This is a genomic window from uncultured Tateyamaria sp., from assembly GCF_947503705.1.
Lineage (GTDB): Bacteria > Pseudomonadota > Alphaproteobacteria > Rhodobacterales > Rhodobacteraceae > Tateyamaria.
The window spans coordinates 222,887-275,373 of the sequence record NZ_CANNES010000004.1 but is presented as its reverse complement, the minus strand read 5'-3'; the positions used below and the strand labels follow the sequence as shown (position 1 = coordinate 275,373).

61 protein-coding genes (2 of these 61 running past the window's edge) are annotated in these 52,487 nt (G+C 61.9%); 39 read left to right on the top strand and 22 right to left on the bottom strand.

The features are described 5' to 3' along the window. Positions 1-240 carry the 3' portion of a hypothetical protein gene (locus Q1A44_RS12080; protein WP_299625041.1) on the top strand. 225 nt of this gene lie to the left of the window's left edge, so only the last 240 of its 465 coding nucleotides appear in the window; the start codon falls outside the window, past its left edge; its stop codon occupies positions 238-240. Positions 241-329: 89 nt separating this feature from the next. On the opposite strand, the gene Q1A44_RS12075 is transcribed toward Q1A44_RS12080, so the two are convergent. Then, entirely contained in the window at positions 330-1,079 is a 750-nt protein-coding gene (locus Q1A44_RS12075; RefSeq protein ID WP_299625039.1) for a LuxR family transcriptional regulator, read from the bottom strand. Positions 1,080-1,326: 247 nt separating this feature from the next. Here Q1A44_RS12075 and Q1A44_RS12070 point away from each other — a divergent pair, with 247 nt between their 5' ends. Together Q1A44_RS12070 and Q1A44_RS12065 are read left to right on the top strand one after the other, a co-directional pair. Beyond that, a complete protein-coding gene (locus Q1A44_RS12070) occupies positions 1,327-1,668 on the top strand; it encodes a hypothetical protein (protein ID WP_299625036.1) in 342 nt (113 codons plus the stop codon). A gap of 19 nt (positions 1,669-1,687) precedes the next feature. Then, the gene (locus tag Q1A44_RS12065) at positions 1,688-2,653 is read left to right on the top strand and encodes an NADPH:quinone oxidoreductase family protein (RefSeq protein WP_299625033.1); all 966 of its coding nucleotides are present in this window, start codon (positions 1,688-1,690) and stop codon (positions 2,651-2,653) included. Positions 2,654-2,668: 15 nt separating this feature from the next. Here the strand turns inward: Q1A44_RS12065 and Q1A44_RS12060 are convergent, their stop codons facing one another. After that, positions 2,669-3,649, bottom strand: coding sequence for a DMT family transporter (locus Q1A44_RS12060; RefSeq protein WP_299625030.1), 981 nt, complete (start codon positions 3,647-3,649; stop codon positions 2,669-2,671). A 118-nt stretch (positions 3,650-3,767) separates the two neighbouring features. On the opposite strand from Q1A44_RS12060, the gene Q1A44_RS12055 reads away from it, so the two are divergent. From Q1A44_RS12055 to Q1A44_RS12005, 11 genes are all read left to right on the top strand, one after another. Beyond that, a complete protein-coding gene (locus Q1A44_RS12055; protein WP_299625027.1) occupies positions 3,768-4,283 on the top strand; it encodes a CoxG family protein in 516 nt (171 codons plus the stop codon). 89 nt (positions 4,284-4,372) lie between these two features. Then, positions 4,373-5,311, top strand: coding sequence for an ABC transporter ATP-binding protein (locus tag Q1A44_RS12050; RefSeq protein ID WP_299625024.1), 939 nt, complete (start codon positions 4,373-4,375; stop codon positions 5,309-5,311). Continuing rightward, the gene (locus tag Q1A44_RS12045; protein ID WP_299625021.1) at positions 5,308-6,069 is read left to right on the top strand and encodes an ABC transporter permease; all 762 of its coding nucleotides are present in this window, start codon (positions 5,308-5,310) and stop codon (positions 6,067-6,069) included. Before Q1A44_RS12050 ends, Q1A44_RS12045 begins: the two co-directional genes overlap by 4 nt. Before the next feature lie 69 nt (positions 6,070-6,138). Further along, positions 6,139-6,936, top strand: a complete 798-nt coding sequence (locus tag Q1A44_RS12040) for a S49 family peptidase (protein WP_299625018.1) — start codon at positions 6,139-6,141, stop codon at positions 6,934-6,936. 3 nt (positions 6,937-6,939) lie between these two features. Next, positions 6,940-7,104, top strand: a complete 165-nt coding sequence (locus Q1A44_RS12035) for an SWIM zinc finger family protein (RefSeq protein ID WP_299625015.1) — start codon at positions 6,940-6,942, stop codon at positions 7,102-7,104. After that, positions 7,104-8,066 (top strand): calcium/sodium antiporter, encoded by a 963-nt coding sequence (locus Q1A44_RS12030; protein ID WP_299625012.1) that lies wholly within the window; start codon positions 7,104-7,106, stop codon positions 8,064-8,066. Before Q1A44_RS12035 ends, Q1A44_RS12030 begins: the two co-directional genes overlap by 1 nt. Continuing rightward, entirely contained in the window at positions 8,009-8,869 is an 861-nt protein-coding gene (locus tag Q1A44_RS12025; protein ID WP_299625009.1) for an SDR family oxidoreductase, read from the top strand. The genes Q1A44_RS12030 and Q1A44_RS12025 overlap by 58 nt, the downstream gene beginning before the upstream one ends. A 287-nt stretch (positions 8,870-9,156) precedes the next feature. After that, complete coding sequence (uvrC, locus tag Q1A44_RS12020; protein ID WP_299625006.1) at positions 9,157-11,046, top strand: excinuclease ABC subunit UvrC; 1,890 nt, start codon at positions 9,157-9,159, stop codon at positions 11,044-11,046. Between the two features lie 69 nt (positions 11,047-11,115). Beyond that, positions 11,116-11,775 carry a CDP-diacylglycerol--glycerol-3-phosphate 3-phosphatidyltransferase gene (pgsA, locus tag Q1A44_RS12015; RefSeq protein WP_299625003.1) on the top strand — a complete coding sequence of 220 codons (660 nt, stop codon included), beginning with the start codon at positions 11,116-11,118 and terminating at the stop codon, positions 11,773-11,775. 5 nt (positions 11,776-11,780) lie between these two features. Further along, on the top strand, positions 11,781-12,026 hold the full coding sequence (moaD, locus tag Q1A44_RS12010; RefSeq protein WP_299625001.1) for a molybdopterin converting factor subunit 1: 246 nt from the start codon (positions 11,781-11,783) through the stop codon (positions 12,024-12,026). A gap of 3 nt (positions 12,027-12,029) precedes the next feature. Beyond that, the gene (locus Q1A44_RS12005; protein WP_299624999.1) at positions 12,030-12,470 is read left to right on the top strand and encodes a molybdenum cofactor biosynthesis protein MoaE; all 441 of its coding nucleotides are present in this window, start codon (positions 12,030-12,032) and stop codon (positions 12,468-12,470) included. 165 nt (positions 12,471-12,635) lie between these two features. On the opposite strand, the gene Q1A44_RS12000 is transcribed toward Q1A44_RS12005, so the two are convergent. The 3 genes from Q1A44_RS12000 to ubiA all read right to left on the bottom strand — a co-directional run bounded on the left by Q1A44_RS12000 (position 12,636) and on the right by ubiA (position 15,883). Beyond that, positions 12,636-12,962, bottom strand: a complete 327-nt coding sequence (locus Q1A44_RS12000; protein ID WP_299624997.1) for a hypothetical protein — start codon at positions 12,960-12,962, stop codon at positions 12,636-12,638. Beyond that, positions 12,949-14,859, bottom strand: coding sequence for an OmpA family protein (locus tag Q1A44_RS11995; RefSeq protein WP_299624995.1), 1,911 nt, complete (start codon positions 14,857-14,859; stop codon positions 12,949-12,951). The genes Q1A44_RS12000 and Q1A44_RS11995 overlap by 14 nt, the downstream gene beginning before the upstream one ends. A gap of 61 nt (positions 14,860-14,920) precedes the next feature. Continuing rightward, positions 14,921-15,883: a 4-hydroxybenzoate octaprenyltransferase gene (gene ubiA, locus Q1A44_RS11990; RefSeq protein ID WP_299624993.1), complete on the bottom strand. Its 963-nt coding sequence runs from the start codon at positions 15,881-15,883 to the stop codon at positions 14,921-14,923. An 11-nt stretch (positions 15,884-15,894) separates the two neighbouring features. Between ubiA and Q1A44_RS11985 the strand changes: the two genes are divergently transcribed. The 4 genes from Q1A44_RS11985 to Q1A44_RS11970 all read left to right on the top strand — a co-directional run bounded on the left by Q1A44_RS11985 (position 15,895) and on the right by Q1A44_RS11970 (position 19,491). Beyond that, positions 15,895-16,614 carry a 16S rRNA (uracil(1498)-N(3))-methyltransferase gene (locus Q1A44_RS11985; protein ID WP_299624991.1) on the top strand — a complete coding sequence of 240 codons (720 nt, stop codon included), beginning with the start codon at positions 15,895-15,897 and terminating at the stop codon, positions 16,612-16,614. Further along, a complete protein-coding gene (locus tag Q1A44_RS11980) occupies positions 16,611-17,474 on the top strand; it encodes a GNAT family N-acetyltransferase (RefSeq protein WP_299624987.1) in 864 nt (287 codons plus the stop codon). The genes Q1A44_RS11985 and Q1A44_RS11980 overlap by 4 nt, the downstream gene beginning before the upstream one ends. After that, positions 17,471-18,007 carry a hypothetical protein gene (locus Q1A44_RS11975; RefSeq protein WP_299624984.1) on the top strand — a complete coding sequence of 179 codons (537 nt, stop codon included), beginning with the start codon at positions 17,471-17,473 and terminating at the stop codon, positions 18,005-18,007. Before Q1A44_RS11980 ends, Q1A44_RS11975 begins: the two co-directional genes overlap by 4 nt. A 113-nt stretch (positions 18,008-18,120) precedes the next feature. Continuing rightward, the gene (locus tag Q1A44_RS11970; RefSeq protein ID WP_299624981.1) at positions 18,121-19,491 is read left to right on the top strand and encodes a glutamate--cysteine ligase; all 1,371 of its coding nucleotides are present in this window, start codon (positions 18,121-18,123) and stop codon (positions 19,489-19,491) included. A 307-nt stretch (positions 19,492-19,798) separates the two neighbouring features. Here the strand turns inward: Q1A44_RS11970 and Q1A44_RS11965 are convergent, their stop codons facing one another. Continuing rightward, positions 19,799-20,383, bottom strand: a complete 585-nt coding sequence (locus Q1A44_RS11965) for a hypothetical protein (RefSeq protein ID WP_299624978.1) — start codon at positions 20,381-20,383, stop codon at positions 19,799-19,801. A gap of 104 nt (positions 20,384-20,487) precedes the next feature. Between Q1A44_RS11965 and Q1A44_RS11960 the strand changes: the two genes are divergently transcribed. Then, positions 20,488-21,087: a TetR-like C-terminal domain-containing protein gene (locus tag Q1A44_RS11960; protein ID WP_299624975.1), complete on the top strand. Its 600-nt coding sequence runs from the start codon at positions 20,488-20,490 to the stop codon at positions 21,085-21,087. A 13-nt stretch (positions 21,088-21,100) separates the two neighbouring features. On the opposite strand, the gene Q1A44_RS11955 is transcribed toward Q1A44_RS11960, so the two are convergent. Next, complete coding sequence (locus Q1A44_RS11955) at positions 21,101-21,724, bottom strand: LysE family translocator (protein ID WP_299624972.1); 624 nt, start codon at positions 21,722-21,724, stop codon at positions 21,101-21,103. A gap of 91 nt (positions 21,725-21,815) precedes the next feature. On the opposite strand from Q1A44_RS11955, the gene Q1A44_RS11950 reads away from it, so the two are divergent. Continuing rightward, positions 21,816-22,163, top strand: a complete 348-nt coding sequence (locus Q1A44_RS11950) for a hypothetical protein (RefSeq protein WP_299624969.1) — start codon at positions 21,816-21,818, stop codon at positions 22,161-22,163. Here Q1A44_RS11950 and Q1A44_RS11945 read toward each other — a convergent pair. The 6 genes from Q1A44_RS11945 to Q1A44_RS11920 are packed head-to-tail and all read right to left on the bottom strand — an operon-like array spanning position 22,157 to position 26,801. Beyond that, entirely contained in the window at positions 22,157-22,420 is a 264-nt protein-coding gene (locus Q1A44_RS11945; protein WP_299624966.1) for a hypothetical protein, read from the bottom strand. The two genes, Q1A44_RS11950 and Q1A44_RS11945, sit on opposite strands and share 7 nt — an antisense overlap. Continuing rightward, positions 22,420-23,034 carry a glycerol-3-phosphate 1-O-acyltransferase PlsY gene (gene plsY / locus Q1A44_RS11940; RefSeq protein ID WP_299624963.1) on the bottom strand — a complete coding sequence of 205 codons (615 nt, stop codon included), beginning with the start codon at positions 23,032-23,034 and terminating at the stop codon, positions 22,420-22,422. The genes Q1A44_RS11945 and plsY overlap by 1 nt, the downstream gene beginning before the upstream one ends. Then, positions 23,034-24,317 carry a dihydroorotase gene (gene pyrC, locus Q1A44_RS11935; protein WP_299624960.1) on the bottom strand — a complete coding sequence of 428 codons (1,284 nt, stop codon included), beginning with the start codon at positions 24,315-24,317 and terminating at the stop codon, positions 23,034-23,036. The genes plsY and pyrC overlap by 1 nt, the downstream gene beginning before the upstream one ends. Next, complete coding sequence (locus Q1A44_RS11930; protein WP_299624956.1) at positions 24,314-25,321, bottom strand: DUF4268 domain-containing protein; 1,008 nt, start codon at positions 25,319-25,321, stop codon at positions 24,314-24,316. Before Q1A44_RS11930 ends, pyrC begins: the two co-directional genes overlap by 4 nt. After that, positions 25,318-25,860, bottom strand: coding sequence for a hypothetical protein (locus Q1A44_RS11925; RefSeq protein ID WP_299624953.1), 543 nt, complete (start codon positions 25,858-25,860; stop codon positions 25,318-25,320). Before Q1A44_RS11925 ends, Q1A44_RS11930 begins: the two co-directional genes overlap by 4 nt. Then, complete coding sequence (locus Q1A44_RS11920) at positions 25,857-26,801, bottom strand: aspartate carbamoyltransferase catalytic subunit (RefSeq protein ID WP_299624950.1); 945 nt, start codon at positions 26,799-26,801, stop codon at positions 25,857-25,859. Before Q1A44_RS11920 ends, Q1A44_RS11925 begins: the two co-directional genes overlap by 4 nt. 141 nt (positions 26,802-26,942) lie before the next feature. Here Q1A44_RS11920 and Q1A44_RS11915 point away from each other — a divergent pair, with 141 nt between their 5' ends. From Q1A44_RS11915 to Q1A44_RS11895, 5 genes are all read left to right on the top strand, one after another. Then, on the top strand, positions 26,943-27,716 hold the full coding sequence (locus Q1A44_RS11915; protein WP_299624947.1) for a uracil-DNA glycosylase: 774 nt from the start codon (positions 26,943-26,945) through the stop codon (positions 27,714-27,716). Next, entirely contained in the window at positions 27,709-28,320 is a 612-nt protein-coding gene (locus Q1A44_RS11910; RefSeq protein WP_299624944.1) for a LysE family translocator, read from the top strand. The genes Q1A44_RS11915 and Q1A44_RS11910 overlap by 8 nt, the downstream gene beginning before the upstream one ends. Beyond that, positions 28,317-28,859 (top strand): molybdenum cofactor biosynthesis protein B, encoded by a 543-nt coding sequence (moaB, locus tag Q1A44_RS11905; RefSeq protein WP_299624941.1) that lies wholly within the window; start codon positions 28,317-28,319, stop codon positions 28,857-28,859. Before Q1A44_RS11910 ends, moaB begins: the two co-directional genes overlap by 4 nt. Before the next feature lie 94 nt (positions 28,860-28,953). After that, entirely contained in the window at positions 28,954-30,411 is a 1,458-nt protein-coding gene (locus Q1A44_RS11900) for an HlyD family efflux transporter periplasmic adaptor subunit (RefSeq protein WP_299624938.1), read from the top strand. Positions 30,412-30,414: 3 nt separating this feature from the next. Beyond that, complete coding sequence (locus tag Q1A44_RS11895; RefSeq protein WP_299624935.1) at positions 30,415-34,029, top strand: efflux RND transporter permease subunit; 3,615 nt, start codon at positions 30,415-30,417, stop codon at positions 34,027-34,029. On the opposite strand, the gene Q1A44_RS11890 is transcribed toward Q1A44_RS11895, so the two are convergent. After that, the gene (locus Q1A44_RS11890; protein ID WP_299624932.1) at positions 34,026-34,850 is read right to left on the bottom strand and encodes a protein-disulfide reductase DsbD domain-containing protein; all 825 of its coding nucleotides are present in this window, start codon (positions 34,848-34,850) and stop codon (positions 34,026-34,028) included. The genes Q1A44_RS11895 and Q1A44_RS11890 overlap by 4 nt on opposite strands. Before the next feature lie 161 nt (positions 34,851-35,011). Here Q1A44_RS11890 and Q1A44_RS11885 point away from each other — a divergent pair, with 161 nt between their 5' ends. Continuing rightward, entirely contained in the window at positions 35,012-35,584 is a 573-nt protein-coding gene (locus Q1A44_RS11885) for a YqgE/AlgH family protein (protein ID WP_299624927.1), read from the top strand. Here the strand turns inward: Q1A44_RS11885 and Q1A44_RS11880 are convergent. Continuing rightward, positions 35,581-36,513, bottom strand: coding sequence for an L-threonylcarbamoyladenylate synthase (locus tag Q1A44_RS11880; RefSeq protein ID WP_299624924.1), 933 nt, complete (start codon positions 36,511-36,513; stop codon positions 35,581-35,583). The two genes, Q1A44_RS11885 and Q1A44_RS11880, sit on opposite strands and share 4 nt — an antisense overlap. Before the next feature lie 125 nt (positions 36,514-36,638). Between Q1A44_RS11880 and Q1A44_RS11875 the strand changes: the two genes are divergently transcribed. The 5 genes from Q1A44_RS11875 (at position 36,639) to Q1A44_RS11855 (ending at position 40,698) form a co-directional block, all read left to right on the top strand. Beyond that, the gene (locus Q1A44_RS11875) at positions 36,639-38,345 is read left to right on the top strand and encodes an acyl-CoA dehydrogenase (protein ID WP_299624921.1); all 1,707 of its coding nucleotides are present in this window, start codon (positions 36,639-36,641) and stop codon (positions 38,343-38,345) included. Next, a complete protein-coding gene (locus tag Q1A44_RS11870; RefSeq protein WP_299624918.1) occupies positions 38,345-39,391 on the top strand; it encodes an MBL fold metallo-hydrolase in 1,047 nt (348 codons plus the stop codon). The genes Q1A44_RS11875 and Q1A44_RS11870 overlap by 1 nt, the downstream gene beginning before the upstream one ends. A 3-nt stretch (positions 39,392-39,394) precedes the next feature. Then, complete coding sequence (locus Q1A44_RS11865) at positions 39,395-39,856, top strand: DUF6173 family protein (protein ID WP_299624915.1); 462 nt, start codon at positions 39,395-39,397, stop codon at positions 39,854-39,856. Between the two features lie 80 nt (positions 39,857-39,936). After that, positions 39,937-40,071 (top strand): aa3-type cytochrome c oxidase subunit IV, encoded by a 135-nt coding sequence (locus tag Q1A44_RS11860; RefSeq protein WP_299624912.1) that lies wholly within the window; start codon positions 39,937-39,939, stop codon positions 40,069-40,071. Between the two features lie 27 nt (positions 40,072-40,098). Further along, positions 40,099-40,698, top strand: coding sequence for a hypothetical protein (locus Q1A44_RS11855; protein WP_299624909.1), 600 nt, complete (start codon positions 40,099-40,101; stop codon positions 40,696-40,698). Positions 40,699-40,755: 57 nt separating this feature from the next. Here the strand turns inward: Q1A44_RS11855 and Q1A44_RS11850 are convergent, their stop codons facing one another. Together Q1A44_RS11850 and Q1A44_RS11845 are read right to left on the bottom strand one after the other, a co-directional pair. Beyond that, positions 40,756-41,085: an AzlD domain-containing protein gene (locus Q1A44_RS11850; RefSeq protein WP_299624906.1), complete on the bottom strand. Its 330-nt coding sequence runs from the start codon at positions 41,083-41,085 to the stop codon at positions 40,756-40,758. Next, positions 41,082-41,792 (bottom strand): AzlC family ABC transporter permease, encoded by a 711-nt coding sequence (locus Q1A44_RS11845; protein WP_299624903.1) that lies wholly within the window; start codon positions 41,790-41,792, stop codon positions 41,082-41,084. The genes Q1A44_RS11850 and Q1A44_RS11845 overlap by 4 nt, the downstream gene beginning before the upstream one ends. 48 nt (positions 41,793-41,840) lie before the next feature. Here Q1A44_RS11845 and Q1A44_RS11840 point away from each other — a divergent pair, with 48 nt between their 5' ends. The 5 genes from Q1A44_RS11840 to glp are packed head-to-tail and all read left to right on the top strand — an operon-like array spanning position 41,841 to position 46,408. Continuing rightward, positions 41,841-42,731: a formate dehydrogenase accessory sulfurtransferase FdhD gene (locus tag Q1A44_RS11840; protein ID WP_299624900.1), complete on the top strand. Its 891-nt coding sequence runs from the start codon at positions 41,841-41,843 to the stop codon at positions 42,729-42,731. Next, positions 42,728-43,249: a hypothetical protein gene (locus tag Q1A44_RS11835; protein ID WP_299624897.1), complete on the top strand. Its 522-nt coding sequence runs from the start codon at positions 42,728-42,730 to the stop codon at positions 43,247-43,249. Before Q1A44_RS11840 ends, Q1A44_RS11835 begins: the two co-directional genes overlap by 4 nt. Continuing rightward, positions 43,246-43,848 carry a molybdenum cofactor guanylyltransferase MobA gene (gene mobA / locus Q1A44_RS11830; RefSeq protein WP_299624894.1) on the top strand — a complete coding sequence of 201 codons (603 nt, stop codon included), beginning with the start codon at positions 43,246-43,248 and terminating at the stop codon, positions 43,846-43,848. Before Q1A44_RS11835 ends, mobA begins: the two co-directional genes overlap by 4 nt. Then, positions 43,845-44,336 carry a molybdopterin-guanine dinucleotide biosynthesis protein B gene (gene mobB / locus Q1A44_RS11825; RefSeq protein ID WP_299624891.1) on the top strand — a complete coding sequence of 164 codons (492 nt, stop codon included), beginning with the start codon at positions 43,845-43,847 and terminating at the stop codon, positions 44,334-44,336. Before mobA ends, mobB begins: the two co-directional genes overlap by 4 nt. 23 nt (positions 44,337-44,359) lie before the next feature. Continuing rightward, a complete protein-coding gene (gene glp / locus Q1A44_RS11820; protein ID WP_299625238.1) occupies positions 44,360-46,408 on the top strand; it encodes a gephyrin-like molybdotransferase Glp in 2,049 nt (682 codons plus the stop codon). Positions 46,409-46,411: 3 nt separating this feature from the next. On the opposite strand, the gene Q1A44_RS11815 is transcribed toward glp, so the two are convergent. The 4 genes from Q1A44_RS11815 to Q1A44_RS11800 form a co-directional block, all read right to left on the bottom strand. Further along, positions 46,412-46,771, bottom strand: a complete 360-nt coding sequence (locus Q1A44_RS11815) for a RidA family protein (RefSeq protein ID WP_299624889.1) — start codon at positions 46,769-46,771, stop codon at positions 46,412-46,414. Further along, complete coding sequence (locus tag Q1A44_RS11810) at positions 46,768-47,787, bottom strand: hypothetical protein (RefSeq protein WP_299624886.1); 1,020 nt, start codon at positions 47,785-47,787, stop codon at positions 46,768-46,770. Before Q1A44_RS11810 ends, Q1A44_RS11815 begins: the two co-directional genes overlap by 4 nt. Before the next feature lie 4 nt (positions 47,788-47,791). Continuing rightward, entirely contained in the window at positions 47,792-48,262 is a 471-nt protein-coding gene (gene greA, locus Q1A44_RS11805; protein ID WP_299624883.1) for a transcription elongation factor GreA, read from the bottom strand. A gap of 124 nt (positions 48,263-48,386) precedes the next feature. Next, on the bottom strand, positions 48,387-48,770 hold the full coding sequence (locus tag Q1A44_RS11800; protein ID WP_299624880.1) for a VOC family protein: 384 nt from the start codon (positions 48,768-48,770) through the stop codon (positions 48,387-48,389). Between the two features lie 75 nt (positions 48,771-48,845). Here Q1A44_RS11800 and soxR point away from each other — a divergent pair, with 75 nt between their 5' ends. Further along, positions 48,846-49,304 (top strand): redox-sensitive transcriptional activator SoxR, encoded by a 459-nt coding sequence (soxR, locus tag Q1A44_RS11795; protein WP_299624877.1) that lies wholly within the window; start codon positions 48,846-48,848, stop codon positions 49,302-49,304. Here the strand turns inward: soxR and Q1A44_RS11790 are convergent. Then, entirely contained in the window at positions 49,295-49,603 is a 309-nt protein-coding gene (locus tag Q1A44_RS11790; RefSeq protein WP_299624874.1) for an EthD family reductase, read from the bottom strand. The genes soxR and Q1A44_RS11790 overlap by 10 nt on opposite strands. Before the next feature lie 201 nt (positions 49,604-49,804). Here Q1A44_RS11790 and Q1A44_RS11785 point away from each other — a divergent pair, with 201 nt between their 5' ends. Together Q1A44_RS11785 and Q1A44_RS11780 are read left to right on the top strand one after the other, a co-directional pair. Continuing rightward, positions 49,805-51,454 (top strand): electron transfer flavoprotein-ubiquinone oxidoreductase, encoded by a 1,650-nt coding sequence (locus Q1A44_RS11785; protein ID WP_299624871.1) that lies wholly within the window; start codon positions 49,805-49,807, stop codon positions 51,452-51,454. Positions 51,455-51,640: 186 nt separating this feature from the next. Continuing rightward, positions 51,641-52,487: the beginning of a tetratricopeptide repeat protein gene (locus Q1A44_RS11780; protein ID WP_299624868.1), read on the top strand. The gene runs 881 nt beyond the window's last position; only the first 847 of its 1,728 coding nucleotides appear in the window; the start codon lies at positions 51,641-51,643; its stop codon lies beyond the right edge, outside the window.

The following is a 52,487-nucleotide window of genomic DNA, read 5'->3' as shown; positions in this document are numbered from 1 at the left end:
AACCAAGGTATTCGGCTGATCAAAGGCGTGACAATTACGTGTGATCAGAAGCAGTCATTGTTCGATCTGACCGAGGCTGCTGCCAGATATGCGGCGCGGTCGCACATCGCGTTTTACGAGGCGACGAAACACTGCTCCGGCAGGAACAGGACCAAAGCGGAACGCGCCTATACCCAAGCGTATAACCTGAAAATCAGCGCCTACGATCTGGAGGATGAGGTGAAGGCCCAATGCAGGTGAAATGCGCTGTCACTGGGCGGGATTAAGAACGCTGAGGTCTGCCCGTCGTTGCTGGTTATGGCGGTCTGAGATAAGCGTCACTTTGAAGGTCAAAGAGCGATCCAACCGTCTCGGATAGCGATTGCGATCGCTTGTTCGCGTGTTTCTGCCTTCAGTTTCTTGCGAATGGACACCAAGTGCTTTCGCACGGTCACCTCTGCAATATCCAAGGTGAATGCGATCTGATCGTTGCGCAGTCCGCGTGCAAGTTGCTTAAGAACGCCTTTCTCTCGTGTTGTCAGCCCGTTCTCCCTAAGCTTGAGGACGCCTGAACCGGCGTCGGATGTCTGGTTCGGGAGATTGGCTGACAGAATGGCTTGGACAATTTTGAGCCGATCAAATCCGATGCTTTCGTCAACCTGCGCCAGCGTGTGCGCCGAGCAGAACACCACGATGGAACGATACCCGGACGATGGGCTGCCCCACATGCTCGCATAAAGCGAACCGTATCCGAAGGCTTTGAGATCGTGGTTCAGCTCATAGGCGGGGTCAGTCCGGTTCAAAGTGCCGCAATCCGTCATCACTTCGGAATGACCGGCCAGTAGCGCGGCAATGAACGGATCGATGAGGTGATATTTCCGCGCTTCGTATCTTTCAAGCCAGGCGTCGGACATGGAGGACCGTCCCCAACCCACCTGATCCCCAAGCGCGGATGTTCCTCCAATATTCAGAGCAATCCCGCCCAGCTGGTGCACGACGTCTTGGGCAATGGTCCAATTGTCGGCGTTTCCTGCGTTTCCCTGAAACCGGTCGCTGACGTCGACAACAGTTCTTTCAAACGATCTCTCTGTGACTTCCATTAACATTCCTCGAGAGTGTTTGTTTCATACATTTCAGTCGCCTCCAGCAGGCGAGCGGGGATATCCCATCGTCCCCAAACTGGATAAGAGCTTGAGGATGCTGGCAATGGAGATGTTTGGCAAGTGCGGTACCCAAGCGTCCGGAAACACGCGAGTTTCGCTTTTTGCCCCAAAACGACGACGCAAGTGAACCGTGCTTTAGGAACTCTGTGCGAACTGTCTACAATCACCGGTTTCATTGGTGACTGTGAAACGCTTCAAGCTATCGGGCCAAACTGGAGCTTCGTTGGGAAAAGGTTACCTGTACCCGATTGCAGTCATTGAGTCGCGTGCTATCTCAGAACGTATGCAAAGCGGCCCCAATCCCCTTATCCGCCTGTTCTTGCAGGGCACAGCCATCGGCTTTGCGCTGTCGGCCATTTTTGTCGCAGCCATCTGGATCTTGGACATCGCCGAAATCCATACCCATGCCCAAAACAGCGACGATGCTTTCCTGTTGCTGTTCATTCTGTGGTTCTTCAATGGGCTGTTGTTTGGGGCGGTTCAAATCGGCTATGCGGTTTGGCAAATGGGCCGCGACGACGGTTGAGATTTGAGGGAGCGGCGTGATGCGCGCAATGCAAGTGACCGAATTGGGCAAGCCCCTTGAGATGCGCGACGTGGCCAAGCCGGACCCGGCGCCCGGCGAGGTGTTGGTACGCATCGAGGCCTGTGGCTTGAATTTCGGCGATCTGCTGATCGTGAAAGGGACTTACCAGGAAAAGCCAGCGCTGCCTGCGACCATCGGGATGGAGTTGTCGGGGACAATCGAGGCTTTGGGCGAAGGCGTAGCGCATCTGGCCGTGGGTCAGCGCGTTGCGGCCTATTCCGGCTTTGGAGGGCTCGCTGAATATGCCGCCCTGCGTGCCGAAATCTGTGTCCCAATTCCCGATGAAATGACAGCCGTGGATGCGGCCGCCTTTCTGATTGCCTATGGCACCAGCCATGTAGGACTGGACTATAAAGCGGCCTTGAAACCGGGCGAGCGGTTGTTGGTGCTGGGTGCTTCCGGGGGCGTTGGTCTAACGGCGGTCGAATTGGGCAAGCTGATGGGGGCGCAGGTGATTGCCTGCGCGCGCGGGCCCGAAAAGCTGGCGATCGCCAAAGAGGCCGGGGCGGATCACCTGCTGGACAGCGAAACCGTGGATCTGCGGGCGGCGGTCAAAGCCTTGGGCGGGGCGGATGTCGTCTATGACCCGGTGGGCGGCGACCTTTTTGATGCGGCATTGCGAGCATGTAATCCAGAAGCGCGGTTGCTGCCCTTGGGCTTTGCGAGTGGGACAGTGCCGCAAATCCCCGCAAATATCTTGCTGGTCAAGAACCTCACGGTGATCGGTTATTATTGGGGCGGATACATGCGGGTGAACCCAGAGGTCCTGACCGACAGTTTCGAGGTCCTGTTTGAATGGTATAGACAGGGCAAGCTGCGGCCCCATGTCAGTCATGTTCTTCCTTTGAGCCAGGCGAATGAGGGGTTAGAGTTGTTGCGCAGCCGTCAAGCCACCGGAAAGGTCGTGATACAGACTGACGGGTGACGTTTCACGCCACCGTTAATGGCGCCCCTTGATCTGTCCACGGGCGACAACGCGCGCTTTCTGGCGTTCCCGCAAAAAGACGAAAAGCCCTGCGCTCAGGATCAGGGTGATCCCGATCCAGACCTCGATCACAGGCAGATCGCCAAAAATCAAAAAGCCCCAAACGACGGCCAGTGGCAGCCCGATATATTCAAACGGCGCGATGGTTGCCGCGTCCGCCAACCGGTAGGCTTGGCTCAGGCAATAGCCGATGATGGCTGAATTCACGCCCAATCCCGCAAAGACCCAGATGTCGCTGTCCGCCGGCCAGACCCAGGCTCGCAGCAAAAAGATGACCGAGCCATTGGTTGCCCCGTCTGCAAAACGCCCGTCGCCCGCAACTACATAGAATGCGACCGACACGAGGATGAATGTGGCCTGAATATAGACCGCCATCGCACTGGCCTTGCTGCTGACCCCCAGCTTGCGGGTCAAAAGCTGGTTCAGCGCATAGGTCAGCGCAGACAGCACCGGCAGGAGCAGCACGATGCGGCTGACCTCAAGCGCACTGGTATCGGCCCATGGCCTTTGCATGATCACGACCCCTGCAAATCCGATGGCGACCGCAGTCAGGCGCAATGGGCCTACCTTTTCGCCCAGCACAGGGATCGACAGCAGCGTGATAAAGAGCGGTGCGGCAAAGAACAGGGCCGTCGCATCGGCCAATGGCAACACCGCGAGGGCCACAAAAAACGTCATGTTGGCAATCACGATCAAGATGCCACGCATGGCATGCAGCCAGGGGTGGTCTGTCCGCAGGATGCCCCATCCGCCCTCGTATTGAACGATCATCAGGCTGAACAGTATTCCGATCCCTGACCGCACAAAAACGATCTGGTGCAGCGGGTAGCCACCCGACAGCTGTTTGATCAACAGATCGTTGATCGAAATGCAAAACACCCCCACTAGCACAAAGAGGATGCCCAAGCCTGCAAGGTTTTGTCTGGGGAGTGTCATGACGCATGACCTATCACGGCTCACTTATCTGTCACTCATAATCGTACGTGGCGCGCGCGCACGACCTGCGCTATCACTGGATCAAATAGCTGACCGAAAACACGATGGGAGCGCCGCTATGAAAATGTCCGATACCCGCCAGATCGCTGCTGCACCGGCGGATGTCTACGCCGCCCTTTTGAACCCTGAGGTCCTCAAGGCTTGCGTGCCGGGTGCGACCGAAGTGTCTGGTGACCCTGAAAACGGGTTCGAAGCGACGGTGGTGCAAAAGGTCGGCCCGGTCAAAGCGACGTTCAAGGGCCAGGTCACCCTGTCTGACATGATCGAGAACGAAAGTCTGACCATCACGGGTGAGGGCAAGGGCGGGGCCGCAGGCTTTGCCAAGGGCGGGGCCGAGGTGCGCATGCGACCATCCGAAACCGGCACCGAGCTCAGCTATGATGTGGAGGCCAAGGTGGGCGGCAAACTGGCTCAATTGGGCAGCCGGATCATTGATGGCTTTGCCAAGCGCATGGCGGATCAATTCTTTACCAACTTGCAGGACACCCTGGAAGGGCCTTCTGATGAAGCGGAGGACGATGCCGACGCCCCTGCCAAGAAGGGCTGGCTTGGCCGTCTGACGGGCAAGGAATAACCGCGCTTGCACAGCCTCGTGTGCGCGACTGCGCTGGTCCTGAACACGGGAATGGCCTATCTGCATCCTTCAGGCTGACCGGAGGATGCATGCCCACAATTCTGAGTATCAAAGACCTGCGCAAATCCTATGCCAGTGGGTTCGAGGCCCTCAAAGGTGTCTCGATCGACATTGAAGAGGGCGAAATCATCGCCCTGCTTGGTCCCAATGGCGCCGGCAAGACGACGCTGATCTCGACGGTGTGCGGCATCACGATGCCCACTTCGGGCAGTGTGTCGGTGGGTGGCTACGATATTTTGACAGATTACCGCAAGGCGCGCAGCCTGATCGGCCTTGTGCCGCAAGAGATCGCACTTGAACCCTTTGAGCGGGTCATCAACACCGTTCGGTTCTCCCGTGGCCTCTTTGGCAAGGGGCGCAAAGACGCCGCAGTCGAAGACATCCTCAAGCGCCTGTCCCTTTGGGACAAGCGCGACGCCCAAATTCGCGAACTGTCGGGCGGCATGAAACGGCGGGTGTTGATCGCCAAGGCTCTGGCCCATGAGCCCCGCGTTCTGTTTCTGGATGAACCCACCGCAGGCGTCGATGTAGAGCTGCGCAAAGACATGTGGGACATCGTTGAGCAGTTGCGCGGGGATGGGGTCACCACCATCCTCACCACGCACTATATCGAAGAGGCCGAGGCCATCGCAGATCGGGTCGGCGTGATCGCCAACGGTGAAATCCTGCTAGTCGAGGACAAGGACAAGCTGATGGCGCGCATGGGCCAAAAGCAGTTGGATGTTCAACTGACCTCGCAACTTGACACGATCCCTCCAGCGCTGGCGGGCTATGATCTGGCCCTCAGCAATGATGGTTGGACCCTCGTCTACAGCTACGACACCAAGGGCGAGCGAACGGGGATCACCAAGCTGCTGACTGACGTCGCAGCCTCTGGTCTGCAACTGCGCGATGTGGTGACGCGCCAATCCAGCCTAGAAGATATTTTTGTGTCGCTTGTGCGCAAGGACGAGGAGGATGCGGCATGAACTGGTCAGCAATCAGAGCGATCTACGTCTTTGAAATGGATAGGTTTTTCAGAACCCTAGCGCAATCCCTCATATCGCCGGTCTTGTCCACGTCACTCTATTTCGTGGTTTTCGGGGCGGCCATCGGCAGCCGTATCGACGAGGTCGAAGGGGTCAGCTACGGCGCGTTCATTGTGCCCGGGCTGATCATGTTGACGGTGATGACGCAAGCGATTTCAAATGCTTCTTTCGGCATCTATTTTCCAAAATTCATAGGCACGATCTATGAGCTGCTGTCGGCCCCGATCAATTTCCTTGAGATCGTGATGGGCTATGTGGGTGCGGCGGCGACCAAATCGATGTTCATTGGAATCATAATCCTGATCACGTCGTTCTTCTTCGTCGATATCCAGATCGCGCATCCGTTGGCGATGATCACCTTTCTGGTTCTCACCTGTATCAGCTTTGCGCTTTTTGGGTTCATCATCGGGATCTGGGCAGGCAATTTCGAACAGCTGCAACTTGTGCCGCTGCTGATCGTAACACCTCTCGTGTTTCTGGGCGGCTCGTTTTACTCGATCTCGATGTTGCCTCCGGTGTGGCAGACGATCTCGATGTTCAATCCAGTGGTTTATCTGATTTCGGGGTTCCGCTGGGCGTTCTTTGGGGTGGCGGATGTGCCGATTACGATGTCCCTCTTGGCCATTGGCGGGTTCACGACCTTGTGCCTCGGAACGGTCTGGTGGATCTTCAAAACAGGTTGGCGCATCCGGCAATGACGACACGCCTGCGAACTCCTTTGCGTGTCAGCCTTGTTTGTCATGGTTGTGCATTCTACATGGGCTGAGATGAAACGCTGGATCCCCTTTATGAAATCCGACCCCACCGTGGCCGTCATACGGCTACAGGGGGTCATCGCAGGCGGCAGTCGCGGCACGCTGAATGATCAGGCGCTGGCGCCGGTGATCGAAAAGGCGTTCGCACGGGGAAAACCGGTGGCCGTGGCACTTGAAGTAAACTCGCCTGGCGGCAGCCCCGTGCAATCGTCGCTCATCGGTGCGCGCATCCGCAGGCTGGCCGAAGAAAAAGACATCCCCGTGATCGCCTTTGTCGAGGATGTGGCCGCTTCGGGCGGCTATTGGCTGGCGGCGGCTGCGGACGAGATTTATGCCGATCCGTCTTCTGTCGTCGGTTCTATCGGGGTGATCTCTGCGGGCTTTGGCGCGCATGAGTTCCTGGCCAAGCAGGGCGTTGAACGGCGCGTGTACACTGCGGGCAAATCCAAATCCATGCTTGACCCGTTCCGCCCGGAAAATCCGGCAGATGTCGAACGGATCAAGGGCTTGCTTGAGGATATCCATGTCAATTTCATTGACCACGTGCAGTCCCGGCGCGGGGCCAAGCTGGACTCCGAAGCCGAGCTTTTCACAGGCGAGGTGTGGCTCGCCAAACGCGCGAACGAGTTGGGCCTGATTGATGGCATCGGCCATATCAAGCCGATGCTCAAGGATCGTTTCGGCGACAAGGTTAAATTCCGCCGCTACGGCGTGCGCCGCCCCTTCCTGTCCCGCTTTGGGGCCCAGATGATGGACGACGCCGTCGCCTCTGTCGAAGAGCGGGCAGCCTATGCCCAGTTTGGATTGTAACGGATGATGAGCAAGATCGTCATTCTGTTCCTCGTGTTCATGGGCGTTCTGGCCATGTTCGGCAAACTGCATTGGATCGGTGGGAAACGGTTGTCACAGGCCAAGTGTAGTTGCGGACGTTACCGAATTGGCAAAGGCCCCTGCGCCTGCGGCAAGGGCAAGTCCTGATGGCCGCAGTCATGCCCTGGTTGCTCAGCATGCTTGGCCTGCTGATCCTCCTGCTTGCCGGTGACAGCCTGGTCAAGGGGGCGGTGAACCTGTCTCTACGTCTCGGCGTACCGGCACTGATCGTAAGCCTGACCATCGTGGCCTTTGGCACTTCCGCGCCCGAGCTTTTGATCTCGATCCAGGCTGTGATCGAGGGCGCGCCGGGACTGGCCATGGGCAACGTGGTCGGATCAAACACCGCCAACATACTGTTGGTCATGGGAGTGCCCGCGCTCTTGGCCACCATGCACACGTCCGAGTGCGAGACGCGTAAAACGTTCAACTACATGATCGCGGCGTCGATCCTGTTTATCGCGCTGGCCTTTCGTGGCGTGTTTGATTGGATTGCGGCGCTTGTCTTGCTGGGGGCCTTGGCCTTTGTCCTGTTTGATGCCGCGCGTGAGGCCAAAGGGCACCGGGCCGCGTGTGCCGCAGGCACCGCCGAAGAGGAAGAGATCGAGGGTGTGGACCCCGATCTGCCCATCTGGCGGATAGCCGTTTTCCTGATCCTCGGTCTGATCGGCCTGCCGCTGGGCGCGGATCTGCTGGTCGACAACGCCACAATTATCGCCAAGACCTATGGGGTTACGGACACTGTTATTGGCCTCACGCTTGTGGCCATTGGCACATCGTTGCCGGAACTGGCGACAACGGTCATGGCCGCCCTGCGCCGTCAGGCGGATGTGGCCCTTGGTAACGTTATCGGTTCAAACATGTTCAACCTGTTGGCCATTATCGGCATCGCCAGCCTCGTGGGGCCAATCCCGGTAGACAAGTCGTTCCTGACGTTTGACCTGTGGGTGATGCTGGGGGCGTCGATCCTGATGGTGCCATTCGTCTATATGAGGCGCGACATCACACGCACATGGGGCGTGATCTTGACAGGCCTGTATGTGGTCTATTTGGCTATCGTACTAAGCTGACACCAAAACAGAGGAGACGGGCGATGAAGCGCGCGCTTGTAACGGGGGCCGGGCACCGCCTGGGTCGGGCAATGGCCGTATATCTGGCAAAACGGGGCTATGACGTGGCGGTGCATTACGCCAGTTCGGATGCCGGGGCCAGGGAAACAGTATCCGCCATTGAGGCGCTGGGGCACCACGCCGTGGCACTGCAGGCCGATCTGCTGGACGGTGACGCGACAGCGGCGCTGTTTGCCAAGGCAACCGCCGTGCTTGGCGGGCCAATCACCTGCCTGGTGAACAATGCCTCGATCTTTGAGTATGACACGATCGAGACGGCCACCCGCGACAGTTGGGACAGGCATATGGACAGCAACCTGCGCGCGCCATTCATCCTGACCCAGGCCATGGCGGCCCAGGGGCTTGAGCCGACGCGCGACGAGATGGGTGAGCCTGTGGCCTCCGGTCTTATTCTGAACATGGTGGACCAGCGCGTGCGCAAGCTGACGCCCGAGTTCATGACCTATACGCTGGCCAAGATGGGGCTGTGGGCGCTGACCCAGACCAGTGCGCGTGCGCTGACCCCTGCAATCCGCGTCAATGCAATCGGGCCGGGGCCGACCCTGCAAGGCGGACGCCAGAGTGCGAAACACTTCGCCGCACAGCGCGCCGCCACCGTTTTGGAGCGTGGGTCGAACCCTGCGGATATCGTGGCAGCGCTGGGATATTTTCTGGATGCGCCAGCGGTCACAGGCCAGCTTTTGTGTGTGGACGGTGGGCAGCATCTGGGCTGGCAAACACCGGACGTGGTGGGCGTTGAATAGTTGACCTAGCGTGAGTTTTGCACTGCGTTAATGTTCGTTACAAAACTGTTACCAAAAGGCCTTTGTTTTCAGAGGGTTGTGCTGATACTTTTAAATTATCAAGTAAAAACAATGCCTTGCGGAAGCGCCTAAATTTTGTGCATCTTGACGAAGCGCCGAAAAAACAAGGGAAAATTCTATGAGAGCAGAAGTTGTCCTTAGAGTTATCCACAGGAACGGTGGATGTCTCTGTTCTTGCACTGGTGGTCTAATCGGTGCAGCCAAAATGCGAAACAAAGTCGAATCAAATGGCGAATACTGAGGACACCACACCCCCAGAGGTTGATCCGCATGTTCCGGTTGGGCACGAGGTCATTCAGGCATATCTGAAGACCATCGACAGCTCACCCGGCGTCTATCGCATGCTCGATCGGGAAAGCCGGGTGCTCTATGTGGGCAAGGCGCGCAATCTGCGTGCCCGCGTGTCCAACTATGCCCGTCCGTCAGGCCATTCGGGTCGCATCGCGCGGATGATTTCGATGACCGCCTCGATGATGTTCTTGACCACGCGGACAGAGACCGAGGCGCTGCTGCTCGAACAGAACCTGATCAAACAGCTCAAGCCCAAATTCAACGTCCTTTTACGAGACGATAAAAGCTTTCCCAACATTTTGGTAACGGGCAATCACGCCTATCCCCAGATCAAAAAGCACCGCGGTGCGAAAAAGGAAAAGGGTGCTTACTATGGTCCCTTCGCCAGTGCGGGGGCGGTCAACCGCTCTCTGAACCAGTTGCAGCGGGTGTTTTTGCTGCGAAACTGCACCGACGCGATGTTCGACAGCCGGACGCGGCCCTGTCTGCTCTATCAGATCAAGCGTTGTTCCGGTCCTTGTGTCGGCTTGATCTCGGAAAGCGACTACGCCCAGAGCGTCAAGGATGCCGAAAGGTTCCTGACCGGCAAAAGTACCGACATTCAGGCCCGTCTGGCCGCAGACATGCAAAAAGCGTCCGAAGAGATGGAGTTCGAGCGCGCCGCCGCCCTGCGCGACCGCATCCGCGCCATGACGCAGGTGCAGACGGCCCAGGGGATCAATCCGCGCACAGTGAGCGAGGCAGACATAGTGGCGCTGCATCTGGAACAGGGCCAGGCCTGCGTGCAGGTCTTTTTCATCCGGGCGGGTCAGAACTGGGGCAACCGCGATTTCTATCCGCGCGTGGGCGCGGATGTCGATGCAGCCGAGGTGCTTGAGGCGTTTCTGGGCCAATTCTATGACACCAAGGAACCGCCCCGGCAGCTGCTCTTGTCCAATGAGATTGAGAATGCGGACCTGATGGCTGACGCCCTGACCCAGAAATTGGGCCGCAAAGTGGAATTGCTTGTGCCGCAGCGGGGTGAAAAGGCGGAACTGATTGATTCCGCACTTCGCAACGCCCGCGAGAGCCTCGCGCGCAAAATGGCCGAAAGTGCGACACAGACCAAACTGCTCAAGGGGCTGGCCGAGGCGTTGGAACTGCCTGAGCCGCCCGAGCGGATTGAAGTCTATGACAACTCCCACATTCAAGGCACCAATGCGGTGGGCGGTATGATCGTGGCGGGGCCCGAGGGCTTCATCAAAAATAGCTATCGCAAGTTCAACATCAAGGGCGATGACCTGACGCCGGGCGACGATTTCGGGATGATGAAAGAGGTGCTCCACCGCCGCTTCAAACGGCTGCTGAGCGAGGACCCGGACCGGCAAAAGGGGATGTGGCCCGACCTGCTGTTGATCGACGGTGGGGCAGGGCAGGTGTCTGCCGTGGCCCAGATCATGCGCGAACACGGGGTCGAGGATATTCCGATGGTCGGGGTTGCCAAAGGCGTTGACCGTGACGCGGGCAAGGAGGAATTCCACCGCGTGGGCAAGCGCCCGTTTGCGCTGCGCCACAACGATCCGGTGCTTTATTTCGTGCAGCGGATGCGGGACGAGGCGCATCGCTTTGCCATTGGCACACACAGGGCCAAAAGGGCCAAATCCAACATGGCCAATCCGCTGGATGAAATCGCTGGCGTGGGGGCGGCGCGCAAACGGGCGCTCCTCGCGCATTTCGGATCGGCCAAGGCGGTGGCGCGGGCCAATCTGGCCGACCTTAAGGCCGTTGATGGCGTGTCCGAAGGGCTGGCGCAAAAGGTCTATGACCATTTCCATGATCAGGGCTGACCTCGTAAGGCGTACCTGTTGGTGCGCCACCCCTTTCAGGCCCCGCGCGAACCGGATAGGTGTAGGTACATGACGTGGAACATACCGAATATCCTGACGACCCTGCGCTTGCTGGCGGCCCCATTGGTGGCGGTCATGTTCCTCTATTTCACGCGGCCTTACGCTGATATTTTTGCGGTGATCCTATTCGTGGGGGCCGCCGTTACCGATTGGTTTGACGGGTATCTGGCCCGAGCGTGGGGCCAACAGACCAAGCTGGGCACAATGCTTGATCCCATTGCCGACAAGGCGATGGTGGTGATTGCGCTGATGGTCATCATTGGCTTTTCGTCCTGGTCGCCCTGGCTGGTCCTGCCTGCCACCATGATCCTGTTTCGTGAGGTGTTCGTTTCGGGCTTGCGCGAATTTCTGGGCGACACTGCGGGCACGCTCAAGGTTACGCAACTGGCCAAGTGGAAGACGACGCTCCAGATGGTTGCGATTGCGGTCCTGTTTTCCCAAGGCGTGTTCGAGCATTACTTTGGCATGTCGATCTGGGGCATGGACAGCGACATGGTCAGCGCCATCCTCAGCGGTGAAGAACCGGACTTGCACGGGCTGTCCTGGAAGCTGGCCGGGGCCGAATGGGCCGGGCGCATTGGTCTGTGGCTCTTGTGGTTGGCAGCGGGTTTGACGTTGATCAGCGGCGTGGATTATTTCCGCAAGGCTGTCCCCTATCTGAAAGGGTAATAGCGATGGATGTACTGTATTTTGCCTGGGTGCGGGAACGTATCGGCCTGCCACGCGAGGTGGTCGAAACCCAAGCCGCAACGGTGATGGATCTGGTCGAGGATCTGCGCAAGCGCGAGGAACGTTATGCCGCCGCCTTTGCCGATGTCACGGCCCTCAGGGTGGCCTTGGATCAGCAACTCGCCGATTTTGATGCGCCGCTGGACGGTGTGCGTGAAGTGGCGTTCTTTCCGCCCATGACGGGCGGCTGATCGATGCGCGTTGTGGTTCAAGACGCCCCTTTCGATTTCGGTCAAGAGGCGGATGCCTTTGCCACGGGCCACACGGTGTCGGGGGCAATTGTGACGTTTACAGGGGTGGTCCGCGACGTGGCCGGCGGGCTGAAAGCCATGGAGATTGAACACTATCCCGGTATGACCGAAGCGGCCTTGACCGAGATCGCAGGCCAAGCCGTGACCCGTTGGAGCCTTGAGGACGCATTGGTCATTCACCGCTACGGGACGCTCGCGCCCGGCGAGATGATCATGATGGTGGCCACCGCTGCCCGGCATCGCAAGGATGCGTTCGAGGCGGCGGAATATCTGATGGACTACCTCAAATCCCGCGCGCCGTTCTGGAAGCGTGAAGTGACAGCCGACGGCGCAGAGTGGGTTGCGGCCCGCGCAGTCGACGAGGACGCGCTCAACCGGTGGTGATGGCGCACCAATAGGTCCGCCTTACGTGACTTCGATTGGATTACTGCTGTGGAGGGGCCTCTGCCGCACGCCTGCGGCCTCCCCGGGATTTTTTCGAACAGAGAAGAGTATGCAAGTCGGTGACGCGTCCCCGTAAGGCGGAGGTGTCCTCCGTCATCGGACCGCTCAGCTTGCCTGTTGCCGATCAATCCAGGCGCGCAGCTCTTCAGTCTCGTGACGGGCATCGCGCAGACCGTCCATCGCCGCGCGCAGCTCTGCTTCGGTCTGGCTCAGCTGATTGGTCAACTCGGCCTCGCGCTGTTGCAGATAGGTGATCGCCTGATCCCGCGTCTCTTCGGCCTCGTGCAATTCCTGGCTCATCCGGTCAAGTTCGGCCACGTCACCTGCCGCCACCCGGGTAAAACGGTGGATCAGCCAATTGGCGAACCAGCCCAGGCAAAAGGCAATGAACAGGACAATCGCGGTTGCGATGATAAACTCAGTTCTGCTCATCGGTGGATCCTTCGGTCTCGGATGGCGTGTCCCCTGTATCGCTTGATCCTGCGATGGTTTCCAGTGTTGTTTCGCCTTCCGGCGTGGTTGGTTTGGGGCGGATCAGCTTGAATTCGATCCGGCGGTTGGCCTCGCGCCCCTCTTCTTCCTCGTTCGAGGCAATCGGATTGCTTTCGCCGTATCCTTTGGCGGAGAAGGACGCGGTCAGGACCCGGCGCGCGCGCAATTCGTTCAGCACCGACTGAGCCCTTGCCTGGCTGAGGTTCTGGTTCATTTCCTCGCGGCCCTGGCTGTCAGTGTGCCCCTGAATCTCCAGCCGGATGTCGCCGCATTGCTTCAGGACTTCGGCGATATCGTCGATGGTTCCGAGGGCGGAGACATCCACGGTGGCGCTGCCCGGCTCAAAGGTGATTTTCGACGTGCCTATGATTTCGGCAATCTCGGCCTCGCATTCGTCCGGGGTTGGCAGGGCCGCAATCGGATCCAGCTTTTCCTCATAGCGGACGCGGATGTCGAACTCTTCTGCCTCGCCCAGTTTCGTAGCCAAGAGCGAAGCGATGTTGGTGCTGGCCTGCGGGTTGCCGGTACTGCCCGAAATGAGGACCGTTGTGGGCGATACCGTGACCGCCCCGTTGGACAGTTCTGACAAAGCCTCAAGCCCGGCCAGAACGCGCACCGGCCAATCTCCGGGCAGGTCATCCACCAGACGCGTTGCTGTATAAACGTTGTCGGACCCAAAGGCGGCCCGGGCAAAGCTGTCCGTGACACTGCGCAGGTTTTCGTCCGAGAGCCGTCCGCGCAATTGCACCAAACCTTCGGGGCTCAGCGTGGCCACAAATTCCGGCGGGCCCTGATTGGGGTCCACGGTTTCAGGCAGTTTGGCATAGAGGGCAAAGACTTCGGGCAGGTCGTTTTCCAACTCGCCCACAACCCTGTCAAAGGCATCCTGGTCTGTGCCTTCGGCCGCGACCAGAGTGACGTCAGCATCCGAAAAAGTGACCGATCCGGCTCCCAGAGCGGCCAGCGCGTCGATGGCCTGCGCAACGGCCACGCTCCAATTCGGCGAAGGCACGCCCATGCCGATCTGACAGGTGCCCGGCCCGGTGAGGCCCGCGCGCATGGCGGCACTCATGATTTGGGTTCGGGCGTGTTCGGTGTCGGCAGAACAGGCGTCGAACTGCGTGCCGTCCTCGGATTTCACCAGCCGCAAGGTAAATGGAGTTATCACGGGCCTTGGGGCCGCGATATCCAAGGCCACTTGCAATCCGGGGGGCGCTGCGCGGTTCAACTGGGCCTCAAGCTGGGTTTTTTCGTCACCGCTGTCGGTGATCGCGTTGATCGAAACGCGCCCTGCTTCGACCGAGACCTTGGCCCGCGGCAACCTTTCCATGGCGTTCAGCGCAAAGCCCAATGCGTCTTCCCACCCGGCAGGGGCAGGATAATCCGCAGTCTCGATCAGGTCGGTCACCGGTGCGGTGCCTGCGATGGCGCGAATGCGGTCCAGCACATCGTCGTGGTCTGTGGATGTGGGCATCAGGCCAATGATCGAAATCCCTGCGTCATTGCGCAGAATTTCGGCGGAAAATCGGGGGGCGGCGAGGGCGGCCGCTGCCTCGACCTGCATATCGTCGATCACGCGGGCCGCGTCCACGATCCCGCCGGCGGTGGATAGAGCGGAGAAGCGGATCGCCTCGGTTGGCGCAATCCCGGCCAGCGTCACCTGAAGCCCATCCGCCTCGACCTCGGCCCAGGTCATGCCCCGTTCGTCCAGGGCCGTGCGCACGCCGATCTCGGATGTCTCTTCGATCAGTTTGACCGAAAGGTTGGCCGCAACGAGGGCCAGCACGGCAGCCGCAGTGAATGTGGCGGCAATTGCAAATACAGAAGACAGGCGCATGAGCGACCCTTTATGTCGTGACGGTGCTGATCGGTCTAAGCGGTGATGCGCCTCAGTTCAATCAAACCAGCAGCGCTATGCCAAAAAAGACCAGCGGAATCATGCCGGTGTCGCGATTGGCCCGAAAAAGCTGGAGGCATTTGTCAGGATTGTCGATGTCGAGGCCCCGCAATTGCCAGGCCATGTGCCAGCCCATCGCCCACGGCCCGCCAAGAGCGAGGACCATTGCCAGCACAGAGGCGTTTGGCAGGGCCGCAAAGATCACGGCAATTCCCATCAACCCGACCGTTACCATCAAGAACCGTCGCAGCCAGGGTGCCGTGTTTGTCCCAAAGAGACGCGCGGTTGATTTGATCCCGATCAGCGCGTCGTCCTCGGTGTCCTGATGGGCATAGATCGTGTCATAGAATAGCGTCCAGGCGATCCCGGCGAGGTAAAGCACAACCGCAGGCGCACCCAGGGACCCGGTATGCGCCGTCCAGGCCAGAAGGGCCCCCCAGTTGAACGCCAAGCCCAGAAAGACCTGCGGCCACCATGTGAACCGTTTGGCAAAAGGATAAACCGCGACAGGCACCAGCGCGAGGATGCCCAGAAGGATGGCATTCACATGGAAGGTCAGCAGGATGCCGAAGGCGATGAGGGCCTGAAGGCACATCCAGATCACTGCGCCCTTGACGGTGACCTGGCCCGACGGGATGGGGCGTGACCGTGTCCGTTCTACCTGCCCGTCGAAATCGCGGTCGGTGATGTCATTCCACGTGCACCCCGCCCCGCGCATTAGAAAGGCCCCTGCGGCGCAGCCGGCGGCGATCCAGGCGTCGTGCCAACTGGCCGATTGGGTCAAGAGCATCGCAAGCGTCAGCCCCCAGAGGCAGGGCAGGAGCAAGAGCCACGTGCCAATGGGCCGATCCGCGCGGCTGAGCCGCAAATAGGGCCGCGTGGCGACAGGGGCCCAAGTGTCGACCCAATTATCGGTGACCGCGTCGGCCACTTGACCATCTGGTGTAGGGTGCGTGTTGGTCATATGTAAGGCTCATGAGTGACGCAAAGATCCGCCTTTATGTAGAGCACCCTTTGGCCCCGGGGCAATCCGTGCCTTTGTCGCGGGAGCAGGCTCATTATCTGTTTGGCGTGATGCGCCTGTCGGCCGGGGCGGCCGTCCTGCTGTTCAACGGCACGGATGGGGAGTGGCGGGCCGATGTCGTCGAGGCGGGGAAACGCGGCGGGGTTTTGGTCTGCGATGTGCAGACCAAGGGCCTGCAGGTGCCCCCCGATCTGTGGCTGATGTTTGCCCCGATCAAGAAAGCACGCACTGATTTCATTGTGGAAAAAGCCGCCGAGATGGGCGCGCGGCGGATTGTGCCCGTACAGACCGAGTTTACCAATGCGGGTCGGGTGCAGCGAGATCGGTTGCAGGCCCATGCGGTGGAGGCGGCCGAGCAATGCGGGGGGACCTATGTGCCTGAGGTGGCAGAGATGGTCCGGCTGGATCGCGCCTTGGCGACCTTGGGCGACCGGCGCCTGATGTTTTGCGATGAGGCAATGGCGGGCGACACGCCCGCCTTACGGGGCAAGCCCGGCCCGTGGGCCATCCTGATCGGGCCGGAGGGTGGGTTTTCTGACCGTGAACGCGCCCGGCTGCACGCGATGGAACAGGCCCATGCGGTGGCCTTGGGCCCCCGCATATTGCGCGCCGATACGGCGGCGGTGGCCGCCCTGACGCTGTGGCAGATGGGTTTGGGGGATTGGCAATGAGTTCGCTGCGCCGTGCCGGGCCTCAGGATGCCGCGGCGATCGACGCGTTTCTCGCCCGCTTTGCCGCCACGTCTATGTTTTTACGCAGTAATCTGGCGCATTTTGGCACCTGCGATGAGGCGACGCCCCAAGGCACAACGTTTTTCCTGGCAGATGCCGGGGCCGGGATCACAGCCGTATTTGGCCTGACCAATCACGGCTATCTGTTGGCCCAGGCCCCTGAGGCATCTGCCGCGCAATGGGCCGCATTTCGCGACCAGATTGCGGGTCGCACATTGGTCGGGATGACTGGCGTTCCGGATCAAGTCCAGATGTGCCTGAGGGCTTTGGACCTGGCCGACGGCCCTTGGCAGTTGTTTTCGGACGAACCGCTTTATCACATCAATATTGCTGATCTTTTGTCAGGCCCCGTCCCTGTGCGCCGGGCAACGGCAGCCGATCAACCCCTGTTGGAACGCTGGTTTGCAGCATATGCCTCTGACGTGGGTCAAACTGCCCCTGGCGCTCCGCCCTCGGAGGCCACAAAGGCCCGCTTGGCGCGGTTGATCGACAGCCCCGATCTGGTGCTCTTCGAGGACGAGGGCACCCCCGTGGCCATGGCGGCGGTCAACGCGCGCCTGCCCGATACCGTCCAGATCGGCGGCGTGTTTACCCCCGACGGCATGCGCGGCAATGGGTACGCAAGGAAGGCTGTCGCGGGCCTTTTACAGCAGTGTCAGGCGGAGGGTGTGACGCAGTCAGTTTTGTTTGCCAATGGCGAGGCCGCAGCACGGGCCTATGAGGCCATCGGCTATCGCCTGATCGGCCAGTACAGGGTTGCCCACCTGCAAGCCCCTAAAATCATTGGAGAACCCTCATGAGCTTTATCAGGCCCGAAGCGACCGCCGCCATGTGGCGTTGGCGTGAAGTGCTGGTCGGGATCGCCTTGGCCGTACTGGCCCTGTGGTGGTTGGCGGGGCCGCAAGGGCTGCTGGGTTGGGTCGCGCCCGTGTTGTTGGTCGGGGCCGGGGCGCTGATCATGGTCGGCTTGCAACGGGGCCGCTTTCGCGGGGCAGGCGGCGGCTTGGGTGCCGTCATCGTGGATGAGGGTCAGATCACGTATTTCGGGCCCCTGACCGGCGGCGCGGTCGCCCTGCGAGAATTGGCGCGGCTGAGCCTTGACGGTGCGCAACGCCCCGCCCATTGGCACCTGGAACAGGCCGATGGGCCCCCTTTGATGATCCCGGTGGATGCCGAAGGGGCCGACGCCCTCTTTGACGCCTTTGCGGCGCTTCCGGGCCTCAGGACGGAACGGATGCTCGCGCAGATGCGCGACACGCCAGAGACGGCTGTTGTGATCTGGGAACGTCCGCGCCCGACACTGGTGGATATGGTACCGCAGGGCAGGGCCTGATGCGCATTTCTGCGCAGCGACCTCTGACCCGGCGCAGGGCGGCGCTGCATTGACACGCCAGCCAAATCGCCGCATCCCTTGCACCTCATGGCCCAGAAAAGCGGAGCGCGCAGATGTCTATTCCTCAATCCGGCGGCGGGCCGATCGAACATCATGACCAGCTGGCGGAATACATGGCGTCGGGGTGTAAACCCAAGGCGGATTGGCGCATCGGGACGGAGCATGAAAAGTTTGGCTATTGCCAGGACACGCTGAAACCTTTGCCCTTTGAGGGGGCGCGGTCGGTTGAGGCGGTTTTGGGCGGATTACGCGACCGGCACGGCTGGAACGAGGTGCGCGAGGGCGGCAAGCTGACGGGGCTGGCCAAGGGTCTATGCAACATCTCGCTGGAGCCGGGCGGCGCGCTGGAACTGGCCGGCGCACCGCTGGAGACGATCCACGAGACCTGTGACGAGGTGAACCAGCATCTTGCGGAAGTCACTGAAGTTGCAAACGAAATCGGCGTGGGTTTCATCGGATTGGGGGCGGCCCCGCACTGGACGCATGAGGAAATGCCGCTGATGCCCAAGGGCCGTTACAAGCTGATGGATGCCTATATGGGTAAAGTCGGCACGATGGGCCGGACCATGATGCGGCGGACTTGTACGGTGCAGGTGAACCTTGATTTTGCGTCCGAGGCGGACATGGTGCAAAAGATGCGTGTGGCCGTGGCGTTGCAGCCTGTGGCCACCACGCTGTTCGCAAATTCGCCGTTTTTCGAGGGCAAGATCAACGGCCACAAATCCTGGCGCAGCCGGGTATGGCGCGACCTGGATGCGGACCGCACGGGCATGATCCCCTTCATCTTTGAGGACGGGTTCGGGTTCGAGGCCTGGGTCCAGTATGCCCTTGATGTTCCTATGTATTTTGTCTATCGTGACGGAAAATATATCGACGCGTTGGGCATGTCATTTCGCGATTTCATGGTCGGAAAACTGCCTGCTTTGCCCGGTGAAACACCGACGCTGAGCGACTGGGCGGACCATATGACAACGGCCTTTCCCGAGGCGCGCGTGAAGAAGTTCATCGAGATGCGTGGGGCGGATGGTAATCCGTGGCGGCGGCTCTGTGCGCTGCCTGCGTTTTGGGTCGGTTTGATGTATGACCAAACGGCGCTGGACGCGGCCTGGGACCTGGTCAAGGACTTTGATGCAGAGACGCGCGAAGCCCTTAGAATACAGGCCTCTGTCGATGGTTTGCAGGCCCGTGTGGGCGACATTCGGATGCATGATCTGGCGCGCGAAGCGGTGGCGATCAGCCATGCCGGATTGCAGGCGCGGGCGCGTGCGGGGGCCGGTGGGATGATCCCGGACGAGACCCATTTTCTGAACGCGCTGCACGAGAGCATCGATACCGGTAAGGTGCCCGCCGATGAGCTGCTGGAGCATTATCACGGCGATTGGAACGGCGACGTGACGCGGGTTTTTGCGGACTATTCCTACTGACCCCGAGACGGGCCGCCCGGTCGGGTTAATGGGCCGTGCGGTGGTTAATATCAGGTAAAACGTACAGTTTTGACGGCAAACCATACGTTTTGAGAGCGGCCCGACGACCCGATTTGGGTGGATTTTGCAAGAGCGTACAGTCTTGGGTGCAAACTGTACGTTTTGCGTTTGGGATTCGCCTTAACCTTTGGGTCACACTTGCCCCGCGTTAAGGTTTGGATGTGAGTGGTAACTTTTGGTTAATATTTCGGGCCAGACCGACAGGTTCCAATACCCTTTGGCGACGCCGACGCACGTAACCTTTCGGTTAGCTTTCTACACGGAAAAACGGGAATGCCGAAGGCTCGGACGGTCGGGTTTCGCAGCGGTTGACCGTCTGGTCGCCAAAGCGCAGACGATCACCGCCCATGTCGACCAACACAAAATCCATGTCCACACAATCTGTCACCAGAAAGGGTGGGCCTGACACGCAGTCGGTTATGTCCACCGCCGTCCCGATTTCCAGCGGACAGTCCTGCATATTGATGGCGCGCCAAAGATCGGGGGCGTCCACGAAAATCGTCAGTTCGGATTTGTCATTTACGAAGTCCACCGCCAGTGCGCCGTCCACCGGGTCATGTGCGCCCAGGATCGTATATGGGCCGACCGACGCATAGGTGAACAAGGGTTGCTGCCCCGCAGGGTCCCCGAACGCCTCGGTTTTCAGGGTCTGTACCGTGCCGTCCAGCGTCATGGTCAGCTGAATATAGGCCGAGGCGCTGCCATCCGGTGCCGGTTGCTCGGCCAGTTCGGATTGCCAAGTGCCGATCATGTTTCCTGCGGTTGTGTCCGCCCACGCGGCGCCTGCCGCGAGGACGGACCATCCAAGTGCCGTGAGTGTTTTGAGATCCATGCTGATTTTCCTCTGAACTAGTCAATGACAAGAATCTTGTCAATGACTGGATAGGTGACGCCCCACATCTTGTCAACGACCGGATTGTTTGGCATGCAGAAGCCATGGACAGCACGACGAAACCCACGCAGCGGTATCACCACGGGGATTTGCGCCCCGAATTGGTGCGGATCGGGCGACAGATGATCGAAGACGAAGTGAGTCCATCCTTTCGGGGGCTGGCGCGGGCAGCGAAGGTTTCGCACAGCGCGCCGCAGCATCATTTCCCGACCTGGGGTCATGTTTTGGCGGCCTGCGCGGCCGATGGCTATCGCGAGCTTTCCGCGGATTTGGAACAGGTTCGGGCCGCGTCGGGGGCGGACCCCCGAGATGCGATGTTTCGGATGGGTGACGCCTATCTGGATTTTGCAGGCCGGTCGCCGGTCATTTTTCGCCTGATGTTCAACAAGAGCGCGCTGGACGTGCGGACAGAAGAATTGGAGCGCGAAGCGAGCGCCGCCTATGGCCATCTTGCATCGGCTGTGCGCGCCCTTGATCCGGCGATGACGGATGTGAAATTCGACACGTTGATCAATTCCCTCTGGGCCTTGATCCATGGGATGAGCGTTTTGCACATCGAAGGGCAGGTGTGCATTTCGCCCACGACGACCCTGACTACGCCTGCGTTTTTGCGCAGTGGATTGGCGGCCCTGATCGCGCGGTGAATGGCTGTGTGCCTTACCCCAAGCGCGCTGTCAGTATTCGCAGTGCTGCCGCGCCAAAGAAGACTGCAAAGACCGCCTCGAACACCCGTTTGGCTCGTGCGTAGCCCCGCATCATCGGCCCCGACGAAAAGATCAGTGCGTAGCCGTGGAACATTGTCAGGCTCAGACATCCTACCGATCCGATCACGATCAGCAGCCCTGTGACCGGCGTTCCGGGCGGCACGCCCACGGAATAGAGCGCGCCGAAGAAGAGGATTGCCTTGGGGTTGGTCAGGTGCAGCCCCAGCCCCTTGGCGTAGTGCCCTTTGAGCGATTTCTGTGTCACCGGCGGGATTTTCAGCGCCGCCCCCAGCCATGCTGCCCGCGCCGATTTGAGCGCGAGCCATCCCAGATAGGCGGCCCCCACATAGCGCACGACTTCGAACAGCCAGACATTGGCCAGCATGATCGCCCCCAGCCCGAAGGCCGCCCCGACCGACCACATGAACGACCCCGTTGTGACCCCTGCGGCGACCGCCAGCCCCGCCTTGCGCCCCGATGCCATGGACGTGCCCGCGATCGTCAGCGTGGCGGGCCCGGGGCTGCCTGCGGCCAGAAGTGCGGCGAAGAGGATGAGCGTAAGGTTGATTTCTGACATGGTGTGCCCTTGCGGTGTGATAGGCTGAGTAGAGCGGCCTGTGCCGGTGCTGTCCAGTCATGCCGTATGCTTTGAAGCGAAAGGGAATGAGATGGCGGATGTGAAGCGACGTTTGGTTTTGGGCGCTGTGGTGGCCCTGGCCCTGGGGGCGGGCCCCGTGTTGGCCCAGGGTTTGACCGGCACTTATGTGGCGGAGGGGCGCAACCCCGATGGGTCGTCCTATAGCGGGACGGTGCAGATGACCCAGAGCGCTAAGGCCGTCAGCATGGCCTGGCAGGTCGGTGCGTCGAGCTATATCGGGACGGGCGTGCAGGAGGGTCGTGTCCTGACCATCAATTGGGGGCAGGCGACCCCTGTGGTCTATGTGCTGATGCCGGATGGGACGCTGCATGGCACCTGGGCGGATGGCTTGGCTTTGGAGAAGCTGACCCGTCAGTGAGCGTGGGTGTCGGGTTTGAGCGCCAGCACAAAGGTGGTGACTTTGGCGGCGGGCATTTCGCAGGGTTTGAGTTTTGGCCCTGTGGCCAGATCGTACCAGTTGAGGCTGATATAGTCGGGACCGCTCAGCTCCTCGGCCACCAGTTTGATGGATTTGCCGCCTGCAAAGCTGGATTTGGTGGCCACGTAGCGTTTGCCGTTGGCTGTGCCTGTAAACGTGCCCACGGGCAGGGCGTTGAGCGCCGTGCCGAAGTCCATCACCCGGATTTCTTGCCGATCTTGGGTTCGGTGCCCGCCCGGATGCGTTTGATGTTTTCCCGGTGCCGCCAGAAGACGAGAATTGTCAGGATCGCGCCCCAGATCATGGCGCTGGGCAGCCCCATGAACATCAGCGCAAAGGTTGACGTTGATGCGGCCAGCAGCGCGCCCATGGATGAGATCCGTGTCATCCCCGCGCCCACCAGCCAGGCCACGCAAGATACGATCCCCACAGGCCAGGCCAGCGCGAGCAGCAGGCCCAGGAAGGTCGCGACCCCCTTGCCGCCCTTGAACTTGAGCCAGATGGGGTAGCAGTGCCCGATCATGGCGGCGAGGCCCGCAAGCTGTGCGGCGTCCTCGGCCCCTGTCAGCGCGCGCGCCAGTAGCAGGGCGGCGGCCCCTTTGGCCCCGTCCAGCACCAGCGTGAGCGCGGCGGCCGTCTTGTTGCCCGTGCGCAGCACATTGGTGGCCCCGATATTGCCCGACCCGATGTCGCGCAGATTGCCCAGCCCCATGGCGCGCGCCAGCACCATGCCAAAGGGGATCGACCCCATAAGGTATCCGATCACAGCCCAGAGGGCCAAAACAGCAGCGGTAGATTCAAGAATGGGCATCAGGACCTTTGAAATACGGGGGTGCCAGAGACATATGTGGCGATGACCTTACCCTGCATCCGCGCGCCGTCATAGGGCGTGTTGCGCGATTTTGAGCGCAGTGTGGTCCGGTCCATCACGAACGGCGCGTGCGGGTCAAAAAGCACCAGATCGGCGGGGGCACCAATGGCCAGCCGCCCACAATCAAGGCCCAGCCGTGTGGCCGGGTTCAGCGACATCGCCCGCCAGAGCGTGGGCAGATCGACGGCGCCTGCGTGAAAGAGCTGCATCGCGGCGGGCAGGAGTGTTTCAAGCGCCACGGCACCGGAGGCGGCGGCCTCGAACGGGAGCCGCTTGCTTTCCTCGTCCTGGGGCGTGTGCATGGAACTGATCACGTCGATCAGGCCCGATTGCACGGCTTCGGCGATGGCGAGGCGGTCGTCTTCGTCGCGCAGGGGCGGCTTGATCTTGAAGAAGGTGCGGTAGTCGGCCACGTCCAGCGCGTTCAGCGTCAGGTGGTGGATCGAGGTGCCTGCGGTAATGTCGAACCCGTTCTGCTTGGCCCGTTCCAGCGGGGGCAGGGCGCGGGCGGCGGTGATCTGGTCGGCGTGGTATTTGGCGCCCGTCATCTCGATCATCGCGATGTCACGGTCCAGCCCCATCCGCTCGGCCATGGGCGACACGGCGGGCAGGCCGCGCAGCGACGCAAATTTGCCGGAGGTCGCAGCCGCCCCCTGGCTGAGGCCCGGATCCTGGGGGTGGGCCAGCACAAGCGCGCCAAGCGAGCGCGCATAGCTGAGGGCGCGGGCAAAGACCTTGCTGTCGGTAACCACGTGGTCGCAATCGGTGAAGGCCACGGCCCCTGCATCCAGCAAAAAGCCGATTTCCGTCATTTCGCGCCCCATGCGCCCTTTGGTCAGGGCGGCCATGGGCAGGACGTTCACGGGTGCGGCCTCGCGGGCGCGGCGGATCACGAATTCGAGCGCTTCGGGGTTGTCGATGGCGGGGTCGGTGTCGGGCCGGGTGACCATGGTGGTCACACCGCCCGCCGCGGCGGCGAGCCCCGCACTGCCAAAGCTTTCCTTGTGCCGCTCGCCCGGCTCGCAGACCTTGACGCCGATATCGACAAGGCCGGGGCCCAGATGCTTGCGGTTGCAGTCGACGGTCTGGCCCGCCTCGGGCAGGGGGCTGTCATCGGTGATGATGGCGCTGATCTTGCCCCCGGCGATGCCGATAGCGCCGGTGGTGACGTTGCCCGCCTGCGGGTCGATCAGCCTGGCGTTTGTGAGAAGGAGGTCGGTCATCCCAGCATTATCCCTGTTTCCCGGTCCAGTGATCGCACCGGTTTTTCAAAAGCTCTGTGGAACGCGATGATAGTCGTGACCAGCCATTCATGCTGGTTGGCCCAGTCATCCGGTTCAGCGACACCGCTTGACGATTTCACAATGCAAATTCGGGCGTCTTTTTTCGTCGGAAGTTCCTGCCAGTCGAGTGCAAAGCCCAAAGAGGCTTCGATGCTGTCTTTTTCCTGTTTCAGCAGGTGAAAGTACCCTTTGGCGGTCTCTCCAGACAGGTAAATCTCGACGCGGATTTCATTCGCGGGACGGCTTGTGGCGAGGTTGAGCCCGACGCCTGCCTTGCCGATGCTGTGTTGTATCCATGAGCTTGCCTGAGGCATTACCGGATTGAACGGAGGTCGGGCGGCAATGAGCCTGGATTGAAGTGCCGTCCAATACGCCAATTGCGCGGCTTGGGTCGGCGAAAGTTCCTTTCTCGAAGCTGCGGCGCGTTGCACTTCCTTGGCATGGCGTGCCCATGAATTAGGTTTTGCGACAACGTTGAAGCGTGGTGCTGGAGCACTGTCATCAATCCGCCAAAGCTCAATTTCCACGCCGAAGACTTGGAAATCCTCTTCGGTCACGGAATTGAGCAGCGCGATTGCTGCTTCATGTTCCTCGCGGACTTCCTCGGCAAGCCAGATCAGGATTTTGGCGTCCTCACCGGCCGCATATGTCAGCAGCTTTCCAAGGTGGTCGTGGTCTGACCGACCGTACTGGTTTTCAATCAGCACGTTGGACGGAGAAGGTCCAGTTGTGCGGCAAAGAATGTCACCCCGAAAGGTCCCGACGGCGGTTTCTGTGCGGATTAATTCTAGCCCATCCGCTCCTAGTCCCAGAGTATCGGCCAGGATCGCAATATTGTCCTCTTGGGCCAGCCAAGGTGTGAAGTCTTGTGGTTCGCTGGGCCAAATTGATTGGATGCGTTTCACGCGCATCAATTGCCCGAGGTTGCCTGTATTGTCGGTCATCCTGAGATCCAGATCATCGCCCAGGTGAGCAGGCCCAGCACGATCAGGGCGATGGTGGCGATGCGTCCTGACATGGCGGCGTCGGAGGGTTTCTTTTTCACCGTCTCGGGGGGCGCGGTGAAGGGTTTGGCCGCCTCTGAGGTCACCGTTTCGGTCGCCCGGTAGTCGATGCGGGTTTCGCCATAGGTGCCGATCAGCGTAAGCGCCGGTTGTGGTGCAAGCGTGGTTGCCGCGTCGCCAAAGGCCTGGGAGAAGACAATCAGCACCCAGCCTCCGAGCTTTTCCAGCTTGGCCCGGTCGGGGGTCAGTTGATCTTCGGGCACGGCGTTGCCTTCGCTGAGATAGCTCAGGATGCCCACCCCTTCGAGGTCGGAGAGCGGGAACACTTCGACAAATTCGGTGTCGAGGTCGCCACCCAGCGCCGCGCTGATGGCGGTGGGATTGTCCTTGAGCGTCTTGGCCTCGGCATCGGTCATGGAGAGCGCAAAGAGGCGGATCACGCCGCGTTCGTTGGCGGGGATGTCCAGGGTTTGGGTCATGCGGCCCCCCTGACGGTGGCGAGGTTGCGGGCCAGCAGGTCCATCGCGGCCATGCGCACGGCGACGCCCATTTCGACCTGGTCCTGGATCACGGAGCGGTTGATGTCGTCGGCCAGCGTGCCGTCAATCTCGACCCCTCGGTTCATGGGGCCGGGATGCATGACGATGGCGTCGGGTTTGGCATGGGCCAGCTTGGCCGCATCCAGCCCGAAGCGGTGGTAATATTCCCGCTCGGACGGGATGAACCCGCCATCCATCCGCTCGCGTTGCAGCCGCAGCATCATGACCACGTCCACGTCTTGCAGCCCCTTGGCCATATCGTCATAGACCTCGACGCCGAACTCTTCGATCCCCGAGGGCATGAGCGTGGGCGGCGCGATGAGCCGGATCCGATTTTCCATCTTGCCCAGCAGGATGATGTTGGACCGCGCCACGCGGCTGTGCGCGATGTCGCCGCAGATCGCGATGTTGAGCCGGTGCAGCCGTCCTTTGGCCCGCCGGATCGTGAGCCCGTCGAGCAGCGCCTGGGTCGGGTGTTCGTGCCGCCCGTCGCCTGCGTTCAACACGGCGCAGTTCACCTTTTGCGCCAGCAGGTCCACGGCGCCGGAATGAGGGTGCCGCACCACCAGCAGGTCGGGGTGCATGGCGTTGAGCGTCATGGCGGTGTCAATCAGCGTCTCGCCCTTGGAGATCGAACTGGCCTGCATCGCCATGTTCATCACATCCGCGCCGAGCCGTTTGCCCGCCAGCTCGAAACTGGCCTGCGTCCGCGTCGAATTCTCGAAGAACATGTTGATCTGGGTGAGCCCTGCCAGCGCTGTACCATGTTTGGATGCGCCCCGGTTCAGCGTCACGTACTCATCGGCCAGATCCAGCAGCGTCACGATTTCCTCGGCCCGCAGATGTTCGATGCCCAAGAGATGTCGGTGGGTAAAGGTCATGGCGGTCCTTTGGCTGGTTTGGGTGCTTATAGGCGTGGTGGTGCCATGGCGGCAAGCGGCGGGATTTCCAAATTTAGGGGAACACTGAAGTGCTGTGTGTTGGGCGTTTTGGTTCTGCTCCGGGCAGGGTAGAGTTGGTGCATGGATTCGGTTGAGTATCATAGCGCGGTGGCGGCCCTGGCCTGGCAGATCGAGCTGGGCGTGGATGAGTGTATCGCGGATGCGCCGGTCAATCGCTATGACGTTCCGCCCCCTGCGCCCAAGCCTGTGGCGGCGGCCCCGCTCGCCCGGTCGGCCCCGACGGCCCCGGTGCCTATGGCGGAGGTTGATCCGGTCGCCGTGGCCCGTGTGGCGGCGGAGGCGGCGCAGGACCTCGACGGGTTGCGTGCGGCCCTGGCCGCCTATGAGCATTGCGAGTTGAAGCGCGGCGCCCGGAATCTGGTGTTTTCAGATGGCGTGCCGGGGGCTCGTGTCATGATCGTGGGCGAGGCCCCGGGTCGCGATGAGGACCGTGAGGGCCGCCCTTTTGTGGGTCGGGCGGGCCAGTTGCTGGACAAGATGCTGGCTGCCATCGGACTGGATCGGGACAGGTCCGTCTACATCACCAATGTGCTGCCGTGGCGGCCGCCGCAGAATCGCGACCCCAAGCCCGAAGAGATTGCGATGATGCAGCCGTTTTTGCATCGCCATATCGCGCTGGCCGCGCCCGAGGTCTTGGTCATCGTGGGCAATCACAGTTGTCAGGCCTTGCTGGGCAAGCGGGGCATTACACGCCTGCGGGGGGATTGGGTGGAGGCGCAGGGCAAGCCTGCGCTGCCGATGTTTCATCCGGCCTATTTGCTGCGCAATCCGGCGGCCAAGAAAGACGCCTGGGCCGATTTGCTGAGCCTGAAGGCGCGGTTGCGCGATGGTTGATCCTGTGATGCTTTTGGCCTTTGTCCCTGCGGGGCTGGCCCTGAACCTGACGCCGGGGGCGGATATGATGCTGTGCCTCGGCCAGGGGTTGCGGTCGGGGCCGCGTGCGGCCTGGGCCGCGAGTGCGGGCATTGCGCTGGGCGCTTTCATCCACACGTTTCTGGCGGGTCTGGGCCTTGGTGCCGTGGTGGCGACGGTGCCTGCGGCCTTTGAGGTGATCCGCTGGGTGGGCGTGGCCTATCTCTTGTGGCTGGCGGTGCAGACGCTGCGCCATGCGGGGCAGGCGGCGGACATGCCCATCGTGAGCACGGCGCGGGCCTTTCGCACCGGGTTGATCGTGAACCTGACCAATCCCAAGGTGATCCTGTTTGTGCTGGCCTTTGTGCCCCAATTCGTGGTGCCGGAGGCGGGGTCGGTGTTGCTGCAATTCCTGATCTTTGGCGCGATCCTGAGCGCGGGCGGCTTTGTCATCAACGGTGCTGTTGGCGTCTTTGCAGGTGGGGCGGGCCAGCGCTTTGCGCGCGGCAGCCGTGTGCTGGACTGGCTGTCGGCCAGCGTTTTTGCAGGTCTTGCCCTGCGCCTTGCCATATTGGAGCGGACATGAGCCGGATTGACGAAAGCCTTGATTTCATTGCCATTCGCATCGCCGTTTTGACGGTGAGCGACAGCCGGTCACTGGCGGAGGACCGGTCGGGCGATGTGCTGGTGGACCGGATCGCCAAGGCGGGGCACGTGTTGGCCGACCGGAAAATTCTGGCCGATGAGCGCGCCGAGATTGCCGATCAGCTGCGGGCCTGGTGTGCGGACCCGGCCGTGGATGTTGTCATCTCGACCGGGGGCACGGGCCTGACGGGGCGGGATGTGAGCGTCGAAGCGCACCGCGATGTCTATGAGAAGGAAATCGACGCTTTTGGCACCGTGTTCACCATCGTGTCGATGCAAAAGATCGGGACCAGCGCCGTGCAAAGCCGGGCGACGGGTGGTGTCGCCAATGGCACCTACCTTTTTGCGTTGCCCGGCAGTCCGGGTGCGTGCAAGGACGCCTGGGACGAAATTCTGGAGCGTCAGCTCGATTATCGGCACCGGCCCTGCAACTTTGTCGAAATTTTACCCCGTTTGGACGAACATCAGCGACGGAAATAGCGCGCGACACCGTAACAGCTTTGTGGCTTGGTATTTTGGCGCGCGCTTCTACGTTATGATAGACTGGAGCCGTCGCGGTTAAAGGCGTGTAAAGATGAGATTTTTGAGGCAGAGCCTGATTGGTTTGGTGCTGGCGGCCCTTAGCCTGGGGCTGTTGGCCTATGCCGCTGTGCTGGTGGGAGGCGCCGTTCAGGACCGGCTGGCACGCGAAACCAAGGCGCCGCCTGCGCGCGAGCGCGTCTTTGCCGTGGGCGTCGTGCGGGCCATGCCCGGTGTCGAAACCCCTGTTTTGCAGAGCTTTGGCGAGGTGAAAAGCCGCCGGACGCTGGAACTGCGTGCTGCCGCAAGTGGTCGGGTCGTGATGCTCGACGACGCGTTTGAGGATGGCGGTGTCGTGCGTGCGGGGCAGGTTCTGGTGCGCATTGACCCCGCCGACGCCCAGGCCGGGTACGAGCGTGCGGAGGCCGATCTGCTGGATGCGGAGGCCGAGTTGCGCGATGCGGAGCGCAGTATTGTCCTGGCCCGCGACGAGGAAACGGCAGCCCAGGATCAGGTGGATTTGCGCGAGCGCGCGTTCCAGCGGCAAGTGGATTTGGCCGCTCGTGGGGTTGGCACGGCTGCCGCGGTCGAGACGGCCGAATTGGCCGCCGCCGCCGCGCGCCAATCGGTGCTGTCGCGCAGGCAGGCCGTGACCGTGGCCGAGGCCCGGATTGATCAGGCCCGCACGCGTCTGGCCCGTGCGCGCATCGCGCTCAGCGAGGCGGAGCGCGCGTTGGCCGACACCACTCTGGAGGCCCCTTTTGACGGCACGCTGAGCGAGACGGATCTGGTGCAGGGTCGTCTTGTGTCGGCCAATGAAAAGCTGGCCGTGCTGATTGATGCGCAGGCGTTGGAAGTGTCGTTTCGGGTGTCGACCGCCCAATATGCGCGGCTTTTGGATGCCAGCGGTGATGTGGTTGCGGCCCCGGTTGTTGCGACCCTGGACGTGTCGGGTGTGGATTTGACGGCTGAGGGCGTCATTCACCGTGCCAGTGCGGGGGCCGGAGAAGGCCAGACCGGGCGGCTTGTCTTTGCCCGTTTGAACAGTGCCTTGGGCTTTAAGCCTGGCGATTTCGTGACCGTGGCCGTGCAGGAACCGGCGTTGGACAACGTGGTGCGCTTGCCCGCCTCAGCCATCGATTCCAATGACACTGTGCTGGTGTTGGGCGCAGAAAACCGGCTGGAGTCTGTTCCGGTCACCCTGGTCCGGCGGCAGGGCGATGATGTGCTGGTGCGCAGCCCTGAACTGACGGGCCGCGAGGTGGTCGAGACCCGTTCCCCCCTTTTGGGCGCCGGAATTTCCGTGCGCCCCTTGCGCACCGATGACACCGGGGCAGCGCCCGAGCCGGAGATGCTGGAGCTGTCGGCGGATCGCCGCGCCCGTCTGGTCGCCTTTGTCGAGGGCAACCCGCGTATGCCCGCCGAGGCAAAGGCCCGTGTGCTGGCCCGCCTGAGCGAAGACCGTGTGCCCGCCCGGATGGTCGCCCGCCTGGAAGGGCGGATGGGGGGCTAGCGCATGGTCCGTGCCATCCCCAAGGCCGCTGGCGGCATCCTGAGTTATTTTGTGCGCCACCGCACCGTCGCCAACCTGTTGCTGCTGGCCATGCTGGTGGCGGGCATCGCGGCGATGCCCAATATGCGGGCCCAGTTTTTCCCGGATGTGATCATCGACAATGTGACGGTGAGCGTCACCTGGGATGGCGCGGGGGCCGAGGATGTCGATGCAGGCATCGTGCAGGTGCTGGAACCCGGGTTGCTGGCGGTTGAGGGGGTGGAAACCTCGTCCGCGCTGTCGCGCGAAGGCTCTGCCTCGATCACGCTGGAGTTTGAACCCGGCTGGGACATGGGCCGGGCAGCCGATGATGTGCAGACGGCTGTTGATGCAGTGACCACCTTGCCCGACGAGGCGGATGAACCGACTGTGCGTCGCGGTGCCTGGCGTGACCGGGTCACGGATGTGGTGATCACGGGGCCGGTCAGCCCCGAGCAGCTGGGCCTTTTTGCCGACGAGCTGGTTGTGCGCCTCTTTGCCGAGGGTGTGACGCGGACCACCATTCGCGGCGTGGCGGCCCCGCAGATCATGGTCGAGGTCCCCTCGATCCGGCTGATCGCCAATGATGTGACAATGACCGACATTGCCAGCGCCATCGCGGCCGAGGTTGACGCCAGTCCCGCCGGTGATGTGACGGGGGCCAATGCGCGTGTCCGCACCGGGATCGAAAAACGCAGCCCCGAAGAGATTGGCGGCATCGTGCTGCGTTCGAATGCGGATGGCTCAAAGCTGCGCGTGCGGGATGTGGCGACGGTCACGCGGCTGGGCAGCAATCGCGAGCGCAGCTATTTCGTCGCCGACGATCCAGCGGTTTCGATCCGGGTGGATAGGTCGAACCAGGGCGATGCCATCGCCATTCAAGGCGTCGTCGAAGAGGTGGCGGCAGAGCTTGAAGCGACCTTGCCCCCTGCGGTGTCGGTTGAGCTGATCCGGACGCGGGCCGAGGCCATTTCGGGCCGTCTGGATATCCTGATCGACAATGGGCTGGTCGGTCTGGGGTTGGTCATCAGCCTGCTCTTTTTGTTCCTGAATGCGCGCACAGCGTTTTGGGTCGCGGCGGGCATTCCGGTGGCGATGTTTGCGGCCATTGCGCTGATGTATGTGGGTGGTCTGACGATCAACATGATCTCGCTTTTTGGGTTGATCATCACACTGGGGATTGTGGTGGATGATGCGATTGTGGTGGGCGAACATGCCGATCATCGCCATCGCAAGCTGGGGGAGGCCCCGCTGGTCGCTGCCGAGAATGCGGCGCGGCGGATGTCGATGCCCGTTTTTGCCGCGACGTTGACGACGGTCATCGCTTTTTTTGGTCTGGTGGCGGTGGGTGGCCGCTTTGGCAACCTGATCGTCGATATTCCCTACACGGTGATTTTTGTGCTGATCGCGTCGCTGGTCGAATGTTTTCTGATCCTGCCACACCATATGGGTCATGCGTTGGCCGCGTCGGCCAAGGGCGGGTTCAGCCGTTTGCGTCTGGCCCTGGCCGTTGCCAGTTTGGCCGTGTTGGCGGCGGTGGTCAGCGGGGCGCTGTCCTATGTGTTGTGGCCCGAGGCTTTGGTCGGTTGGGCCGAGGCCGCGCCGTACCTCGTGGCAGGGCCCGCGGTATTGGCAGTCGGGCTCTTGTTCAGCCCGCGCCGGGCCAAGGTTGCCTGGGTCGGAGCCATGGGCAAGCAGGGCCTCGACACGCCTTCGACCATCGTGAATGCCGGGTTTGACTGGATGCGCGCGCGCCTCTTTCGTCCGTTCATGGCGGGGGTCATTGCCTGCCGCTATGCGGTGCTGGCGGGGGTGTGCGTGGTGCTGGCGAGCCAATTGGCGCTGTTCATTCAGGGCGATGTGCAATGGCGGTTCTTCAACGCGCCCGAACGCGGGTCGGTCACCGGCAACTTTGCCATGGCCGAAGGGGCCACGCGGGCCGATACCCTTGAGATGATGCGCGAAATGCAGCGCGCGACCGAGGCGCTGGGCGCAGAATACGAGGCCGAACACGGGCGCAATCCCATCGACTATGTGATTGCCGAAATTGGCGGCAATGCGGGCCGGGGCCTTGCGGGCACCGACAGCAAGGACAGTGACCTGCTCGGCGGGATTTCCATCGAACTGATCGACGCGGACCTGCGCCCCTATTCCTCGTTCGCCTTTGTGGCGGCCTTGCAGGACGCGGTGGTGCATCATCCACTGGTCGAAACCGTCAGCTTTCGCGGATGGCGCTCTGGTCCCGGAGGCGATGCGCTGGATGTGGAGTTTTTCGGGGCGGACACGGACACGTTGAAAGCCGCATCCGAGGACCTCAAGCGCGCGCTTTTGCAATACCCGGAGGTGAGCGCGGTCGAGGACAATCTGGCCTATGACAAGGAAGAGCTGATCCTTGATCTGACGGCGCAGGGCCAGAACCTGGGCTTTACCATCGACATGTTGGGAAGCGCCCTGCGCGCCCGTCTGAATGGAATCGAGGCGGCAACCTATCCCGATGGCGCGCGCAGTGCCGAGATTAGGGTGGAATTGCCCAAGGGCGAGTTAACGGCCGATTTTCTGGACCGCACGCAGATGCGCACGCCTGCCGGCGCCTATGTGCCGCTGGCCGATATCGTGAGCGTCGAGCAGCGCACCGGCTTTTCCACCGTGCGCCGCGAGAATGGCATTCGTCTGATTTCGGTGAGCGGTGACATCTCTGAGGACGACCCGGCCCGCGCGTCCGAGATCAACGACGCGCTGGCCGAAGACATCCTGCCCACCATCGCCGCCGAGCGGCAGGTGGAGTATCGCCAGGCGGGGCTGAACGAGCAGGAGAACGACTTTTTGAGCGATGCGCTGACCGGGTTGATCCTGTGTCTGGCGGGGATTTATGTCGTGCTGGCCTGGGTGTTTTCCAGCTGGACCCGGCCCATGGTGGTCATGGCCATTATCCCCTTTGGCCTTGTGGGCACCATTTATGGTCATGCGCTTTGGGATGTGCCGTTGAGCATGTTCACGGTGGTAGGCCTGTTGGGCATGACCGGTATTATCATCAACGATTCCATCGTGTTGGTGACCACCATTGATGATTATGCACAGGATCGAGGCCTGATCCCGTCGATCGTTGACGGCGCGTCGGACCGGCTCCGCCCGGTGCTGTTGACCACGCTGACGACGGTGCTGGGGATGTCCCCGCTGCTGTATGAGCAGTCGCAGCAGGCGCAGTTTCTAAAGCCCACGGTGATCACGCTGGTCTATGGGTTGGGCTTTGGCATGGTGCTGGTTCTGTTGGTGGTGCCCGCCCTCGTGGCGGTGCAGCATGATGTGGGCCGCCAGATACAGGCGATGCGCCGGGGTCTGGCGCTGCGCAGTGGCGCGGTGCGCTGGGGTTTTGTCCTGCTCTGGGCGTTGGTGCTGACCTGGCTGGGGGCCACGATGGGCCACGCGTTCTGCTTTGGCGCGCTGCCTGCCGCTTTGGTCGCGGCGCTGCCTGTGCTGGCGGGCATGGCACCGATGCCTGCGGCACTGGCCCTGTTTTCGGGCGGGGTGCTGGTGATTGGGGTGGTCGCCTATGTGCTGGCGGCCGTGGCCTGGCAGATTGTGCGGATGCGCCGGGCTTAGCCTGCGGTACAGCCCTGCACATCCACGGCATAGTCGCCGCCAAAGATCGTGATCCGCACGGCGGAGCGGTCGATGCCAAAGGCGCCACCCTCCATGTGCACCATATCGCTGATGGCTGTCACCGTGTCGCCGCTGCGGGTGGTTCTGGCTTCGCTGATCCAGAGCCCCTTGGTGCCGGTTTCGATCACCGCAACCTCGCGTCCGCCGGTGTGGGGCAGCGTCACCCGCGCCTCGATCCGCATCCCGTTTTCGGTGGGTGACAAACGGCACGTGGCCGAGGTCACACCCGCCTCGTCACTGGCATAGGGCGTGTCGGCGAGGGCCGCCACGATGGCCGGCGTGGGGCTGAGGTCGGGCGCATCGAGCATCGTGTCGATGTCGATCTGGTGGGGCATGCAGACATCGGCGCAGACGCCCAGCGACATCTTGGTCCGCAGGCGCACCGGCTTGGCCGGGTTGTCGGGTGTCAGGTACATCGGGATGACAACCTGGCCCTTGTAGCCGATGGATTGCATGCCGTTGTCTTCGTAGACATGCGGCGTCGGCCAACTGATCGAAACAGCCGACAGGTTGCGCGCCCGGCTCCAGTCGAAATGGGGCGGGATGCCTGCATCGCCCGGGGCGCGCCAATAGGTTTTCCAGCCCGGGTCCAGCGTCAGCCGTACCGCCGCGAGCCTGCGCCCGTCGGGCAGGTCCCAGCCTTGCAGCACATCGGCCTGCACCGGATCGTCAAAAGGATCCTGCTGGGCCAGCGCGGGGCTGGCGATCGTCATCAAGGCGGCAAGGCCAAGGGGCAAAAGGCGGTTCGGGGCTGTGTTCATGGTGCCTACATGCCCCTGCGCAGGCAGAAATCCAAGTCACGTTCTGGTCAAATCGCCGTGCATTGCGGCCTGCGCCGTGTTTTGCCTGCGGCATTGGCAGCCCTTGCGGTGGGTCCATTGGCCGGGCATCCTTGGCCCCATGACAGCATTCGTGATGTTTCATGTCTGAGCCTGCCGCCCTTGATCTGACCGGCATGTTGCTGGTGGCGATGCCGGGGATGGGCGATCCGCGTTTTGACCGCTCGGTGATTTTTCTGTGTGCCCATTCGGCGGACGGCGCGATGGGTCTGATCGTGAACAAACCTGCGGCGGGCATGGCGTTGGGCGATCTGCTCCATCAGTTGGAATTGCAGGCCCATGGCCCGGCGCACACGGCCCCGGTGTATTTTGGTGGCCCGGTCGAGACGGCGCGTGGTTTTGTCCTGCATACCTGCGACTACCAGTCCCGCCTGAAGACCCTGAATGTAGGTGATGATTTTGGCATGACTGCGACGCTGGATGTGCTGGAGGATATCGCCCGGGGCGCAGGCCCGGAGCGCGCGCAGGTGATGCTGGGCTATGCTGGTTGGGGGCCGGGCCAGTTGGAGGGTGAGATTGCCCGCAATGGTTGGCTGACGGCCGAGGCCCATCCCGATCTGGTTTTTGGCCCGCAAGACGCGGACAAGTGGATGGAAGCCGTCAAGTCGATGGGCATTGATCCGCTGGGCTTGTCAGGCGCGGCGGGACGGGCCTAGCGCGGGGCGGCGGCCCGTTGCAGCCGGTCGTTGATCGCGCGCCCCAACCCGGTGTTGGGGATGGGGGCGATGGCGATGGGTTTGCCCGTGTCGTTGAGCCGGTGCAGGTGCTCAAAGAGGTTGGCCGCCGCCTCGATCAGGTCGCCCGTGATCGAGAGGTTCAGATCCGATTGCATGGGCCCAAAGCCCAAGAGCACCTCGCCCGCGTGCGCCGCATTGGCGTTCAGCCGGACCGGGGCATTCGGAGCGTAGTGGGATTTGATCTGGCCGGGGGCGGTGATTGTGTCGCCCGCCTTGGCGAGGGGGCCGGTGATCTTTTCGATCTCTTCGGTGGGCAGGCCGCCGGGGCGCAGCAGGGCCGGAGGCGTGCCACCGACGATGGTGGATTCCAGGCCCACCGAGCAGGCCCCGCCGTCGACAATTGCGTCAAGTTTGCCGCCCAGCCCGTCGGCCACGTGGGTCGCTGTTGTGGGGCTGATCCGCCCGGAAGGATTGGCGGAGGGCGCGGCGATGGGCCCGTTGAACGCGTGCAGCAGCGCCTGGCCCACAGGGTGGGCGGGCACCCGCAGGGCCACGGTGTCGAGGCCCGCGGTGACCAGCGGCGCGATGCCGCTGTCTGCGCGCAGGGGCAGGACCAGCGTGAGGGGGCCGGGCCAGAAGGCCTGCGCCAGCTCAAGGGAAATGTCGTCGAATCGGGCGATGGACTGGGCGGCAGCCAGATCGGGGACATGCACGATCAGCGGATTAAAGCTGGGCCGACCTTTGGCCGCAAAGACGCGCGCCACGGCCCGATTATCGCGCGCATCAGCGCCGAGGCCATAAACCGTCTCTGTCGGGAAGGCGACAAGACCACCGCGCGCCAGCACGTCGGCGGCCGTGGCAAGGCCGCTTGCATCGCTGGTCAGAATTTCGGTCTGCAACTTGCTCATCTCTGCCTGTCGTGACGCCGCGTTTGAGTTGCGCAGGTCCCCCCTGCGCCGCATCTTTGGATCAAAGACGCCCTTTACGCGCCGCCTGACCGCTTGCCAAGGCTTTGACCCCGGAGATTGCCCCCATGTCCTTTCGCGCCCCTATTGATGAATACAGTTTCCTTTTTGACAATGTTGTTGGCCTTGACCGTGTGGTCGCGACCGAGCGGTTTTCCGAAGCGACCAGCGATCTGACCACCGCGATCCTGACAGAGGCGGGCAAGTTGTGCGAAGAGGTGATGGCCCCGTTAAAGCGCCCCGGTGATCTGCATCCTGCGCATCTGGAGAACGGCGTCGTCCGCACAGCGCCGGGTTACGCCGAAGGGTTCAAGGCGATTGCCGAGGGCGGCTGGATCGGGATGTCGGCCAACCCCGAATATGGCGGCATGGGTCTGCCGATGACCGTGACCACGGCTGTCAACGAGATGATGTCGGCGGCGTGCCTGTCCCTGCAACTGGCCCCGCTGATGAGCCAGGGCCAGATCGAGGCGCTGGAGCATCACGCGTCAGATGAGATCAAGGACTTGTACCTGCCCAAGCTGATTTCCGGCGAGTGGACCGGCACCATGAACCTGACAGAGCCGCAAGCCGGTTCGGATGTGGGTGCCTTGACCTCGAAGGCGGAGGACAATGGTGACGGAACCTACAGCATCACGGGTCAGAAAATCTATATTTCCTGGGGTGATAACGACTTTACCACCAATGTCTGCCATCTGGTTCTGGCCCGTATTCCCGGCGCGCCTGCGGGCACCAAGGGGATTTCCCTGTTTCTGGTGCCCCGCAATCTGCCAGATGAACACGGCAATGCCGGCGTGGCCAACAGCCTCAAGGTGGTGAGCCTTGAGCACAAGATGGGCCTGCACGGCTCGCCCACCTGCGTGATGCAGTATGACGGCGCACGCGGCTGGATGGTGGGTCCTGAGGGCGGCGGCATGGCGGCCATGTTCACCATGATGAACAATGCTCGCCTGGGCGTGAGCGGTCAGGGTGTGGGCGCGGCGGAAGGCGCGTATCAACACGCGCTGAACTATGCGCTGGACCGCAAGCAGGGCAAGACCGAGGGCAACACCGGCACCATCATTGATCATGCGGATGTGCGCCGGATGCTGATGACCATGCGCGCCGATACCTATGCGGCGCGGGGCATTGCGTTGATGTGTGCGGTCGCCATCGACATGACCACGGCGACGGGGGACGAGGCGTGGAAACGCCGTGCGGCCCTTTTGACGCCGGTGGCCAAGGCCTTTGGCACCGACATCGGCAACGAGGTCGCCCATATGGGCATTCAGGTTCATGGCGGCATGGGTGTGATCGAGGAAACGGGGGCGGCGCAATATGCCCGTGATGTGCGTGTGACCACGATCTATGAGGGCACAAACGGCATTCAGGCGATGGACCTTGTGGCGCGCAAGATGATTGACGGGGGCGAGGCGGCAGGCCGCTTGTTTGACGAGATCGAAGCCGCCGCCGAAGAGGCCCGCGCCGTTCTGCCCGATCTGGCCGAGGCCGTGTGGCAGGCCAGCGAATCGCTGCGCGAGACGACGGAGTGGATGATAGAACAGAACCACCGTGTTCGGTTCTCGGGTGCTGTGCCTTATTTGCGGGCGTTTGCCCGGGTGCTAGGCGCGCATGTGCATTTGACCTCGGCCGTGGCGGACAAGGGTGGTGTGCGTGAGAAACTGGCGCGGTTTTACATCCTGCGGATGCTGCCGGAAAACACCAGCTTGCTCGCGCAGGCCCAATCTGGTGACTATGATGTGTTTTCCCTGACCGCCGAAGAGTTTGCCACCTGATGACGACCCCTGCGCCCACGGGCCTCAGATACCCGTGGCCTGATCCGCCCGCCCATGGCGAACCCATCGAAGTGGCGCCGGGCGTGCTGTGGTTTCGCCTGCCATTGCCGATGAAGCTGGATCATGTGAACGTCTATGCGCTGGATGATGGCGATGGATGGACGGTGATCGACACCGGGTTCAACAGCCGCAAGACCCGCGAGATCTGGAAGGCGATGATGGAGGGGCCTTTGGCCGGCAAGCCCATCGCCCGCGTGGTCGTGACCCATCATCATCCGGATCATGTTGGTCTGGCGGGGTGGTTGCAGAGTGAATTCGGGGCCGAATTGGTCACCACCCGTACTGCCTGGCTTTTTGCCCGGATGCTGACCCTGGACGTGCAAGAGGTGCCGGTGCCGGAGACTTTGGCGTTTTGGCGCAGCGCGGGCATGGACCCTGCGACTTTTGACAAGCGTGCGGCGGAACGCCCCTTTAACTTTGGGGATATCGTGGCGCCGATGCCCTTGGGCTTTACCCGCATTCAGCAGGGACAGACCATTGTGATGGGGGGGCGGACCTGGGACATTCACATGGGCAATGGCCATGCGCCGGAACATGCGACCTTTTGGAGCCGGGACGATCACCTGGTGATCTCGGGTGATCAAATCCTGTCCTCGATCAGCCCCAATGTGGGCGTCTATGCGACCGAGCCGATGGCGGACCCCATTGGCGACTGGCTGGAGGCTTGTGAGCGGCTGCGCCCGTTGGCCCGCGAGGATCATCTGGTGCTGGGCGGTCACAAGCTGCCCTTTACCGGTCTGCCCACGCGGATGCGCCAGTTGATCGACAACCATCACGGGGCGCTTGAGCGCCTTTTGGCGTATATCGAGACACCCAAGGCGGCGTCCGAATGTTTTGCCCCGCTGTTCAAGCGATCCATCGGTGAAGGTGAATATGGTCTGGCCCTGGTTGAAGCGGTCGCGCATTTGTCGCACCTTTACCAGGACGGACAGGCCACGCGGACCCTTCGGGAGGATGGTGCGTGGCTGTATCAGCGCAAAGGGTGAACCATGGGTGAGAAGATGATTGATACGTCTGCGGAGGCCTATGAGGCCGATGCGATGCCGCGCCCGCATGAGGTGCATAGCGACCCCGAAACCCCCAATGCGGCGCAAAAGCCGGTGCCCAAGGGCGTGGCCAAGACCCCTGTGGCCCAGAAAAGCCCGGCGCGCTGGGCCTATGAGCGTATCATCATGTACCTCAAGAATTTCGAGGAAAGCCTCGACAATGAACACGAGGTGGCCATGGGTTTCACGGGCGGTGATGCGGGTGTGTTGCGCATTGAGGGCATGGGTTATTTCGACCCGGATATCGTGACCTTTTATGGCAGTGATCCCACGGGCGCCAAGACGCAGCTGGTCCAGCATGTGACCCAGTTGAACGTGATGTTGCGCACGCTGCCCAAGGCTGTCGAGACGGCCGCGCCGAACCGCATCGGGTTTCGTCTGGCCCAGGACCTGGAAGAGACATGAGCCTGCTATAAAGACGCAGTGACAGCATGGTTCAAATGCGCTAGAGCGCGCATCAGCCAAGATGAGTAAGGGAGCCGGACATGGCAGAGCACAAGCATGGTGAGATGGACAGCACCGAACAGGAAAAGATGTTCGACGGGTTCATGAAGTTCACAACCTGGTCGGTGATCGTGATTCTGTTGATCATCGTCGGCATGGCGATTTTCATCACCTGATAGCGGTACGACCTGGGGGACGACGGGATGCGGATCATCGCGGCCTTGGCGCTTTGCGCCCTGTTGGCGGCCTGTGCCAGCGTGCCGGAGGTGCCCTATGCTTCGGATGAACGCGTGGCTGCCGCCGCGTATCGCGCGCCTGGACCCGCGACCCTGACCGTCTTTACCATGGTCAGCAATCGCAGCGGGTCGGGTGCCCATTCGGCCCTGATGATCAATGGCTCGCAGCGCGTGATCTTTGACCCGGCGGGATCCTTTGTGAACGCGCGCGTGGCCGAGCAGGAAGACGTTTTGTTCGGTGTGACCCCCGCCGTTCTGGCGGGCTACAAGAGTGCCCATGCCCGCAGCACCTATCATGTGGTCAGCCAGACCGTTGAGGTGACCCCCGAACAGGCCGAGATTGCCCTGCAGCTGGCCATGGGCAATGGGGCTGTTCCCGGGGCCTATTGCACCAATGCCACCACCGGTTTGATGCGCAACATTCCCGGCTTTGAAGGGATCAGGCAGACATTCTTTCCCACCCGATTGATGGAGCAGATGGCGACCTGGCCCGGTGTGGAAGAAGAGAAGTATTTTGAGGATGATGCGGGCACCATTCAGGATGGCGTGGCAAAAGTTCAGCTGTAGCCCGATGTGCGGACGCTGTTTGCCTTTGGCAAATGCGCCCCGCCCACCGTCCCATTTTCAGCCCAGCAGATAGACCGAGGCGAAAAGCGTAAGCGCGCCTGCACCTATGGCAGCAAAGACGTTTTTCGTGATCATTCCGGCGGCCACAGTGGCGATGGCTGCCAGCACCCGTGTTGGATCCGTGTCGCCGTTTTCGCCGGAAAACACCACAAGTGGCCCCACCAGCGCAGGCAGGATCGCCACCGCCGTGTAGCGCAGGTGCCGCAAGAGCCATGCGGGCAATTCCCGGTCGCCCACGAAGCCCAGGAAGGTGAAGCGCAAGAGGAAGCTGCCCAGGCCGAGGCCGAAGATGACGATCCAGAGTGTTGTTTGGTCGATCTGGGTCATGTGTCGCGCCCCTTGAGCCAAAGTTCGGCCTGCGCGCCCGCCATCATCCCCGCAAGTCCGGCCACGATCAGCCCCAGCGAGTACGGGATGTTGACCGCGACAAGGCTTATCACAAGCGCCACAGCGGCGGCGATCAGGTGCGGCACCGTGCGCATCATCGGGGCCACCATCGACAAAAACGCAATCGGCAGCGCGAAATCGAGCGGTAGGTTTTGCGGCAGCGCCGTGCCGAGCGCGGCGCCCAGATAGCTGCATCCGAACCATGTGATCATGACCAGTGTGCAGGTTCCGAAATAATAGGCCATGCGTTGAGGCACGCTCAGCTTTGGTTCTGCCTCGAACTTGCCGTGGCTGAGTGCATAGCTTTGGTCGACCAGCAAGTAGGCGGCACAGGCCCGTTGCCAGAGCGGCGCGCGCCCAAGATAGGGCGTGAGCGCCGCCGAATACATTGCCACCCGCAGGTTCACCGCCAGCGCCGAGATCAGGACGATGATCGTGGGTGCCTCGTCTTGCATCAGTTGCAGTGCGGTGAACTGGGCCGCCCCCGCGATCACCACCAGCGAAAAGCTCATCACCTCAAACACGCTCAACCCCGCCTCGGTCGCCAGCACGCCAAAGAGCAGGGCAAAGGGGCCTGCCACCAGCATGAAGGGTGCGCCGTCGCGCAGCCCCGCCATATAGGCGGATTTTGGGGTGGTGATGGGCATGGAGGTTCCTTAGATTGGTGGCCAAGGATTAGCTGTCCGTCGGGGGGGATGCAATTGGCGCAAAATGAGGATGTTGCGGGCTATGTGATTGCGCCTGACCCGAATGCGCCGCGCCTGACCCGGAGCGTTGTGGGCCATGATCAGACGGGGGCCGAGGTCGTCACGTCCGTGGTTGAGGAGCGGCCCCTGACCATCTTTCTCAACAGTCAGGAAATCGTCACGGCGATGACTATTGGCGATTATCCCGACTATCTGGCCTTGGGCTTTTTGCGCAATCAAGGGATGTTGAAGGCGGAGGATGTCGTCACCGGCATCGATTATGACGAAGAGTTGGAGACGGTGATTGTGCGCACGGCCGTGGCGACAGATCACGAGGAAAAGCTGAAGAAGAAAACGCGCACCAGCGGCTGTGCCGTGGGCACCGTGTTCGGCGACATGATGGAGGGGTTGGAGGGGGTGAACCTGCCTGCTGTCTCTGTGCGCACTTCGTGGCTCTATGCCTTGTCGGCGCGGATCAATCGAACCCCATCGCTCTACCTCGAGGCGGGGGCGATTCATGGCACGGTGCTGTGTCAGGGCGACCGCCCTTTGGTCTATATGGAGGATGTGGGCCGTCACAATGCGGTCGACAAGATTGCCGGTTGGATGATGGCAGAGGGTGTCGGGGCTGAGGACAAGATTCTTTATACCACGGGTCGCCTGACCTCTGAGATGGTGATCAAGACGGCGATGATGGGTATTCCGGTGCTGGCTTCGCGCTCGGGCTTTACCGCCTGGGGTGTCGAGATTGCGCAGCAGGTGGGCCTGACACTGATTGGCCGGATGCGAGGGCAGCGTTTTGTCTGCCTGAGCGGCGAGGACCGATTGGTGCGCGATGCGGACCCGGCCGCGGTGGCGGATGAGCCGCGCAAATCCGGGCGCAAGGGTGCCAAGACGTGAGCGATGTCGCGGCGCAATTCACGCTGTCCCCGGCGGAGGTGAGGCTGGCGGGCCGCATGATCTGGCGACAGGTATTCCCACCGCTTTGGCATGTGGGTGCGCAAGTGCACAGCGTGCTCCAAGGGTTGGCCTATGCCGCCCTAGGGGGCGGTGTGCTCTATGTTTTGTCGTTGATCACGGACACGACCGGCTGGATTGGCCTGATGATCGTGCTGGCCGTCGGCTTTGGCATGATGCTGTTCACCCGGGCCGTCACGCGACCTGATACGCGCATGGCGATGGCACGGATGGTTGATGTACCCATACGGGTACGTCTGTCGCCGGGTGGGGTGCACCATGAGGTGTGGGGGATCAAGGTTGATATTCCCTGGGAGGCGGTGGATGCGGTGGCGCATGACAAGGGATTGATCGTTTTTATCGTGGGTGTCCAAGGCTTTGTGTTGCCGGTACATGCGTTGCATGACGGTGCTGCGCCGGTTCTGGACCAGGTGGCGGCATGGCGGGGGACCGGCGCATGAGGCCCCCGGTGGGTGTCATTCTGGCGGGCGGTCAGGCCACGCGCATGGGCGGTGGTGACAAGGGCTTGTTGACACTGGGCGATACGACTCTGTTGGGCCATGTGATGGATCGGTTGCGCCCGCAGGTGGCGGACATGGCGCTGAATGCCAATGGCGATCCTGCCCGTTTTGCGGGTCTTGGCCTGCCTGTGATTTCCGATAGTATTGAGGGCTTTGCCGGGCCTTTGGCTGGAGTGCTGGCGGGCCTGGACTGGGCGGCGGCGCAGGGGGCGGAGACGATTGTGACCGCCGCCGCCGACACGCCGTTTTTCCCCTGCGATCTGGTGCCGCGCCTGCAATTGGCTGCCGAAGGGATGGCGCATCCTTTGGCCTTGGCCGCGACCCCCGACCCTGAACGTGGCAAGGCCCGCCATCCGACATTCGGCCTCTGGCCCGTCGCCCTGCGTGAGGATTTGCGCGCGGCCTTGGCGGATGGTGTCCGCAAGGTGGTGATGTGGACCGACCGTCATGATGGACGATTGGCGATGTTCCCGGACGAGGCCGCCTTTTTCAACGTAAACACGCCCGATGATCTGGCGCGGGCAGAGGCGATGCAATGAAACTATACGGTATCGTAGGGTGGAAGAACGCTGGCAAGACCGGGCTGATGGAGCGTTTGGTGACCGAGATCACGGGGCGCGGCATTTCGGTGTCGACCGTGAAACATGCCCACCACCGCTTTGACGTGGACCACCCCGGAAAGGACAGCTATCGCCATCGCGTTGCGGGCGCGACCGAGGTGCTGTTGGCCTCGCGCAACCGTTTTGCCCTGATGCATGAGCTGCGCGAGGAGGACGAGCCAAGCCTTGCCCAATTACTGACCAAGCTGGCCCCCGTCGATCTGGTTCTGATCGAGGGGTACAAGCGCGATGCCCATCCCAAGGTCGAGGCCCACCGGGCCGTGACCGGCAACCCGTTGATTGCGCCGGATGATCCGACCGTGCGGGCAGTGGCCAGCGACACGGCTTTGACGCTGGATCGGACCGTCTTTGACCTTGATGACACTACCGCTATTGCTGATTTCATCCTGGCCGAGGTGGGGCTGTGACCGCGCATTTTGACACTTTTGTCATGGTGGATTGGTCGGGGGGCAATCAGGGGGCGGCCAAGCCGCAGGCCGATGCGATCTGGGCCTGTATCGCGCGTTGCGGTGTTGTCGAAGACGCGGTGTATCTGCGCAATCGCCAGTTGGCCGAGGCTTGGCTGATGGATGTTATAAGAGCCGAACGTGCCGCCGGGCGACGGGTGCTGTTAGGCTTTGACTTCCCCTTTGGTTACCCTGCGGGATTTGGTGCGGCTTTGACCGGGTCGGATGATCCTTTTGCGCTCTGGGACTGGTTTGAGGCGCGGGTCGAGGATGAGCCCCGCGCCAACAATCGCTTTGATCTGGCGGGCGAGATCAACCAGCGTTTTGGCGGCAAAGGTCCGTTTTGGGGCAACGCGCTCAAGCGCGACATTGCGGGCCTGCCCCGGACCAAGGTGGGGTATAACAGCCCCTTTGCCGCGCGACGTGAGGCCGAGGCGCGGGCCACGGGTGCCTTTACCCTCTGGCAGATGTCGGGTGTGGGGTCGGTGGGTGGTCAGGCGATGATGGGCCTGCCCGTACTGGCGCGGCTGCGCCGCCATTTTGCACCCGACGTATCCGTATGGCCCTTTGAGCCACTAGACGCGCCGATTGCTTTGGTCGAGGTCTGGCCGTCGCTGACAGTGGGCCCCGCAGCCGAGGGATGGATCAAGGATCAATGGCAGGTCCACGATTTGGCCCGGCAATTTGCAGCGCTGGCCCCTGCGCGGCTGGCGCAGATGCTGGATGTGCCTGCGAACCCGGAGGGCTGGATTTTCGGTCTGGGCCATGAGGCCGAATTGCGCGGGGACGCGACGCCGCTGCGCAATGACTGTTTTGCCTTGCCGCCGGGTGTGAACTGGACGCCGGTGGATGACGCGTTGGCCGATTTGCAGGCGCGGTTGACACCTGTTGTGGCGATAGAGACCTTGCCGGTTGCGCAGGCCCTGGACCGCGTCTTGGCAGCCGATGTGCGCGCGGCGCGGTCGAACCCGCCGCTGCCCAATACAGCGGTGGACGGCTATGGGTTTGCCGGGGGCCGCAGCGCGGGGCCGCACCGGTTGCCTTTGGTGGCGGCGCAAGCGGCGGCTGGTTTGAGGTTGGATATGGCAGTGCCAGCCGGTTCGGCGGTGCGCATTCTGACGGGCGCGGCCCTTCCCGAGGGCGTGGACACCGTGATCTTGCAAGAGGATGTGGAAGTGCTGGACGGTGCCGTGCAGTTCAACGGCCCAATCAAGGCGGGGGCCAACACGCGCAAGGCGGGCGAAGATGTGATGACGGGCGACGTCGTGGCCGCGCGCGGGCGACGGTTGACCGCCGCCGATCTGGCGATCCTGTCGGCTGTGGGCGTTCCAGATGTGAAGACCTATGCGCCGCTGCGTGTGGGCGTTTTGTCGACCGGCGATGAGTTGGTCGAGGCGGGGCAGGCGGCGGCGGCTGGTCAGATTTTTGATGCGAACCGGCCCATGTTGATGGGGCTGATCCGCAAGCTGGGCCATGTGCCTGTGGACCTTGGTCAGGTGGCGGATGATCGTACGGCCCTGCGGGGCCGTCTGGACATGGCTGCCGGGCAGGCGGATGTGATCCTGACCAGCGGCGGGGCCTCGGCCGGCGACGAGGACCATGTGTCGGCGTTGCTGAATGAGGCGGGGGCGATGGCGTTGTGGCGCATTGCGATCAAGCCGGGCCGCCCGCTGGCCCTGGGCATGTGGAACGGCACGCCGGTATTTGGCCTGCCGGGCAATCCGGTGGCGGCCATGGTCTGTACCCTGGTCTTTGGCGCGCCAGCGCTGGCGCAGATGGCCGGGGCGGATTGGGCGGAGCCGCAGGGATTCGACCTGCCGGCCGCATTCGAGAAGCGCAAGAAACCGGGGCGGCGCGAGTATTTGAGGGCGCGGGTTCGAGACGGCCGGGTTGAGGTTTTTGCCTCGGAAGGGTCGGGGCGGATCAGCGGACTGGCCTGGGCCGATGGTTTGGTCGAACTGCCCGATGGCGCGCTGCATGTGCGCCCGGGCGATCCTGTCCGCTATATCCCTTGGGGTGGCTTTGGGCTTTAGCCGTCAACTCGCTTGCGCGATCACGACCACTTCGATCAGGTAACCTTTGGTCAGGCCGACGCCGATGCAGGCGCGTTGCGGCCAATTTTCTTCGGGGCCAATCCAGTCGCGCCAGACGTCATCCATCTGCGGTTTGAGATCAATATCGCTGAGGTAGACGGTGGCCTGCAACAGCCTTGTCTTGTCACTGCCAACGGCGTGCAGCAGCCGGTCAAGATCGTGCAAGGTGTTGCGGGTTTGGGCGGTGATGCCATCGGCACAATGCGGGTCGGTTGCGACCGCGTAGGCATAGCCGTCAGCGGCGACCGCGTCGCTGCGCCCGCTGCCGGGGGCGGGGATGCGCGTGATGGGCGGATGCGTCAATCGAAGGTGCCTGCAACCCGGCCCAGCAGCATGAAGGCGCGGGCGGTACGCGTGTCGCTGAGCTCTGACAGTTCAGCGTCAGAGGCGGTTTCGGCAAAGGCGGAGATCGCCTTGTCGAACCGGCGCAAGAAGTGGTGTGCCGCGTCGCGGAAGATCGGGTCTTGCTTCATCCGGCCTGCGGTCAGGGCCAGGGACGAGCGGTCGCGCACCCCGCCCAAAGGGGCCACCGCACGTCCACGTGCGCCGCTGGCAAATTGGCGCCAAATCTCGGGGCGGGCGCGGTCGGGGCGCAGGTCGTCCATATAGATGCCGTCCTGGCTGAGCAGTGTCAGGATATCCTGGGCCGCCTGGATCAGTTGGGCGGTGTCGCGGTCTTTCATCGCCTTGCGCAGGGCGGCAAAGCCTGCCTCGTCTTCGGCGGTTTCGGGGAAATTGAGTGCGCGGATAAAGTCGGTCGTGGCCAGAGGCGGCGCGATATCTTCGGCGGTGGTGCCGAGGGCGAGAGCCGGCTGGTCGTCGGGCTGTGGCGCGGGTTCGGGCGTTGGGGCCCGCTTTGGTGCGTCGCTTTCGCGGCGGCTGCTTTGGAAGGTGGCGAGGGCCGTTTCGGTGTTGCGGGCGGCGGCGGCAATCTCGTCCAGCTTGCGCGACACGGAGGGTTCGGACGACAGGTCGCGGCCCTGTTGCTGCGCGATATAGGCCTGCCGGATGGCGTCTATGGCGGCCTGCAGCCGTTGGCTTTCTTCGCGCATCACCCGGCTGGACCGGGCGGCCGTCGCCGCGACCCAGATCATGGCGACGGGCATGAAAACGGCAAGCATCGTGACGAGAAATTGCAGCCCATCGACGCTGCTGGTCGGGTTATCAGTGCCCAGCATGAAAAACGCGGCCGAACCGAGCAGCCAAAGCGCCGAGAGCGCGATGGCCACCGCTTCGATCCCCGTGACACCGCGTGCTTGCGGTTTGTCATAGATGCCCAGCGGGGTCGGTCGTGACTGTGATTTGGACGTGTCGGCCATGGCCTTAGCTATAGACGATTTTCAGCACTTCGTAGGACTTTTCGCCCCCTGGCGTGCGCACTTCGACGCTGTCGCCCTCTTCCTTGCCGATGAGGGCACGGGCAATGGGCGATTTTATGTTCAAAAGGCCCTTTTCGATGTTGGCCTCGTATTCGCCGACGATCTGATAGGTCTTTTCGGCGTCGGTGTCTTCGTCCACGAGCGTGACCCGCGCGCCGAATTTGATTGCGCCCGAAAGTTTGGAGGGATCAATGACTTCGGCCAGCGAAATCACCCCTTCAAGTTCCTTGATCCGCCCTTCGATGAAGGACTGTTTTTCCTTGGCCGAGTGATATTCTGCGTTTTCCGACAGGTCGCCATGCTCGCGTGCTTCGGCAATCGCCTTGATGATGGCGGGCCGTTCTTCGGTCTTGAGCTGTTTCAACTCGGTCTCCAGGGCTTGGGCCCCGGCGCGGGTCATCGGAATTTTTTCCATCGGCTACGTCCAGATAAGAGTGGGCGGCCCGGGGTGCGGGCCGCCTGTCATGCGATGGGGATTACCTGACCCAATGGGGCGGGGGAATGCAAGGGGATTTGGGACGCTGTCCGCGCCGCTTGCGTCAGTCGTATTGCACGATCTCGTATTCGATGCCGTCATGGTCGTGGAAATAGAACCGTTGCCCAGGCTCGTAATCGTAGTGTTCGCCGGCCTCAAAGCCTGCCTGGGTGACCCGGCTGCGCATGGCGTCAATGTCGTCTACCACCACGGCGATGTGGTTTAGCCCGCCCTTGGTGGTGTAATTGTCCTCGCGCGGGTTCACGCCGCCGGCCTTGGGCACGTAAAGTGCCAGATAGCGGTCATCGGTGCCGACATGCACCGAATAGCCCACCTCGCGCGAGCCGCCCGTCCAGCGGACCTTCCAGTCAAAGAGGTCGCACATCCATTTGGCCGTGGCGTCGGGATCGGAGACGGTGAAGTTGGTATGTTCAAGTTGAGCGGCCATTTGCGCGTTCCTTTTGTTGCGTGATGGGGGTAGTGTCCCACCTCAAGTGAGCTTTAGGTCAAGAGGTTTTTTCGCGTGGCTGTTTCAGAGGGTTTGAGCATTGGGGATATGGCGGCCCGGACGGGTCTGGCCGTGTCTGCGATCCGCTATTACGAGGATGAGGGGTTGGTGGCCCCCTGGCGCAATGATGCAGGCCGCCGCCGCTTTCAGCGGGCCGATATAAGGCGGCTGAGTTTCATCATGGTGGCGCAGCAGTTTGGTTTTACCCTGGCCCAGATCAAGGTGGAGTTGGACAAGCTGCCCCGCCACCGCGCCCCGTCCAAGGCCGATTGGGCACGCATCAGTGCCGCCTTTCGTGATGATCTGAACATCCGTATCGCCCGGCTGGAGAAGCTGCGCGACACGCTGGATGGCTGCATCGGCTGCGGCTGTCTGAGCCTGGAGGCCTGCGCGCTTTATAACCCGGCAGACCGGGCCGCGACGCGCGGCACCGGTCCTAGATATTTGATGGGCGACCGCCCGGATCAGGCGTAGGTTTGCCCGATCAGCATTTGCGGTGCGGCGTTGGTAAAGTTCGGAATGTCGGCAAGAACAGGCCCGGCTGCGCCTAGGGCTGCATCCATGGCGCCCTGATCCGCAAAGACCATTGTGGCCACCGCGTGGAAGGCAGGTGGCGTGTCAGGGCCGCCTGCAAGTCCTTTGGTGACGACGGTGTCGGAAATATGCTGGCCCATATGTTCGTTGACCAGATCCATGTGGGTGGACGCGTAATAGGCATCGTCAAATGTCGTGCCGTCTGAGATCGGGTACATAACCTGAAGAGTAACAGCCATTTTTTGTTCCTTTAATAAAAGTATCAGACAGCATGGACCTTTGCCCAACGAAAGCAAGGATTCTGTGACCCATCGCCGCCATCGCGTATTTTTACGCGGTGTCGCGATTGCAATGCTGCTGGCGCTCGGCTAGCCAATTCCGAACGGAATTTCCGGGCCTTTGGGAGGCTCAGGGCAACGCAAGATAGGGAGCTGCCGATCATGGCCGAGATTGAACGCGAAACGATGGAATATGACGTTGTGATCGTGGGCGCGGGGCCTGCGGGTCTGTCGGCGGCGATCCGGCTCAAGCAATTGGATGCGGACCTGAACGTCGTGGTTCTGGAAAAAGGGTCCGAAGTGGGCGCCCATATCCTGTCCGGGGCGGTCCTGGACCCTAGCGGTCTGGACGCACTGATCCCCGATTGGAAGGAAAAGGGCGCGCCCCTGAACGTGCCTGTGAAGGACGACAACTTTTACATGCTGGGTGAGGCGGGTCAGATCCGTATCCCCAACTTCCCCATGCCGCCCCTGATGAACAACCACGGCAATTACATCGTGTCGATGGGCAATGTGTGCCGCTGGATGGCCGAGCAAGCCGAGGAACTGGGCGTCGAGATATTCCCCGGCATGGCCTGTTCCGAGCTGGTCTATGGCGACAATGGCGAAGTCAAAGGTGTCGTGGCCGGTGTCTTTGGCCTGGAGGCGGATGGCTCAATCGGTGAAGGCACCGAACCGGGCATGGAACTGCACGGCAAATATGTTTTCCTGAGCGAGGGTGTGCGTGGCTCTTTGTCCAAAGAGGTTATTGCCAAGTACAATCTGGCCCAAGGCCATGAGCCGCAGAAATACGGCCTGGGTATGAAAGAGATCTGGGAGATTGATCCCGAAAAGCACCGCGAAGGGTCGGTCACCCACACGATGGGCTGGCCTTTGGGCAGCAATGCGGGTGGCGGTTCGTTCATCTATCACCTTGAGAAAAATCAGGTTTATGTGGGTTTCGTGGTGCACCTGAACTACAAGAACCCGCATCTGTTCCCCTACATGGAATTCCAGCGTTTCAAGCATCACCCGATGGTTGCCGACCTGCTGAAAGGCGGCAAGCGCGTGGCTTACGGTGCGCGCGCGATCTCTGAGGGTGGCTATCAGTCGATGCCCAAGATGGTCGCGCCGGGCGTGGCCTTGCTGGGCTGTTCGGTGGGCATGGTCAACGTGCCGCGCATCAAGGGCAACCACAATGCGATGCTGTCGGGCAAGGCCGCGGCAGAGGCAGCGTTCCGCGCCATCAAGGCGGACCGATCCGGGGACGAGCTGTCGTCTTACGAAGCGGAAGTGCGCGGCGGTGCCATTGGGGCGGACCTGAAGAAAGTGCGCAACGTCAAACCGTTCTGGTCGAAATACGGCCTGACCGCGTCCCTGATGCTGGGCGGGTTGGACATGTGGACCAATACGATGGGCTTTTCCCTGTTTGGTACGCAAAAGCATGGCAAGAATGACGCCGACGCAACCGAAGAGGCTTCCAAGCACAAGCCGATCGCGTATCCCAAGCCCGACGGCAAGCTGTCGTTCGACCGGCTGACCAATGTTGCGTTTTCCTTTACCAATCACGAGGAAAGCCAGCCCGCACACTTGCATCTGAAAGATGCGTCGGTGCCCGTGGCCGTGAACCTGGCGAAATATGCGGGCCCCTCGGCGCGCTATTGCCCGGCGGGCGTCTACGAATTTGTGGAAGAAGAGGGCAAGGACACCCGCTTTGTCATCAACTTCCAGAACTGTGTGCACTGCAAGACCTGCGACATCAAGGACCCCAGCCAGAACATCAACTGGACGACTCCCCAGGGCGGGGACGGGCCGAACTATCCCAATATGTAAACCTGCGGCTTTGGTCGGGGATAAACAGGCGCGGGACCCCTCGCGCCTGTTTGCGTTTTGGGCGGTGGGTCGCATCCTCGCGGGGTTGTCAGTGCCCTGCGACGCTTGGGCGATTGCAACGGGCGCAGGCCGTGTTAGCTTGACCCCTCAAACGAATGCTTTTCGCCATTACAGGAGCGCCGCCTCGTGATCCGCACACTGACGTCTTTTTCTGCCGGGCTTGCCCTTGCCTGCGCTCTTGCCGTGTCGTTGACGGGGCCTGCGCCTGCGCAATCGGTGGCGGGTGCTTACCTTGCGGGTCAACATGCCGCCGCGCGCCGGGATTTTGACGCTGCCGCTCAGTATTACAGTCAGGCCCTTGCCCGCGATCCCAGCAATGCCGAAATGATCGAAAACGCGATCATTGCCCAGCTTGCCCTGGGCCGGGTGGACCGGGCCAAGCCGCTGGCCACGATGCTTGAGGCGCGCGATCTGCGTAGTCAGGCGGCCCATATGGTCAGCATCGCGGTGCTGTTGCAGGCCGAGGATTACGAGGGTTATCTGGCTCGCGATCGCGAGACCATGGGCATCGGCCCGCTGGTGGATGGCCTGCTGGAGGCCTGGGCACAAGTCGGTGCGGGGGACGCTTCGGCTGGTATGGCCAGCTTTGATACCATCGCCCAAGAGCCGGGCCTGCAAGGTTTTGCCATGTATCACAAGGCGATGGCGCTGGCCGGTCTGGGCCAGTTTGAAGAGGCCGAGGCCATCTTTGCCGCTCAAAACGACGGCCCTCTGCAACGCACCCGTCGCGGTGCAATGGCGCGGGCCGAAGTGCTGTCGCAACTGGGCCGCAATGACGAGGCTGTCGCCTCGATCCGCCGCGCCTTTGGTTCGGCCAGTGATCCCGAACTGACCGCCATGGCCGACGCCCTGGCAGCGGGTGAGACAGTCCCTTACACCTATATCACTTCGCCCCGCGACGGCGCCGCCGAGGTGTTTTTCTCGGTCGCAGGGGCACTGCGCCAGGATGCGGGGGCGGAATATACCCTGCTTT

Excerpts from the sequence above, each read along its gene's own strand:
- Q1A44_RS11965 (WP_299624978.1), bottom strand. The coding sequence starts at position 20,383 with ATGGATCTCAAAACACTCACGGCACTTGGATGGTCCGTCCTCGCGGCA.
- Q1A44_RS12025 (WP_299625009.1), top strand. The coding sequence starts at position 8,009 with ATGGGGCGTGATCTTGACAGGCCTGTATGTGGTCTATTTGGCTATCGT.
- Q1A44_RS11810 (WP_299624886.1), bottom strand. The coding sequence starts at position 47,787 with ATGGCCGACACGTCCAAATCACAGTCACGACCGACCCCGCTGGGCATC.
- Q1A44_RS11945 (WP_299624966.1), bottom strand. The coding sequence starts at position 22,420 with ATGGACTTCGGCACGGCGCTCAACGCCCTGCCCGTGGGCACGTTTACA.
- pyrC (WP_299624960.1), bottom strand. The coding sequence starts at position 24,317 with ATGACCGACCTCCTTCTCACAAACGCCAGGCTGATCGACCCGCAGGCG.
- Q1A44_RS11925 (WP_299624953.1), bottom strand. The coding sequence starts at position 25,860 with ATGACCCAAACCCTGGACATCCCCGCCAACGAACGCGGCGTGATCCGC.
- Q1A44_RS12040 (WP_299625018.1), top strand. The coding sequence starts at position 6,139 with ATGAAACGCTGGATCCCCTTTATGAAATCCGACCCCACCGTGGCCGTC.
- ubiA (WP_299624993.1), bottom strand. The coding sequence starts at position 15,883 with ATGACCAACACGCACCCTACACCAGATGGTCAAGTGGCCGACGCGGTC.
- Q1A44_RS12035 (WP_299625015.1), top strand. The coding sequence starts at position 6,940 with ATGATGAGCAAGATCGTCATTCTGTTCCTCGTGTTCATGGGCGTTCTG.
- Q1A44_RS11850 (WP_299624906.1), bottom strand. The coding sequence starts at position 41,085 with ATGACCCAGATCGACCAAACAACACTCTGGATCGTCATCTTCGGCCTC.
- Q1A44_RS11960 (WP_299624975.1), top strand. The coding sequence starts at position 20,488 with ATGGACAGCACGACGAAACCCACGCAGCGGTATCACCACGGGGATTTG.
- Q1A44_RS11995 (WP_299624995.1), bottom strand. The coding sequence starts at position 14,859 with ATGCGCCTGTCTTCTGTATTTGCAATTGCCGCCACATTCACTGCGGCT.
- Q1A44_RS11980 (WP_299624987.1), top strand. The coding sequence starts at position 16,611 with ATGAGTTCGCTGCGCCGTGCCGGGCCTCAGGATGCCGCGGCGATCGAC.
- Q1A44_RS11890 (WP_299624932.1), bottom strand. The coding sequence starts at position 34,850 with ATGAACACAGCCCCGAACCGCCTTTTGCCCCTTGGCCTTGCCGCCTTG.
- Q1A44_RS11950 (WP_299624969.1), top strand. The coding sequence starts at position 21,816 with ATGGCGGATGTGAAGCGACGTTTGGTTTTGGGCGCTGTGGTGGCCCTG.
- moaD (WP_299625001.1), top strand. The coding sequence starts at position 11,781 with ATGGATGTACTGTATTTTGCCTGGGTGCGGGAACGTATCGGCCTGCCA.
- Q1A44_RS11870 (WP_299624918.1), top strand. The coding sequence starts at position 38,345 with ATGACGACCCCTGCGCCCACGGGCCTCAGATACCCGTGGCCTGATCCG.
- Q1A44_RS12055 (WP_299625027.1), top strand. The coding sequence starts at position 3,768 with ATGAAAATGTCCGATACCCGCCAGATCGCTGCTGCACCGGCGGATGTC.
- Q1A44_RS12030 (WP_299625012.1), top strand. The coding sequence starts at position 7,104 with ATGGCCGCAGTCATGCCCTGGTTGCTCAGCATGCTTGGCCTGCTGATC.
- Q1A44_RS11885 (WP_299624927.1), top strand. The coding sequence starts at position 35,012 with ATGTCTGAGCCTGCCGCCCTTGATCTGACCGGCATGTTGCTGGTGGCG.
- Q1A44_RS11915 (WP_299624947.1), top strand. The coding sequence starts at position 26,943 with ATGGATTCGGTTGAGTATCATAGCGCGGTGGCGGCCCTGGCCTGGCAG.
- moaB (WP_299624941.1), top strand. The coding sequence starts at position 28,317 with ATGAGCCGGATTGACGAAAGCCTTGATTTCATTGCCATTCGCATCGCC.
- Q1A44_RS11840 (WP_299624900.1), top strand. The coding sequence starts at position 41,841 with ATGCAATTGGCGCAAAATGAGGATGTTGCGGGCTATGTGATTGCGCCT.
- Q1A44_RS11875 (WP_299624921.1), top strand. The coding sequence starts at position 36,639 with ATGTCCTTTCGCGCCCCTATTGATGAATACAGTTTCCTTTTTGACAAT.
- Q1A44_RS11895 (WP_299624935.1), top strand. The coding sequence starts at position 30,415 with ATGGTCCGTGCCATCCCCAAGGCCGCTGGCGGCATCCTGAGTTATTTT.
- Q1A44_RS12045 (WP_299625021.1), top strand. The coding sequence starts at position 5,308 with ATGAACTGGTCAGCAATCAGAGCGATCTACGTCTTTGAAATGGATAGG.
- Q1A44_RS11955 (WP_299624972.1), bottom strand. The coding sequence starts at position 21,724 with ATGTCAGAAATCAACCTTACGCTCATCCTCTTCGCCGCACTTCTGGCC.
- Q1A44_RS11790 (WP_299624874.1), bottom strand. The coding sequence starts at position 49,603 with ATGGCTGTTACTCTTCAGGTTATGTACCCGATCTCAGACGGCACGACA.
- Q1A44_RS12060 (WP_299625030.1), bottom strand. The coding sequence starts at position 3,649 with ATGACACTCCCCAGACAAAACCTTGCAGGCTTGGGCATCCTCTTTGTG.
- greA (WP_299624883.1), bottom strand. The coding sequence starts at position 48,262 with ATGGAAAAAATTCCGATGACCCGCGCCGGGGCCCAAGCCCTGGAGACC.
- Q1A44_RS12065 (WP_299625033.1), top strand. The coding sequence starts at position 1,688 with ATGCGCGCAATGCAAGTGACCGAATTGGGCAAGCCCCTTGAGATGCGC.
- Q1A44_RS11855 (WP_299624909.1), top strand. The coding sequence starts at position 40,099 with ATGCGGATCATCGCGGCCTTGGCGCTTTGCGCCCTGTTGGCGGCCTGT.
- Q1A44_RS11920 (WP_299624950.1), bottom strand. The coding sequence starts at position 26,801 with ATGACCTTTACCCACCGACATCTCTTGGGCATCGAACATCTGCGGGCC.
- Q1A44_RS12075 (WP_299625039.1), bottom strand. The coding sequence starts at position 1,079 with ATGGAAGTCACAGAGAGATCGTTTGAAAGAACTGTTGTCGACGTCAGC.
- Q1A44_RS11865 (WP_299624915.1), top strand. The coding sequence starts at position 39,395 with ATGGGTGAGAAGATGATTGATACGTCTGCGGAGGCCTATGAGGCCGAT.
- pgsA (WP_299625003.1), top strand. The coding sequence starts at position 11,116 with ATGACGTGGAACATACCGAATATCCTGACGACCCTGCGCTTGCTGGCG.
- Q1A44_RS12050 (WP_299625024.1), top strand. The coding sequence starts at position 4,373 with ATGCCCACAATTCTGAGTATCAAAGACCTGCGCAAATCCTATGCCAGT.
- Q1A44_RS11880 (WP_299624924.1), bottom strand. The coding sequence starts at position 36,513 with ATGAGCAAGTTGCAGACCGAAATTCTGACCAGCGATGCAAGCGGCCTT.
- Q1A44_RS12005 (WP_299624999.1), top strand. The coding sequence starts at position 12,030 with ATGCGCGTTGTGGTTCAAGACGCCCCTTTCGATTTCGGTCAAGAGGCG.
- glp (WP_299625238.1), top strand. The coding sequence starts at position 44,360 with ATGGTGGATTGGTCGGGGGGCAATCAGGGGGCGGCCAAGCCGCAGGCC.
- Q1A44_RS11800 (WP_299624880.1), bottom strand. The coding sequence starts at position 48,770 with ATGGCCGCTCAACTTGAACATACCAACTTCACCGTCTCCGATCCCGAC.
- Q1A44_RS11970 (WP_299624981.1), top strand. The coding sequence starts at position 18,121 with ATGTCTATTCCTCAATCCGGCGGCGGGCCGATCGAACATCATGACCAG.
- plsY (WP_299624963.1), bottom strand. The coding sequence starts at position 23,034 with ATGCCCATTCTTGAATCTACCGCTGCTGTTTTGGCCCTCTGGGCTGTG.
- Q1A44_RS11785 (WP_299624871.1), top strand. The coding sequence starts at position 49,805 with ATGGCCGAGATTGAACGCGAAACGATGGAATATGACGTTGTGATCGTG.
- Q1A44_RS11900 (WP_299624938.1), top strand. The coding sequence starts at position 28,954 with ATGAGATTTTTGAGGCAGAGCCTGATTGGTTTGGTGCTGGCGGCCCTT.
- Q1A44_RS11910 (WP_299624944.1), top strand. The coding sequence starts at position 27,709 with ATGGTTGATCCTGTGATGCTTTTGGCCTTTGTCCCTGCGGGGCTGGCC.
- Q1A44_RS11845 (WP_299624903.1), bottom strand. The coding sequence starts at position 41,792 with ATGCCCATCACCACCCCAAAATCCGCCTATATGGCGGGGCTGCGCGAC.
- mobA (WP_299624894.1), top strand. The coding sequence starts at position 43,246 with ATGAGGCCCCCGGTGGGTGTCATTCTGGCGGGCGGTCAGGCCACGCGC.
- uvrC (WP_299625006.1), top strand. The coding sequence starts at position 9,157 with ATGGCGAATACTGAGGACACCACACCCCCAGAGGTTGATCCGCATGTT.
- Q1A44_RS12000 (WP_299624997.1), bottom strand. The coding sequence starts at position 12,962 with ATGAGCAGAACTGAGTTTATCATCGCAACCGCGATTGTCCTGTTCATT.
- Q1A44_RS11975 (WP_299624984.1), top strand. The coding sequence starts at position 17,471 with ATGAGCTTTATCAGGCCCGAAGCGACCGCCGCCATGTGGCGTTGGCGT.
- Q1A44_RS11860 (WP_299624912.1), top strand. The coding sequence starts at position 39,937 with ATGGCAGAGCACAAGCATGGTGAGATGGACAGCACCGAACAGGAAAAG.
- Q1A44_RS11985 (WP_299624991.1), top strand. The coding sequence starts at position 15,895 with ATGAGTGACGCAAAGATCCGCCTTTATGTAGAGCACCCTTTGGCCCCG.
- mobB (WP_299624891.1), top strand. The coding sequence starts at position 43,845 with ATGAAACTATACGGTATCGTAGGGTGGAAGAACGCTGGCAAGACCGGG.
- Q1A44_RS11930 (WP_299624956.1), bottom strand. The coding sequence starts at position 25,321 with ATGACCGACAATACAGGCAACCTCGGGCAATTGATGCGCGTGAAACGC.